The organism is Afipia sp. OHSU_II-C1, from assembly GCF_000497575.1.
Classification (GTDB): Bacteria; Pseudomonadota; Alphaproteobacteria; order Rhizobiales; family Xanthobacteraceae; genus Afipia.
Genome location: NZ_APJI01000013.1, coordinates 57672 through 115342, shown reverse-complemented (window position 1 = coordinate 115342; position 57671 = coordinate 57672). Strand labels below are relative to the sequence as shown.

55 protein-coding genes and 2 pseudogenes (1 of these 57 only partly in view) are annotated in these 57671 nt (G+C 56.6%); 30 read left to right on the top strand and 27 right to left on the bottom strand.

From position 1 onward, the window contains the following. Positions 1-55: 55 nt before the first annotated feature. Positions 56-1153: a helix-turn-helix transcriptional regulator gene (locus I554_RS0113745; protein ID WP_244432754.1), complete on the top strand. Its 1098-nt coding sequence runs from the start codon at positions 56-58 to the stop codon at positions 1151-1153. Between the two features lie 81 nt (positions 1154-1234). Here I554_RS0113745 and I554_RS0113740 read toward each other — a convergent pair whose 3' ends face one another. From I554_RS0113740 to I554_RS0113685, 12 genes are all read right to left on the bottom strand, one after another. Further along, on the bottom strand, positions 1235-2467 hold the full coding sequence (locus tag I554_RS0113740; protein WP_024576514.1) for an ABC transporter substrate-binding protein: 1233 nt from the start codon (positions 2465-2467) through the stop codon (positions 1235-1237). Between the two features lie 115 nt (positions 2468-2582). Beyond that, positions 2583-4454, bottom strand: a complete 1872-nt coding sequence (locus I554_RS0113735) for an AMP-binding protein (RefSeq protein WP_024576515.1) — start codon at positions 4452-4454, stop codon at positions 2583-2585. Between the two features lies 1 nt (position 4455). After that, complete coding sequence (locus tag I554_RS0113730) at positions 4456-5235, bottom strand: enoyl-CoA hydratase-related protein (RefSeq protein ID WP_024576516.1); 780 nt, start codon at positions 5233-5235, stop codon at positions 4456-4458. 28 nt (positions 5236-5263) lie between these two features. After that, positions 5264-6394, bottom strand: a complete 1131-nt coding sequence (locus tag I554_RS0113725; protein ID WP_024576517.1) for an LLM class flavin-dependent oxidoreductase — start codon at positions 6392-6394, stop codon at positions 5264-5266. Positions 6395-6545: 151 nt separating this feature from the next. Beyond that, positions 6546-7271 (bottom strand): creatininase family protein, encoded by a 726-nt coding sequence (locus I554_RS0113720; protein ID WP_244432753.1) that lies wholly within the window; start codon positions 7269-7271, stop codon positions 6546-6548. Between the two features lie 43 nt (positions 7272-7314). Beyond that, the gene (locus I554_RS0113715) at positions 7315-8082 is read right to left on the bottom strand and encodes an enoyl-CoA hydratase/isomerase family protein (protein ID WP_024576519.1); all 768 of its coding nucleotides are present in this window, start codon (positions 8080-8082) and stop codon (positions 7315-7317) included. Between the two features lie 123 nt (positions 8083-8205). Further along, entirely contained in the window at positions 8206-8925 is a 720-nt protein-coding gene (locus tag I554_RS0113710) for an ABC transporter ATP-binding protein (RefSeq protein ID WP_024576520.1), read from the bottom strand. Then, the gene (locus I554_RS0113705; RefSeq protein ID WP_024576521.1) at positions 8918-9643 is read right to left on the bottom strand and encodes an ABC transporter ATP-binding protein; all 726 of its coding nucleotides are present in this window, start codon (positions 9641-9643) and stop codon (positions 8918-8920) included. The genes I554_RS0113710 and I554_RS0113705 overlap by 8 nt, the downstream gene beginning before the upstream one ends. Then, on the bottom strand, positions 9640-10671 hold the full coding sequence (locus I554_RS0113700; RefSeq protein WP_024576522.1) for a branched-chain amino acid ABC transporter permease: 1032 nt from the start codon (positions 10669-10671) through the stop codon (positions 9640-9642). The genes I554_RS0113705 and I554_RS0113700 overlap by 4 nt, the downstream gene beginning before the upstream one ends. Further along, positions 10655-11524, bottom strand: coding sequence for a branched-chain amino acid ABC transporter permease (locus tag I554_RS0113695; protein ID WP_024576523.1), 870 nt, complete (start codon positions 11522-11524; stop codon positions 10655-10657). The genes I554_RS0113700 and I554_RS0113695 overlap by 17 nt, the downstream gene beginning before the upstream one ends. A gap of 171 nt (positions 11525-11695) precedes the next feature. After that, positions 11696-12166, bottom strand: a complete 471-nt coding sequence (locus tag I554_RS0113690) for a flavin reductase family protein (RefSeq protein ID WP_244432929.1) — start codon at positions 12164-12166, stop codon at positions 11696-11698. Between the two features lie 129 nt (positions 12167-12295). Continuing rightward, positions 12296-12643, bottom strand: coding sequence for a VOC family protein (locus tag I554_RS0113685; protein WP_024576525.1), 348 nt, complete (start codon positions 12641-12643; stop codon positions 12296-12298). A gap of 849 nt (positions 12644-13492) precedes the next feature. On the opposite strand from I554_RS0113685, the gene I554_RS0113675 reads away from it, so the two are divergent. Then, positions 13493-14116, top strand: coding sequence for an Lrp/AsnC family transcriptional regulator (locus tag I554_RS0113675; protein ID WP_024576526.1), 624 nt, complete (start codon positions 13493-13495; stop codon positions 14114-14116). Positions 14117-14281: 165 nt separating this feature from the next. Next, positions 14282-15358 (top strand): 3,4-dihydroxy-2-butanone-4-phosphate synthase, encoded by a 1077-nt coding sequence (ribB, locus tag I554_RS0113670; RefSeq protein WP_024576527.1) that lies wholly within the window; start codon positions 14282-14284, stop codon positions 15356-15358. Between the two features lie 102 nt (positions 15359-15460). Here the strand turns inward: ribB and I554_RS0113665 are convergent, their stop codons facing one another. Then, the gene (locus tag I554_RS0113665) at positions 15461-16894 is read right to left on the bottom strand and encodes a short-chain fatty acyl-CoA regulator family protein (protein ID WP_024576528.1); all 1434 of its coding nucleotides are present in this window, start codon (positions 16892-16894) and stop codon (positions 15461-15463) included. A 139-nt stretch (positions 16895-17033) separates the two neighbouring features. Between I554_RS0113665 and I554_RS0113660 the strand changes: the two genes are divergently transcribed. From I554_RS0113660 to I554_RS26420, 5 genes and pseudogenes are all read left to right on the top strand, one after another. Next, positions 17034-17459: an acyl-CoA thioesterase gene (locus tag I554_RS0113660; RefSeq protein WP_024576529.1), complete on the top strand. Its 426-nt coding sequence runs from the start codon at positions 17034-17036 to the stop codon at positions 17457-17459. 15 nt (positions 17460-17474) lie between these two features. Continuing rightward, positions 17475-19019 carry an MmgE/PrpD family protein gene (locus I554_RS0113655; protein ID WP_024576530.1) on the top strand — a complete coding sequence of 515 codons (1545 nt, stop codon included), beginning with the start codon at positions 17475-17477 and terminating at the stop codon, positions 19017-19019. Positions 19020-19032: 13 nt separating this feature from the next. Continuing rightward, positions 19033-20214 carry a 2-methylcitrate synthase gene (gene prpC / locus I554_RS0113650; RefSeq protein WP_024576531.1) on the top strand — a complete coding sequence of 394 codons (1182 nt, stop codon included), beginning with the start codon at positions 19033-19035 and terminating at the stop codon, positions 20212-20214. Between the two features lie 23 nt (positions 20215-20237). Continuing rightward, the gene (prpB, locus tag I554_RS0113645; protein WP_024576532.1) at positions 20238-21158 is read left to right on the top strand and encodes a methylisocitrate lyase; all 921 of its coding nucleotides are present in this window, start codon (positions 20238-20240) and stop codon (positions 21156-21158) included. A 314-nt stretch (positions 21159-21472) separates the two neighbouring features. Then, positions 21473-21856 (top strand): annotated as a pseudogene (locus I554_RS26420) (tyrosine-type recombinase/integrase); the annotation flags it as partial. 2698 nt (positions 21857-24554) lie between these two features. Here I554_RS26420 and greA read toward each other — a convergent pair. The 3 genes from greA to I554_RS0113600 form a co-directional block, all read right to left on the bottom strand. Then, entirely contained in the window at positions 24555-25037 is a 483-nt protein-coding gene (gene greA, locus I554_RS0113610) for a transcription elongation factor GreA (RefSeq protein WP_024576535.1), read from the bottom strand. Positions 25038-25069: 32 nt separating this feature from the next. Next, on the bottom strand, positions 25070-25273 hold the full coding sequence (locus tag I554_RS0113605) for a hypothetical protein (protein ID WP_034461776.1): 204 nt from the start codon (positions 25271-25273) through the stop codon (positions 25070-25072). 443 nt (positions 25274-25716) lie between these two features. Continuing rightward, positions 25717-26619, bottom strand: a complete 903-nt coding sequence (locus I554_RS0113600; protein WP_024576537.1) for an NAD(P)/FAD-dependent oxidoreductase — start codon at positions 26617-26619, stop codon at positions 25717-25719. Positions 26620-26804: 185 nt separating this feature from the next. Between I554_RS0113600 and I554_RS0113595 the strand changes: the two genes are divergently transcribed. Both I554_RS0113595 and I554_RS25620 read left to right on the top strand, forming a co-directional pair. Next, entirely contained in the window at positions 26805-28082 is a 1278-nt protein-coding gene (locus I554_RS0113595) for a DUF892 family protein (protein ID WP_024576538.1), read from the top strand. Positions 28083-28371: 289 nt separating this feature from the next. Continuing rightward, positions 28372-28893: a cell envelope biogenesis protein TolA gene (locus I554_RS25620; protein ID WP_343205824.1), complete on the top strand. Its 522-nt coding sequence runs from the start codon at positions 28372-28374 to the stop codon at positions 28891-28893. 12 nt (positions 28894-28905) lie between these two features. On the opposite strand, the gene I554_RS0113585 is transcribed toward I554_RS25620, so the two are convergent. Continuing rightward, positions 28906-29745, bottom strand: a complete 840-nt coding sequence (locus I554_RS0113585; protein WP_024576539.1) for a Ku protein — start codon at positions 29743-29745, stop codon at positions 28906-28908. A gap of 330 nt (positions 29746-30075) precedes the next feature. On the opposite strand from I554_RS0113585, the gene I554_RS0113580 reads away from it, so the two are divergent. The 4 genes from I554_RS0113580 (at position 30076) to I554_RS0113565 (ending at position 33980) form a co-directional block, all read left to right on the top strand. After that, a complete protein-coding gene (locus I554_RS0113580) occupies positions 30076-30360 on the top strand; it encodes a hypothetical protein (protein ID WP_024576540.1) in 285 nt (94 codons plus the stop codon). Further along, the gene (locus I554_RS27600; protein WP_081710784.1) at positions 30275-30688 is read left to right on the top strand and encodes a hypothetical protein; all 414 of its coding nucleotides are present in this window, start codon (positions 30275-30277) and stop codon (positions 30686-30688) included. The genes I554_RS0113580 and I554_RS27600 overlap by 86 nt, the downstream gene beginning before the upstream one ends. Next, positions 30688-31470, top strand: coding sequence for an SOS response-associated peptidase (locus tag I554_RS0113570; RefSeq protein ID WP_024576542.1), 783 nt, complete (start codon positions 30688-30690; stop codon positions 31468-31470). The genes I554_RS27600 and I554_RS0113570 overlap by 1 nt, the downstream gene beginning before the upstream one ends. A 125-nt stretch (positions 31471-31595) precedes the next feature. Continuing rightward, positions 31596-33980: a PAS domain S-box protein gene (locus tag I554_RS0113565; protein WP_029659551.1), complete on the top strand. Its 2385-nt coding sequence runs from the start codon at positions 31596-31598 to the stop codon at positions 33978-33980. 328 nt (positions 33981-34308) lie between these two features. Here the strand turns inward: I554_RS0113565 and I554_RS26405 are convergent, their stop codons facing one another. Next, positions 34309-34473, bottom strand: a complete 165-nt coding sequence (locus I554_RS26405) for a DUF3309 family protein (protein WP_081710783.1) — start codon at positions 34471-34473, stop codon at positions 34309-34311. A 168-nt stretch (positions 34474-34641) separates the two neighbouring features. Here I554_RS26405 and I554_RS25615 point away from each other — a divergent pair, with 168 nt between their 5' ends. Then, positions 34642-34974, top strand: a complete 333-nt coding sequence (locus I554_RS25615) for a DUF3606 domain-containing protein (protein WP_034461773.1) — start codon at positions 34642-34644, stop codon at positions 34972-34974. A 304-nt stretch (positions 34975-35278) separates the two neighbouring features. On the opposite strand, the gene I554_RS0113545 is transcribed toward I554_RS25615, so the two are convergent. Further along, complete coding sequence (locus I554_RS0113545; protein WP_024576545.1) at positions 35279-35638, bottom strand: PRC-barrel domain-containing protein; 360 nt, start codon at positions 35636-35638, stop codon at positions 35279-35281. A gap of 60 nt (positions 35639-35698) precedes the next feature. Then, positions 35699-35974, bottom strand: coding sequence for a hypothetical protein (locus I554_RS26400; protein ID WP_081710782.1), 276 nt, complete (start codon positions 35972-35974; stop codon positions 35699-35701). 193 nt (positions 35975-36167) lie between these two features. On the opposite strand from I554_RS26400, the gene I554_RS0113540 reads away from it, so the two are divergent. After that, on the top strand, positions 36168-37178 hold the full coding sequence (locus I554_RS0113540) for an SDR family oxidoreductase (protein WP_244432751.1): 1011 nt from the start codon (positions 36168-36170) through the stop codon (positions 37176-37178). Positions 37179-37613: 435 nt separating this feature from the next. Here the strand turns inward: I554_RS0113540 and I554_RS27595 are convergent, their stop codons facing one another. Then, on the bottom strand, positions 37614-38357 hold the full coding sequence (locus I554_RS27595; protein ID WP_244432750.1) for a SemiSWEET family transporter: 744 nt from the start codon (positions 38355-38357) through the stop codon (positions 37614-37616). Positions 38358-38674: 317 nt separating this feature from the next. Between I554_RS27595 and I554_RS25610 the strand changes: the two are divergent. Next, positions 38675-39445 (top strand): annotated as a pseudogene (locus I554_RS25610) (exodeoxyribonuclease III). A gap of 398 nt (positions 39446-39843) precedes the next feature. Then, on the top strand, positions 39844-40056 hold the full coding sequence (locus I554_RS0113510) for a DUF6496 domain-containing protein (RefSeq protein WP_024576549.1): 213 nt from the start codon (positions 39844-39846) through the stop codon (positions 40054-40056). A gap of 253 nt (positions 40057-40309) precedes the next feature. Here I554_RS0113510 and I554_RS0113505 read toward each other — a convergent pair whose 3' ends face one another. After that, a complete protein-coding gene (locus I554_RS0113505) occupies positions 40310-40525 on the bottom strand; it encodes a hypothetical protein (RefSeq protein ID WP_024576550.1) in 216 nt (71 codons plus the stop codon). A 399-nt stretch (positions 40526-40924) separates the two neighbouring features. Between I554_RS0113505 and I554_RS0113500 the strand changes: the two genes are divergently transcribed. Beyond that, the gene (locus I554_RS0113500; protein WP_024576551.1) at positions 40925-41308 is read left to right on the top strand and encodes an NUDIX hydrolase; all 384 of its coding nucleotides are present in this window, start codon (positions 40925-40927) and stop codon (positions 41306-41308) included. A 210-nt stretch (positions 41309-41518) separates the two neighbouring features. On the opposite strand, the gene I554_RS0113495 is transcribed toward I554_RS0113500, so the two are convergent. Then, the gene (locus I554_RS0113495; RefSeq protein ID WP_024576552.1) at positions 41519-42478 is read right to left on the bottom strand and encodes a sensor histidine kinase; all 960 of its coding nucleotides are present in this window, start codon (positions 42476-42478) and stop codon (positions 41519-41521) included. A 454-nt stretch (positions 42479-42932) separates the two neighbouring features. Between I554_RS0113495 and I554_RS0113485 the strand changes: the two genes are divergently transcribed. Both I554_RS0113485 and I554_RS26890 read left to right on the top strand, forming a co-directional pair. Next, positions 42933-43877 carry a Ku protein gene (locus I554_RS0113485; RefSeq protein WP_024576553.1) on the top strand — a complete coding sequence of 315 codons (945 nt, stop codon included), beginning with the start codon at positions 42933-42935 and terminating at the stop codon, positions 43875-43877. A gap of 140 nt (positions 43878-44017) precedes the next feature. Further along, a complete protein-coding gene (locus I554_RS26890) occupies positions 44018-44236 on the top strand; it encodes a hypothetical protein (protein ID WP_152527674.1) in 219 nt (72 codons plus the stop codon). A 628-nt stretch (positions 44237-44864) separates the two neighbouring features. Here I554_RS26890 and I554_RS0113475 read toward each other — a convergent pair. After that, on the bottom strand, positions 44865-45092 hold the full coding sequence (locus I554_RS0113475) for a hypothetical protein (protein WP_024576554.1): 228 nt from the start codon (positions 45090-45092) through the stop codon (positions 44865-44867). Between the two features lie 742 nt (positions 45093-45834). Between I554_RS0113475 and I554_RS0113465 the strand changes: the two genes are divergently transcribed. The 4 genes from I554_RS0113465 (at position 45835) to I554_RS0113450 (ending at position 46973) form a co-directional block, all read left to right on the top strand. Further along, entirely contained in the window at positions 45835-46182 is a 348-nt protein-coding gene (locus tag I554_RS0113465) for a hypothetical protein (protein WP_024576556.1), read from the top strand. Continuing rightward, positions 46182-46442, top strand: coding sequence for a hypothetical protein (locus I554_RS0113460; protein ID WP_024576557.1), 261 nt, complete (start codon positions 46182-46184; stop codon positions 46440-46442). Before I554_RS0113465 ends, I554_RS0113460 begins: the two co-directional genes overlap by 1 nt. Before the next feature lie 16 nt (positions 46443-46458). Further along, positions 46459-46647, top strand: coding sequence for a hypothetical protein (locus I554_RS0113455; protein ID WP_024576558.1), 189 nt, complete (start codon positions 46459-46461; stop codon positions 46645-46647). Positions 46648-46784: 137 nt separating this feature from the next. Beyond that, entirely contained in the window at positions 46785-46973 is a 189-nt protein-coding gene (locus tag I554_RS0113450; protein ID WP_029659552.1) for a hypothetical protein, read from the top strand. A 209-nt stretch (positions 46974-47182) separates the two neighbouring features. Here I554_RS0113450 and I554_RS27300 read toward each other — a convergent pair whose 3' ends face one another. Together I554_RS27300 and I554_RS0113420 are read right to left on the bottom strand one after the other, a co-directional pair. After that, entirely contained in the window at positions 47183-47380 is a 198-nt protein-coding gene (locus I554_RS27300) for a hypothetical protein (RefSeq protein WP_155848261.1), read from the bottom strand. 1060 nt (positions 47381-48440) lie between these two features. Further along, positions 48441-49169, bottom strand: coding sequence for a Crp/Fnr family transcriptional regulator (locus I554_RS0113420; RefSeq protein ID WP_024576561.1), 729 nt, complete (start codon positions 49167-49169; stop codon positions 48441-48443). Between the two features lie 107 nt (positions 49170-49276). Between I554_RS0113420 and I554_RS0113415 the strand changes: the two genes are divergently transcribed. Both I554_RS0113415 and I554_RS26880 read left to right on the top strand, forming a co-directional pair. Continuing rightward, positions 49277-49462 (top strand): hypothetical protein, encoded by a 186-nt coding sequence (locus I554_RS0113415; protein ID WP_024576562.1) that lies wholly within the window; start codon positions 49277-49279, stop codon positions 49460-49462. A 45-nt stretch (positions 49463-49507) separates the two neighbouring features. Beyond that, positions 49508-50026, top strand: a complete 519-nt coding sequence (locus tag I554_RS26880) for a hypothetical protein (protein ID WP_152527676.1) — start codon at positions 49508-49510, stop codon at positions 50024-50026. Between the two features lie 4 nt (positions 50027-50030). Here the strand turns inward: I554_RS26880 and malQ are convergent, their stop codons facing one another. Continuing rightward, positions 50031-52052 (bottom strand): 4-alpha-glucanotransferase, encoded by a 2022-nt coding sequence (malQ, locus tag I554_RS0113405; protein WP_343205825.1) that lies wholly within the window; start codon positions 52050-52052, stop codon positions 50031-50033. Positions 52053-52117: 65 nt separating this feature from the next. On the opposite strand from malQ, the gene I554_RS0113400 reads away from it, so the two are divergent. The 3 genes in view from I554_RS0113400 to glgB are tightly spaced (at most 8 nt apart) and all read left to right on the top strand, a layout consistent with a single transcriptional unit that may run on beyond the window. Beyond that, positions 52118-54088: an alpha-1,4-glucan--maltose-1-phosphate maltosyltransferase gene (locus I554_RS0113400; protein WP_024576565.1), complete on the top strand. Its 1971-nt coding sequence runs from the start codon at positions 52118-52120 to the stop codon at positions 54086-54088. Positions 54089-54096: 8 nt separating this feature from the next. Further along, positions 54097-57384, top strand: a complete 3288-nt coding sequence (gene treS, locus I554_RS0113395; RefSeq protein ID WP_024576566.1) for a maltose alpha-D-glucosyltransferase — start codon at positions 54097-54099, stop codon at positions 57382-57384. Further along, a protein-coding gene (gene glgB, locus I554_RS0113390) for a 1,4-alpha-glucan branching protein GlgB (RefSeq protein ID WP_024576567.1) crosses the window boundary here: on the top strand, positions 57381-57671 show its beginning. The gene runs 1860 nt beyond the window's last position; only the first 291 of its 2151 coding nucleotides appear in the window; the start codon lies at positions 57381-57383; its stop codon lies off the right edge, out of view. The genes treS and glgB overlap by 4 nt, the downstream gene beginning before the upstream one ends.

Genomic DNA, 57671 nt, shown 5'->3' with positions numbered 1-57671 from the left:
TTAACCGCAGCAAAGCATCGGTGCACGTCCGGTCATACATCTCAGCAGCCGCGCCATGGCCTTTCCGAAAATCGGATGCGCACGTCTGTGCGGCCGATTATGCACGCCGCAACACTTCGCGGCGCGCGGTTCTAACGACCGGCCGAAGGGCGCGCCGGTTGTTTTTTCGCAGATTTTCCGCACGCCCCTTCTCACTTTACCGTGGCGATCACTTGTCAACGAGCTATTCTGGTACAAGATCGAGACAACTACCTGCGAATATAGACTTCAACCATCCGCGAGTGATCCGATGCGCACGTCACCCGTTGCTGAGTTTGACCCGAGCTTTGTCCGAATGGATTTGCCGGATCTTCGGATTAACTACGATCCGGTCGATCCGGACCAGTTCGATCGGCCCATCGTTTCCTTTTATCTGGAGACAAATAAGGATAATGACGAGCTTCCGCTTCATTCCCATAAAAAGGGCCAACTTGTGGTTGCGTCACATGGATCGGTCATGTGCCGCGCCCCTGGCGGCCTATGGATAGTGCCACCGCAAGGCGCGGTATGGATTCCCGCCGGTGTGCCACATAGCAACTGCGTGTCTGATTACGGCAAGGTTTACGTGGTATTCATCGATCCGAAGGCCAGCACGTTGCCGAGCATGTGTTGTACCTTCACCATTACTTCGCTTGTTCGCGAACTCATTCATCGGCTGGCCGTTTTTCCGCCTTTATATCCGGTCGATGGACCGACCAGCAGGCTGGGGCGCGTACTCCTCGACGAATTGGTGCAGATGTCGACAGAAGAAATGTATCTACCAATCTCGGCGGACAGCCGGCTTCAGCATCTCGCAACATCGCTACTCGACGATCCCGGCGATCGCAGCACGGTTGAGGAACTTGCCGCGCGCTATGCCATGAGTGAGCGTACCTTCGCGCGTCTGGTTGCAAAAGAAACCGGAATGACGTTCGGACGCTGGCGACAACGGTTGCACATTCTGGTCGCCTTGAAGCGCCTGTCATCCGGGTCATCCGTGCAGGCCGTCTCGCTCGATCTGGGTTACGAGACGCCGAGCGCCTTCATCACCATGTTCAAGAAAACCATGGGCAAGAGCCCTCGCCGCTTCCTGGCCGACCGGTCCAGCTTCGTCAATCACGAACCGCCCCCCTGACAGGCCATCACGAAGGACTGTGTTTAAAGGAAACGGTCCCTGACAGCATGTGCGGGGGCGCCCTCTATCGTGTCGTGATATTTAGCGCTTGCTGTACGGCACCAGCGGATATTCGAGCGTTGCCTCTGCAATGGCTTTCGGCGCGACGACCCGCGGCTTGCTCTGCAAACCCTGCAACATCACCATCGAGCAGTTGATGTTCTGGCCCGTGGCATCGAACTTGGTGTTCTCGCCATACATCAGGATAGGCTTCATGTCTGTCGTCCTGAGCGCGCCGTGAATTGCCACCGACTCCGCCGAAGCGGCCCGCTTCACGGCGTCACCGACGATCTGCACGGCTTCGAACGCACATCCGGCGTTCGCGTCGAACCAGTCGTTCGGATAGTCGGTCGCGAACATCTTCATAATCTTGTCGGAGTTCGGTCCCTTGGGATTCAGCCACAACGCCGCGAGGATCGGGCCGTTGCCGTACTTTCCAAGAGCGTCGTGATACGCCTTGTCCGAAACACCGTTCGAGTTTGGCGAGAACACCATCTTCGGATCCCAGCCCTGCTTGATGCACTCGCGGGCGATCATAATCGCGTCGTTGACACGCGTCACCGAGACCAGTGCATCTGCACCAGACGCCTTGGCTTTAGCGACCTCGACCGACAGATCCTTGGCTTTTTCATCGTATGGCACGTACTGCGCGATCTTGAGAGGAACGCCGACTTCCTTCCAGGCCTGATCAATGCTCGCTGCTGTCGACTGGCCCATGGTGTTGTTGAGATGGAGCACGGCAACGCTGGTTGGCGGATCCTTCAGCGTGGCAAGCACCGACTTCAGTTCGACAAGCGACTGTCTGACAATTGTCAGGGATGTCGGGTAGTAACGGAAGACCTGCGTGAAGCCCTGCGAAGTCACCTGCGTCGCGCTCGCGATGTGCACGACCATAGGCACTTTTGCCGCCTCGCAGGCCTGAAGCGCGGAGATCGTCGCGCCGGAGTCCCACGCGCCGATGAGCACCGTGCAGCCTTGCCGGATCAGACCCTCGGCTGCGATACGGCCGTTTTCAGGACGGCTCTGCGTGTCAGCATGAACAATTTCGATATCGAGACCGTATTTCTCTCGCGCAAATTTCGCTCCGAGATCGATGCCGCGCACACACGCCTGTCCCGGGAACGCGAGGACGCCGCTGCTCGGCATGATCGCTCCAATCTTCACCTTAGTCGGCGTTGCTTTCACAGGCCACGACATTAGTCCGGCCGCTGCGACACCAACGCCGCTGCCGAGAACGGTACGCCGCGTAAGACCTTTTCCGTTTCGAATCGTCATATTGCTCCCCTTCCATTGACTGCAATTGCGATTGAGTTGACCCTTGGCAACTCCCTTAAACGAATGCGCGGTAGGGCTTGTCTCCCGCCGGCTCGCCTTGCCTTTCGGCACGCCGTCAGCCCCTCATCTCCGATTTGATCATTTTCTCCTCGGTCTCGTCGTAGAGCGTGTTGATCAGTGATTGGTATCTCTCGTGAAGCTGCTTGCGACGCTTCTTCCGCGTCGCAGTCATCACGCCCGTATCAGGCGACAGTTCCTCTGGAAGAATACGGAAGGCCTTGATCTGCTCGGCCCGCGCCAGTCGGCTGTTGGCCTTTGAAACCTCTTCCTCGATCATGCGAACGACGACTTCGGAATTAGCCAGATCGGCGTATTTCTTGACCTTGAGATCGCGCGACTTCACCCAATCCATCGTCGCTGTGGCATCGACCTCGATCAGCGCAGTGAGATACTTCTTACCTTCGCCGATGACGGCCGCTTCCGAGATGAAGGGGCTACGGCGAATCTCATTCTCGATCTGAGTGGGGCTGATAGACTTTCCGTTCGAGGTATTGATGATCTCCTTCTTGCGATCAACCAGCTTGAACAGCCCTGTCGGACCGACCTCGACAATATCGCCGGTGTAAAGCCAGCCGTCGCGTAATGCCGATTTCGTCTCCTCCGGTTTGTTCCAGTAACCGATAAACAGGCCGGGGCCTCGGGTGATCATTTCGCCGTCTTCGAGAACCGCCGTCTCCCAGGCAGGATCGTGCAGAGGAACGCCAACAGTACCGGCCTCCGGCCACTCGGCCATTTGCACCAGATTTGCGCCAACCAGCTCTGTCTGACCATAGCATTCCTTGAGCTGCAATCCCCACAACTGCCACAGCGACATCAGCTCAGATGGCATTGCAGCGGAGGACGTGTAGGTCACAGACAGTCTGTCGAAGCCGACCTCGGCCAGCAGTGGACGGAAGATCTGCTCCTGGCAGACCTTGTAGAGCCCGGCAATGAAGGGATCTGGCTCTCCGCCGGACTGGCGATTGTCCAGAGCCATACGCGCGATCTTCATCGCGAATTGGTAGTCCTGCTTCTGCTTTTCCGAGCCGGAATGGACCTTGCTAAGAATGGCCGTCGCATAGCGCTGAAAGAAACGCGGCGGAGCCATAAAGTATGTTGGACGCACTTCTATGATGGTCTGGGCAAAGTTCGCACTTGTCTCGCCAAAGTAGGGAACCATCTTGACGATCAAGGGTAGTGTCGTTGCCTGCGCACGCGCAACTGTGTGCGACATTGGAAGAAAAACGACAACAGTATTGTCTTCCATGATGCGCGGTGTAAATCGCGTCACGCTGTGGGCGCCGGCAAGCAACGAAAGATGCGTCAGCATCGCGCCCTTCGGAAATCCGGTGGTGCCGGAGGTGTAGCCGATGCTGACAAGATCGGTGGATTTGGCTTTCGCCGCCTGCTCCTTGAGGAACGCGTCGGCATCAACTTCGATACTCCCGCAGAACTCCTTCATTGAAACGACGTTCGCTGCCTCGTCGCCCTGCGGTGTCCAATCCGGATCAAGCACAATGATTTTCTTCAGCTTATCGGCCTGTCGGGATGCGAGAAGGATACCCAGCTGTATTTCTCCGCCGACGAAGGCGAATCTTGAACCGGAGTCGCTGAGATAATATGCAACCTCTTCCGGCGACGATGTGAAGTACACCCCCACCATGACGGCTCCAACACACAGCGTTGCCATGTCCGCGATCAGCCATTCCTGCGCCACGTCGCCCATGATGGCGACACGGTCGCCGCGCTGAAGCCCCTCTCTCTGCAACGCAGTCGCCAACATGCTAACGCGGTCCGAATACTCCTTCCACGTCACGGCGATCCAATCGCCATGACGCTTCTGATAGTATGCAGTGACCGCAGGCCTCTCCATTCTCCGTGTGCGGAACAGCTGAGGAATGGTGATGTCGGCGAACTGCGCTCCCGATGTGAGGGACTCGACGTTCATTTTATTTCTCCGCGAAGCGCTTGCGCTTCTCCGCGAAGGCAGCAACCGCCTCGCGACGCTCGGGAGACGCGAACGTCAGCATCTCAAGCGCGGCCGAGGTATCAAGCAGCAGATGAGTATACTGCTTGATGATCTTGTTGACACTGTACTTCGTCCAGATGATCGACTCTTTCGGACCGCTCGCCAGAAGCTCCGCGTAGTCGATTGCAGCATCCCGGACATCCTTGTCGGAGACGACCTCATTTATCATGCCCATGGCAGCCGCCTTCTCGGCGGAGATGAAATCGCCCGTCATGAGGTAGTGCTTTGCGCGCACCGGCCCTATCAGCAGCGGCCAGATCACCGCGCCGCCGTCACCGGCAACGACACCCGCATTGACGTGGGTGTCGGCGAACCGCGCGGTCGGGCTCGCGAACACCACGTCGCAGAACAGCGCAAGCGTCGCGCCGAGACCGACAGCGACACCGTTGACAGCCGCCACGATCGGCACTTCGACTTCGAGCATATTGCGAATGAGATGACGCCCGCTACGGGTAGGAGATGGCAGCGTCCCCTTATCCAGCGACGTCTGATCGCCCCCCGAGCAGAAACCGCGTCCGGCTCCCGTCAGAACGATAGCGTTGACCGACTTTTCGTGATCGAGCTTGATGAAAACGTCTTCGAGCTCTTCGTGCATTTCCCAGTTGATCGCGTTCAGGATCTCCGGGCGGTTCATGGTCACGACCGCAACGCCGCTCGCGCGCTTTTCGACGATCAGATATTTGTAGCTAAGCTGAGACATTGGTCTTTCCGTTCTGTTTTTTCTGATCTTAGTTTTGGGACCGCATGGCCCGGATTTTTCCAAGGATTTCCTCAGTCGGACGCACGACATTGTTCCGATCATTGAAATGCGGGATCACATAGCGGCCGACCATTTCGATGGCCTCCATGATTTTTTCGTGAGGCACCGAATCCATGTGCAGCAGGATTTCGTCAGCACCCATGGCCTGGAACCTCTCAAGCTGGCGGATGATGGTGTCCGGGCTTCCGCAAACCGTCGTGGCCGACTCGTTGACCAGATAGTCCCAGTCGTTCGCGGCACGCTCCATGGAAGGAACGCCTTCGCTCATGTACTTGTAGTCGTCGGCGATCTTCGCGAGGCGCGGATATGCGTCGGTCGAGATCTTTGCGTAATGCATCAGCGGCCCGGCGTAGTCTTCCTTCGCTTGCGCGTCCGTCTTGCCGATGCCGATGAACAGCGGAATTCCGATTCGGGAACTTTCGAGCGGCCCCTGCTCGTCGCGCTTCCAGCTCTTGCGATAGATATCAATCAGCTTCTGCTGAACTTCCCAGCCCTGATAGATGTTGCTGCTCATCACCGCAAAGCCTTCGGAGCCTGCCCAGCCGTGGCTGCGTTCGCTCGTCGCCGCGATGCCAATCACCGGGTGCGGCTTCTGGAGCGGTTTTGGGACGAGCTGGCGCGGCGGAATCTGGTAGTACTTGCCTTCGAAGGTGAAGATGTCATCCCGCATCGATTTCTTCAGAAGCGCGAGACCTTCTTCCATCTGCTCGAGCGTTTCATTGGGATCGACGTTGAACGCACGCATCGCGATGGTGGTGTTGGCCCGCCCGCCATAGAATTCCATCCGGCCGTTCGACAGGATGTCCGTCACGGCAAGGCGTTCAGCCGTTCGCAGGGCGTGGTTGATCCTGTGCGGCATGAGCGTCACGGCGGAGCGAAGCTTCACGCGCGAGGTCACCGCGGCGAGGTAGCCGTAGACCACTTCTGGAGCCGAGCTAGAGATACCACCGAGGGCGACGTGCTGCTCGGAGAGCGCGACGCAGTCGAACCCCACCTTCTCGGCGAGGCGCACCTCGTCTACCAGTTCATGAAGCCGGCGCGAGTAGCTGTGGCCGACCTGGGTCTCCTGCTCCGACCAGAACCCGAACGTAAGTGCCATTTTCTTATCCTTTGGAAAATTCCTGACAAGCACAACGTTTCATACGCGAGGCAACATTTTTGGCCGAAAGCTACTGGGCGCTATCGATCTTTCCGAATTTTATGCTGCGGACCGGCTGGCGACGTCGTTTGCGCCAATGCGTGCCGCCAGCTTATTTTCGGAAAGCGTTGACCAAAAGATCGGCAATCGCATCAAAGCATCGCTCGCCGATGGCAACACTGGACCCATGCGGATCGCCGATGATGCCGTTGTGCGTCACGGACTTGATGCCGTTCGCCCACATGTCGCGGAGTTGCTCCTCCGAGAGTGTACCGAGATACCCGGCCTCGAACCGGTCCGGGCGCACACTTTCCGGCCTGATAACCATCATCAGCGACGTCTCCGCAATATCCGCGTGGCCGCCGACATGATCCGGATCGCCACCTGCCCCGGCAACCGCTCGCCGCCATGCCCCGATCCAGCCGGTGGAGTCCGTAAAGGCAACCACCTCCACACCGGCCGGCATCGCCTGCCGTAGCTGCGGAAGCATCTGCTGAAACACAGGAAAGTTTCCGATATGGCCCGAGAACAGTAGAATACGGCGAAATCCGTGTCGGGCGAGGCTAGTACAGTAATCCAGACAGATCCCCTCGAACGTCTCGGGCCGAAGCGAGATCGTGCCGGGAAATGCGAGATGATGGGCCGAACAGCCGACCTTGATTGTCGGGGCGATCAGCGCATCGTCGAGCGACCTAGCGATCCTCTCAGCAAGCGCATCAGCGTGATCCGCGTCCATGCACAAGGGCAAGTGCGGTCCGTGCTGCTCCACGGCTCCGCAAGGGATAACAACGGTGCTGCAACCTCGCGCCAAAGCTTCCGACACGTCCTCGAAGCTCATGAGCTCCAGGCGGACCTGATGTTTTCGCCCGAGCCCGCTCATGCTAATTCTTCCTAGCGTTCTTCAAGAGAAACCGGGCGCGCGCGTCCGCGGAGGTATTCTCGGTCAGATAGGCGCCGAGATCATCCACCGTCATGGCTTCGAGAGCTTGGTCGCTCATCTGGCTGGTGAGATTCAATGACCGCTTGATGGCAGCAAACAGCTTCCGGTCCTTTCCCCGAAGGCTCCGACAGACATCCAGCGCACGCGTCGACACCTCAGCGGTCGCAACGATCTCGTTGACGGCGCCGATGTCCTTTGCCGTCTGCGCATCGACAAGGTCTCCCCAGTACAGAAGCCTCTGAGCACCTCTGACGCCGAGCTTCTCCGCCGCGCGGCGGATGCCCTTTGTTACAGGCAACAGGCCATGATTGATTTCGGGAAAGCCGACCTTGCATTCATCGTTGGCAACCACGTAGTCGGCATGCAGAAGAAATTCGAGCGCGCCGCCGACCGCATAACCTCGAACAGCACAAACGATCGGAGCCGGATACTGCTCCAGCGCGCAGAGCAGCGCGTGGAAGATCCTGATGCGAGGCGCCGCGATCTCGATGCCCACGACTTCCCTGATATCGCCGCCCGCGCTGAAGAAGCGATCCCCGGTCCCGGCGAGCACGATGCCGGGCGGCGCATCCTCGCCGGCGAGCGTTCGGATGGTGTTCAGCAGCGCAGAAATGAGATCGAAGTTTACGGCGTTGGCCGGAGGCCGGTTCATGGTCAGCGTGACCAGATCGGCCTCGCGATCGACGATGAGAATGCTGTCCTTGTCCATGCCACAAGCCTAAGCAGCCGGCTTCAAAATAGTTTGCCGTAGAAAACGCGTTTGTGGACAACGGCGGGACAAGAATTCCGAAAAACAGAGCCTCGCAGCATATTCTGCTTTCGGCCCGCAGCTTCACATTCCGAGATAGGCGCGCTGCACGTCGGAATTGTTCAACAGCTCTTCGCTCGAACCGTGAAGGACGACGGAGCCGTTTTCCAGCACGTATCCCCGATTGCTCAATGCAAGGGATTTCGCGACATTCTGCTCGACCAGCAGCACCGTGGTTCCGTGCTGATGCAGAGACTTGATGACCCCGAACATCACGTCCGTCAGAGCCGGAGATAGACCGATGGAAGGCTCATCAAACATGACGATTTCCGGCTTCGACATCATCGCGCGGCCGATTGCCAGCATCTGCTGCTCGCCTCCGGACAGCGTTCCTGCCAGTTGCCGGCGGCGTTCACGCAGCCTGTCGAACAGCTGATAGACCGACTCGAGTGTGGTTGACTGATCTGCCTTCGCGCGCTTCAGCGATCCGCCAATCAGCAGATTTTCCTCGACTGACAGAGCGCCAAAAATCTGACGCCCTTCCGCAACCTGCGCGATTCCGAGTTCGCATATCTTCCACGGCTGCTGCTTCGTGATGTCGACGCCCCTTACCTTCACAGTACCACTCAACGCCGGAACGATTCCCGCAATGGAGCGGATCAATGAAGTCTTGCCCGCGCCATTGGCGCCTACAACACAGATCAACTCGCCCTTTCGGATCGCCAGCGAGACGCCGTGCAGTGCACTCGAGCCATCATAGGCAACACACAGGTCTTCGACCAGAAGAAGAGCATCATCAGGCATGGAAGCCGGCCCCCAGGTAGCTTTCGAGCACCTTCGAATCTGCGACAACATCAGCAGGTGAGCCTTCGGCGATTTTTGCTCCGTGGTGCAGGACCACGACTGTCGACGCCACCTCCATGACAATCCGCATCACATGTTCGACGAGCAGAATCGTCAGACCGTTCTCGGTCAGCTTCTGAAGCACCCGAACGACCCCTGCAGCCTCGGTGGGCCGCAACCCGGCCATCACCTCGTCAAGCAAAAGCAGTTTCGGCCGCGTTGACAGCGCCTTGGCCATTTCGAGCATTTTCCGATCCGGCAATGTCAATTGATCGGTTTTCGCATGCGCCTTGTTTGCGAGCCCCACGCTTTCCAGCGAATCGTATGCGATATCCCGCGCATCGTTGACACTTCTTGTCCAACTGAACGCTCCGACCATCGCATTCTCGAGCACCGTCATATCGCGCATCGGACGCACAATCTGGAACGTTCGCGCGATTCCCATTCTGCACACGTCTTCCGGACGTCTGTTCTCGATGGCCCGCCCCTCGAAAAACACCTGCCCGCTGGTCGTTCTCAAGGCACCCGCGACCAGGTTGAAGCAAGTCGTCTTGCCGGCACCATTGGGTCCGATCAAGGCCGTAATACGCCCGCCCCGAAGTGAAAAGCTCACATCATTGACCGCGATCAGTCCACCGAACGATCGTGTAAGATTCCTGACTTCGAGCAGATTGGTCATTCCTCGACCTTCCTCGGTTGGGAAATCTTCAGCCGAGGCAGAGGCGGAATCGATCGATAGAGCCGGACGATGGCCGGCCAGATTCCATCTGGCAGAAACCACACCACGAGGATCAGAATGATCCCGTAGGCAATGTTGTTCAGACCCGGAATACCTAAGCTGTCTCCGATCGCACTCATCGTGTGGTTCAGTGGAATCGCCGCGAGCGATCCGACAAAGGGGCCAAAGGCCGTGCCCAGACCTCCCACCACGGGACCGATCAGAACATCGACCGAAATGCCCATTCCCATAATGGAATCCGGAAAGATTGACCCTTGAACAAGTGCAAGAATGCCGCCGCCGACGGCCGCGCTGCCCGCCGATATCGAGATCACAATGATCTTGTGCCGGAATGTGCGGACACCCAGCGCGCGAGCCGCCTCGTCATCGTCTCTCATCGCGCGCCAGACATAGCCAAGATACGACCGCGAGATCAGCTCGGTTCCCAGAACGCCGATTGCGGCGACACCCAGCGCGACGAAGTAGTAGAAGCGCGCGTCTCCGCGAAGCATCAGGATGTCCGTCTTTCCGGTCGGCGCTTGAAAGAACATTCCCTGCATCCCGCCGACGAACTCCCAGCCGCTGAACATGATCCGGGCAAACTCCGCTGCGGCGATGGTCAGCAGCGCGAAGTAGATTCCACGAACCTCAAAGCGAAAACTCAGCCACGCCAATAAGGCGCCGACAAATCCGGCGATAGTCAATCCCACCACGAGCCCGATCCATGGCGAGATTCCGTACTTGATGTTCAGAACGGCCACAGAATAGGCGCCAAGTCCGACGAACAAGGAATGACCGATCGACAATTGTCCGCCGATGCCAAGCATCAGGTTCCATGACTGTCCCATGAATGTAAAGAGCAGGACAATCGTCATTAGCGATATGACATACGAATTCGATAGAAAGCCAACCAAAGCGAGGATCACGAAGACGCCTGCTCCGGCAATCCATCGCTTCTGATCGGTTGCTTCATTAAATTTCTTTGGCACCGAAAAAACCCCTCGGACGGAATATCAGAATGATGATCAGGAGCGCATAAGGCAGCGCAGTCTTCATCGAGGGAGCGAACATTAGCGCGGCAACAGCTTCTGCCACGCCGATGGTGAGACCTCCCAGCAAAGCTCCGCTGAAGCTGCCAAGGCCGCCCACAATCACCGTCACGAATGCCAACAGCGTGAAGTCGACCGCGAGATAGGGTTGCGCGTCGAACAGCGGAGAAATCAGAGCACCGGCCACTCCGGCACACCCGGTGCCGATACCGAACGTGACGGCGTAGATCTGCGGAATGTTCAGACCCACGACCAGCCCGCCCAGCCGGTTGTTGGCTGCGGCTCTCAGTGACCGGCCAAACGCCGAATACTTAAGATATGCACCGAGCAGAATGATCAGCAGGCCCGCAGTCGCCGCGGCCTGAAGCCGCGCGAGATCAAGCTTGAGCAGGCCAATCGAGACCGTATGAAACGACAGTTGGGACGCAGTGGGGCGCGGGTCGGGACCGAACGCGACCAGCAAGAAGCCGCTGAACAACAGCGCCAGACCAATAAAGACGATGAACTGGTAGTGATGCGGCCGATTGACAAAACGCTTCACGATCAGCGTTTCCAGCAGATATCCAAAGACGAACATCACAACGGCGGCGATGGCGGCTGCGACGATGATTGGGACGTCCCAGAGACGAACCGACCAGTACCCGATGTAGACACCGAACACGACCATTTCGCCATGCGCGAAATTCACGACGCGCATCACTCCGAAAATGATGGTGAGACCAAGTGCGACGAGTCCGTAGACGAGCCCAAGAAGCACTCCGCTAGCGAGAACATTGAGCCAAAGCGATAACATCAGTGGACGCTCATATTGTCAGTTGTTGACAAAGAAGGCGCCGCTCCAATCGGCCCCGAGTCTGGCACGATCCGGAATCGGTTCGATACGCCGGCGTGTCGCAGCCCGGCAGGTTGACGCTCATACATAGTGGGCCCATACCCATCTCCTTTCGTCAGCGTGATGTCCGTCTCAGCGCAACCCATCGTGAGACTTTGGCACTGCGAATGAGCCCTTCACATAGAGAAGCGGCTCACGGTCCTTGCTCGTCGTCTGCGCGACAACCTCGCCGATGAAAATCGTATGGCTACCAGCATCGTGCGCATGCACCATGCGGCAATCGAAGCTGCAGATCGCATCGATCAGGCTTGGCGCGCCTGTTTCGAGTTCCTGCCAGAGGCTATCCGAAAACCGCACATCACCCTTGCTGCCGTCCTGTCCGGAAAATTTGTGAGCCAGCGCCGAATGCTCCGCTGCTAGGATGTTCCAGCAGAAGGCCTTGCTCGCCTTAATGGTGTCATGCGCACCGGCTGATTTGTTCACACAGACCAACACACTCGATGGATCTGTAGATAACGAGCATCCCGCCGTGAGGGTCAGGCCGTGGCGGCCGGGCCACTTGCCGGTTGTCACGATGGACACGGCACCGGGAACATTGCGCATGGCATTGCGGAATTCTGCTGCGTTAAACGGCGGTATTTCTTGTATCGGCATCGGAGAAGCTCGCAAGATCATGACGGCTATTGCCTCGATTAAACGGATCGGAATTCGGACGCGGCTCGCATCGCCGTGCTATCTGGCCGCACTGAAGAACTGGATCACATTGCCAAGCGGATCTGTGACGCGCGCAACACGGCCGTGCGGACCCATGTCGCGAATTTTCTCCGATACCCTGGCGCCCACCTCGCGTGCACGGTCCATCGCTGCCTCCAGATTCTCGACTTCAAACACCAGAATCGCATCTCGCGAATGAGCGGACACCGACTCACCCGGACCAGCGATACAGAACGCTGTTTTTTCACCCGCGAACTGAATCCAGTTGCTCGCATCCGCGAAGCGCACGGTCAGCCCGAGAGCCTCATAGAAGCTGGCCAGACCTTCGGGCTGTTGCGCGGTGAGATAAACCTGCTTGAGTTTCACTTTCACATGTCCGGTTCATGGAACGTCTGCCAGTCTGCGACGTCTCGCGAGTTGCAACTGTTCGACGATAGTCACTCCGGCCCTTCAGCATTAATGCCCGAACAGATCACCGCCTAAGTGACGGAGCAGCATTTTATGCTGGTCCGGTCGACCCACCGAAACGAACGTCCTACAGATGCCTGCAAGCAAAGGACTTCAGCGCACTAGTGAATGCATCGCGCCGTTCTCGGGATCGACCGTATGCTTTAAGGTGCCGCACGACACCGGGAACATGACTGACTTCTAGGCTGAAAGTTAGGTCATCGATGTTGCGTCGCCCGAACAGATTCCGTGACAGAGCGTGAAGGAGCAGAGTGTCGTTCTCGATGCCGGCCCTCATCCGTCGCTCGTCCGCGGAGAGCGAGCAAGTGAGCCGCGACGCGACTGACGCGCGGTTCAAGATCCGCGCGTTCTCAGTTTTCGACAAATGACCTTGCGCTGGAGCCAGCCGGCAGCGCTGAGGCACCGCAGAACTGAGTTCGAAGCGAGATAAGTGAATCGTGCATTTCTCAGCGACGGCTTTCCCGTCGGGTCCCATTTACATCAGGCGTGATCGAGACATGCTTTTTCGTCTAACGTTATCAATACAATAGTGAACGCCACGCGCGCCTATTTCACCGATCGCCTTGGGTGCAAGGCGCGTAAATACCTGCCAAAGCAAAATGACTGTTTTTAGATACAAGTCGTCATTTTATCGAAATTCGGCAGATCGAACTGCGGCTAGCATCCACGTCATCGGGATGTCACCGCGCGAAACAACGGGTGGGGCCGGGCCTCGAAAAGCTACCGATTTGCCCTGGGAGACACGTCATGACCACAACAGTTCTCGACAGAATTGATATCAAGATTCTAAATGAACTCCAGCAGAATGCGAATTTGACAAATGTCGAACTCGCCTCCCGCGTCAACCTCTCGCCGTCACCCTGTCTTGCACGGGTCAAGACGCTCGAAAAGCTCGGCGTGATTGACCGACGCATCGCAGTGCTCGATCCGGCGGCTCTCGGTATCGGCGTTACCGCTTTTATTCAGGTCAAGCTCGAAAAGCAGGTTCAGCTTACCCTCGACAACTTCACCCGCTCCATCGATCGCCTCAGTCAGGTTATGGAGTGCTACCTGATGACGGGAGACAGCGACTACCTGTTGCGCGTGATGGTATCCGACATAAACGATCTCGAAGATCTGATCGTCAACAAGATCTCGCGCATTCCCGGCGTTTCCAGCATTCGCTCGAATCTAGCGCTGAAGCGGATTTCTCACAAATTGGTTTTGCCGATCGACGCCAACCGGCCTATTACCGTCAAATCGTGCAACGCTGCAAGACACATCGAGCGTCCCATGAAACCACGGTACAGTGCAGTTGCAGTTGCGGACGACCGGATGGACCGCGCGGTCACAGGCGATTCATTTCGTGCGCTGAGCACTGCGGGAGTTTAGGCACCCGCAACGCCGTCAGATCACGGCATAAACGTGCATTTCTAATAATTGGCAGCGCTGCATTTCGATCGTGTACGCTCGTAAAAAAAATGTCGTTCCACAAGGTTTGGGCCAGGCCTGACTCGCCAAGGCTACCTGTATCTACCAACCTGGCGCGAGCACCTGATGACGAATCCAATCTCCGAAACCCTGAAGGCCTTTGCGGATGGCGAGATCGTCGTCGTTACCGATGACGACGACCGCGAAGGCGAAGGCGATCTTGTCGTTGCTGCATCGCTCTGCAGTGCCGAGAAGATGGCATTCATCATCCGTCACACCTCAGGCATTGTCTGCGCGCCAATTACATCCGACCGCGCGCGCCATCTTAGGCTCGATCCGATGGTCAGCAACAACGATTCAAACCACACGACGGCGTTCACGGTTTCCATCGACTACAAGCCGGATAATGGCACCGGAATTTCTGCCGAAGAGCGCGCATCCTGTTGCCGCGCACTGAGCAATCCCAATGCTGGCGCAAACGACTTCGCCCGGCCGGGGCACATCTTCCCGCTGATTGCAAAGGAAGGCGGCGTGCTTATGCGATCCGGCCACACCGAAGCGGCGGTCGATCTGTGCTCTCTTACAAAGTTGCCTCCGGTCGGCGTCATCAGCGAGTTAATGAACGATGACGGCTCCGTGATGAAAGGCTCGCAAGTCACCAAGTTTGCAGCCAGATATAGCCTGAAGCACGTAACCATCGCCGACATCATTCGCTTCCGGCAGGGGCGCGAAAGATTGATCGAACGGGTTTCAGCCGTGGCCGCGGATAGCCCCATCGGGCCGTTACAAGGTTACTCCTACCGCTCGCCGTTTGATCCGATTCATCACGTGGCTTACGTCTACGGCGATATCGCCGATGGCAAAGACGTGCTGACGCGGTTTTACAAGCCCAACATCATACGCGACATGTTCTCCGGGCAGGCTCAGGCCAGGATGAATGTCGTGCTGGAAAGGTTCAGGGATAACGGAAGCGGCGTGCTGGTATATCTGCGGGATGGCGCTGCCGGTGTCCCGCGGGTCTCCGTTGAACCGTCAACCTCGATCGAAGCCGACCGCAACCAGCAGTGGCGCGAAATTGGGGTAGGCGCACAGATCCTTCGGGATCTGGGCATCACATCGATCCGCCATCTCACGTCTTCGGTTCATCATTTCAAGGGACTGTCCGGCTTCGGCATCGAAATCGTCGGAAACGAAAGGCTTTAGATTCCGGGTGAAAGGCCCACAGCACTAAACGTGCATCAGGTTAAACGTTTGGCCAACACCAATGCGAAACGTGTCAGGAACCACGCATTCCATAACCGCTCATTATGCGTTTGGCGCAGAAGTCGCATAAGGGGCGAAATGCGAGCGCGACTCATCAATGTTGAGTTCGCGGCCAATCGGCGGAAACGCGCGCTGCGGACAATCCAGCCGTTCGCAGACCTTGCAACCCATACCGATCGGCGTCGCCACCGCCGGATCGATATTCAAACCTTGCGAATACACGATGCGTTCGGCGTGGCGCACGTCGCAACCCAGCGCCACCGCGAAAGTTTTCGTCGGTGCGCCATAGCCGCCCTGCCCATGCGACACCGTGCGCGCGATCCACAAATAGGTCCGCTCATCCGGCATCCGCGCTAACTGCGTCAAGACGCGATCCGGATTTGCGAAGGCCTCGTAGACGTTCCAGAGCGGACAGGTCCCGCCGACGCGGGAAAAATGGAAGTCCGTCGCGGATTGCCGCTTTGAGATATTTCCAGCACGATCCACCCGAATGAAGAAGAACGGGACGCCGCGCGCATTCGGCCGCTGCAACGCGCTTAAGCGATGGCAGACGGTCTCGAAGCCGACGCCGAAACGATGGCCGAGCAGTTCGATGTCGTAGCGCCAGCGCTCCGCCTCATCCAGAAACACCGTGTAAGGCAGCACCATCGCGCCCGCGAAATAGTTGGCCAGCCCGATCCGTGCCAGTCCCCGCGCCTCGTCATTGGTGAAACCGGCCTTGTGGATGATGGCGCGCAATTCGTTGTCGAATTCCAGAATCGCGATCTGCGTCGCGAACTGGAACGCCTGCTGGCCGGGGCGCAGCCGCCGCGAGAGCTGCATGATCTTCGCAGTCGAGTCGAATTTCCGCTGCGTGCCGGATGGCAATTCCTCGAAGGTGTCGAACACCGCTTTGACGCCGTGACGCTGCTCAAGATAGTCGGCAAGCGCGGGCGCCATCTGTCCGATGGGAAATTTCATCCGCGTGGCGATGGATTCCGCCGCCTCGTCCAGTTCGGGAATGTGGTTGTTATGCGCGTAAAAGAAGTCGCGCACCTCCTCGAACGGCGTCGACGGCAGAATCGCGGACGCCGCCTGACGGTCTTCGCCGAGCCGCGCGGACAGCGCCGCGGTCTGTTCGGTGGCCTGCCGGTACTTGCGGCTGAGCGTGACCAGCGCGCGTCCCACCGCCGGCATGTTTAACGCAAGTTCGCGCAGATCGGCGGTGGCAATGGTTTCACCCAACGCCGGATCGGCCAGCGCCTCACGCAGATCAGCGATCAGCCGCGCCTCGTCGTCGTCTGAAAACGACTGCACATCGAGGCCGAAGGTCGAACTCAGGGCAAGCAGCACCGGCAGCGTCAGCGGCCGCTGATTGTTCTCCAACTGGTTGAGATAGCTCAGCGAAATGCCGAGCTTGGCCGCCAGCGCAGCCTGCGTCAGCCGTCGCTCCTCGCGAAGCCGCTTGAGCCGCACACCCATGAAGGTCTTTTTCATCGGACATCCATCTTTGCAGACTTTGCAAACTCAACCCGAAACCTTTGCAAAACTTCGCTATTTCAGGCGTTTTCAAGCACCTCACAGTGCAGATATTGCGAAGTTTAGGCGGAATGACAATCCGTCCGGAGTGCTTCACATGCAATTATCTGCGACCGCCACCGAGGCAGCCCGCGAGACCCGTTTCGTCGAAATGGTGTTTCCGGGCCTGTCCAATCACTACGGCACACTGTTCGGCGGCGATGCGCTGAAGCTGATGGGCAAGGCCGCGTTCGTCGCCGCCGCGCGGCACGCGCGGTGCAACGTGGTGATGGCGGCCTCCGACAGAATCGAATTTCACCAGCCGATCCCCATGGGCCAATTGATCGAGATCGTCGCCCGCGTCGCGCGCGAAGGCCGCAACTCGATGACGGTGTCCGTGGAGATGATCCGCGAAGATCTCGCTGGCGAACAGCGCAACGTGGTGACCCGCGGAAATTTCGAGATGGTCGCCGTCAACGACCGCGGTCGTCCGGTCGCCCTCGCGCAAACCGCAAAACCCGATCTCAAACACCAACTGACCTGACAGGGAAAGACCACCGTGAAGCAGCATACCGTTCGCACCTACAAGTCCGCCGAGACGCTCGATCGCGCCGACCAGCTCGCATGGAAGATCGCGGAGGTCGCCTCCGATCCGGTGATGGTCGAGACCGAGGTGGTTGAGATGATCGGCAACCGCATCATCGACAATGCGTCGGTGGCGGCTGCATCGGTCGCGCGCCGTCCGGTGGCGAGCGCGCGGGCACAGGCCGAAGCGCATCCGTTCCAGCCGGGATCAACCGTGTTCGGCCTCAACAAGAGCCAGCGTATTTCGCCGGAATGGGCGGCATGGGCCAATGGCGTCGCGGTACGCGAACTGGATTTCCACGACACGTTTCTCGCGGCGGATTACTCCCATCCCGGCGACAACATTCCGCCGATCCTCGCCGTCGCGCAGCATTGCGGGTTGTCCGGCGCTGACCTTGTGCGCGGCCTCGCCACCGGCTACGAAATTCAGGTCGACCTCGTGAAGGGAATCTGCCTGCACGAACACAAGATAGATCATATCGCCCATCTCGGGCCATCGGCGGCTGCGGGGATCGGCACACTGCTGAACCTGCCGGCCGTGACGATCTATCAGGCGGTGCAGCAGGCGCTGCATGTCACCACCACCACGCGCCAGTCACGCAAGGGCGAAATCTCGAGTTGGAAGGCCTATGCACCGGCCTTCGCCGGCAAGATGGCCATCGAGGCCGTGGACCGGGTGCTGCGCGGCGAAGGTGCGCCCTCGCCGGCATGGGAAGGCGAAGATGGCTTCATCGCCTATCTGCTGAGCGGCCCAAAAGCGCAGTACATCGTGCCGCTGCCGGAAAAGGGCGAGCCGAAGCGCGCGATCCTCGACACCTACACCAAGGAGCATTCCGCCGAGTACCAGAGCCAGGCGCTGATTGACCTCGCGCGGCGCATGGGCCCCAAGATCGGCGATCTGTCGAAGATCGAGAGCATCGTCATCCACACCAGCCATCACACCCATTATGTGATCGGCACCGGCGCCAACGATCCGCAGAAGATGGACCCGAAGGCGAGCCGCGAAACCCTCGACCATTCGATCATGTACATCTTCGCCGTCGCGCTGGAAGACGGGGGCTGGCACCACGCAGCGTCCTACGCGCCGGAACGCGCCAACCGCGCGGAAACCGTTGCGCTCTGGCACAAGATCTCGACGGTGGAAGATCCCGAGTGGACGCGGCGCTATCACAGCCACGATCCGAAGGAGAAGGCATTCGGCGGCCGCGTCGTCGTCACATTGAAGGGCGGCTCGATCATCAGCGATGAACTCGCGGTGGCCGACGCCCATCCGCTCGGCGCGCGTCCGTTCCAGCGGCCGGACTACATCAAAAAATTCCGCACGCTGTCCGACGGCGTGATCGCCCCAACCGAACAGGAGCGTTTCATCGCCACGGTGGAACGGCTGACTTCGTTGAAGGCCGGTGAACTGACCGATCTCACATTCACCGTCGATGCGAAGCTGCTCGGCAGCCGCTCGTCCCATGGCATCTTCGATTGGCCCCACGACGCGCCGCTCAAGCGCGCCGCCACCCGGTAAAGGAGGAACTGCGATGGACGTGAAACCAGCGCCGACGAACGCGCCCAAGAAATCCGTGGCCTTGTCCGGCGTCGTCGCCGGCAACACCGCGCTGTGCACGGTGGGCCGCACCGGCAACGACTTGCACTACCGTGGCTATGACATTCTCGATGTCGCGGAGACCTGCGAGTTCGAGGAGATCGCGCATCTGCTGGTTCACGGCAGCCTGCCGACCGCGTCCGAACTGCGCAACTACAAGGTCAGGCTGAAATCGCTACGCGGCCTGCCGGTAGCGGTGCTGCGCGCGCTGGAGCTTCTTCCGGCGGCGGCGCATCCGATGGATGTGATGCGCACAGGCGTCTCGGTGCTGGGTTGCGTGCTGCCGGAAGCGCACGATCACAACCAGCCCGGCGCGCGCGATATCGCGGACCGGCTGATGGCCTCGCTCGGATCGATGCTGCTGTACTGGCATCACTACGCGCATCATGGCCGCCGCATCGAGGTCGAAACCGACGATGATTCCATCGGCGCGCACTTTCTGCATCTGCTCCACGGCAAGAAACCCTCGGCTTCGCACGAGCGCGCGATGCACACCTCGCTCATTCTCTATGCCGAGCACGAGTTCAACGCATCGACCTTCACCGCGCGCTCCATCGCGGGCACGGGATCGGACATGTACTCGGCGATCACCGGCGCCATCGGCGCGCTGCGCGGCCCGAAGCATGGCGGGGCCAATGAAGTCGCGTTAGAGATTCAAAAACGCTACGACAGCGCCGACCAGGCGGAAGCCGATATCCGCCGCCGTGTCGACGCCAAGGAAGTCGTGATCGGCTTCGGTCATCCGGTCTATACGGTGGCCGATCCGCGCAACAAGGTCATCAAGGAAGTCGCGCGGCGGCTCAGTCATGAGGGCGGCAGCACGCGGATGTTCGAGATCGCGGACCGGATCGAGGCGGTGATGGCCGAAACCAAGAAGATGTTCGCCAATCTCGACTGGTTCAGTGCGGTGTCCTATCACGCCATGGGCGTGCCGACCGCGATGTTTACGCCGCTGTTCGTGATCTCGCGCACCTCCGGCTGGGCCGCGCATGTCATCGAGCAGCGCATCGACAACAAGATCATCCGGCCGTCGGCGAACTATGTCGGCCCGGAAAACCTGACATTCGTGCCCCTCGGTGAACGGGGGCAATCGCCCTCGTCCGCCCGCGCGGCGTGACGGCTTTTTCAAGGAAATCCTGTATGCCTTATCTCGTCGCCTCCGATCTTCCCGCCGAAAGCGCGGGCCGCCGTTTCCGCAGCTTGCTGCAACGCCCCGGCATTCTGCGTCTGCCGGGCGCTCATAACGGGATGGCCGCGCTTCAGGCCAGGGCCGCGGGCTTCGAGGCGCTCTATCTGTCAGGTGCAGCCATGACCGCGTCGATGGGCCTGCCGGACCTCGGAGTCATTACAGTGGACGAGGTCGCGTTCTTCGTCCGCCAGATCGTGCGCTCATCCGGACTCCCCTTGCTTGTAGATGGCGACACCGGCTACGGCGAGGCGCTCAACGTCATGCATATGGTCCGCACCTTCGAAGACGCCGGCGCCGGCGCCGTGCATCTCGAGGACCAGCTCCTGCCCAAGAAGTGCGGCCACCTCAACGACAAGAAACTCGCCGATGCCCACGATATGGCCGCAAAAGTAGCTGCTGCCGCGAAAGCTCGCCGCGATCTGATCGTCATCGCACGAACCGACGCGGCCGCAACCGAAGGACTCGATGGCGCGATCGCGCGAGCGAAACTTTACATGGAGGCGGGAGCCGACGCAATTTTCCCCGAGGCGCTGAACACCGAGGAGATATTCAGGGCGTTTGCCAAGCGCATGCCCGGCGTGCCGTTGCTCGCCAACATGACTGAGTTTGGCCGGACGCCATTCTTTACCGCGCAAGAATTCCAAGACATGGGTTATCGCATGGTGATCTGGCCGGTGTCGTCGTTGCGCGTCGCAAACAGGGCGCAGGAGCTTCTCTATAAGGCCATCGCGCGCGACGGCGGGACGCACAACACCGTGGACGTCATGCAGACTCGCGCCGAACTCTACGAGATGATCGAACTTCACAAGTACGAGGCGCTGGACAAATCCATCGTTCAGACCATTGTTCCTGAAGGCATGCCGCAGCGCTGAGTGAGGATTCGGCGCAACCTCGCCGACCAATCGCCACTGTGCCTCTGCACCGAGTCTTTACCCTCCATTCAACATTCCATAACGGTTCATTACGCGAAGAACCCGATCAAACGACTGATAAGCTTTTGTGTCTTTTCTTATCAGTCAGCAACTGACTCCATTTCTGTAATTTCCTTGTCGGTCAGTGAACTGACTCCATTTTGTTCGTTTCTTTACCAGTTAGACTTCCTCCGTTCGACTTCCCGCTTTATCAATCAGCGGATTGATTTCATTTCTCGTCGGCACAACATCCCGAATATCCACCATCAGTCAAGACGGCCAATAAATGCGCTGTGGCTTTCGCTGGCCTTGAAGGCAACGTCACGCCACACATGCTACGTCACACCGCTGCGACCTGGCTGATGCAAGCTGGCGTCGACAAGTGGGAGGTTGCAGGTTTTCTCGCCATAACCGTCGAACTGCTTGATCGCATGTACGGCCATCATCACCCACAGCACCTTCGGCAAGCAGCAAAAGCGATTGGATATCGACCGAAAAATGAAAAATTGGTTGGATCATTGGTTGACTCGCGGAGCCATCACACCGCTCTTGCTCAACCTGTTGAAAACGTTGGTGTGCCCGGCAGGACTCGAACCTGCAACCAGACCGTTATGAGCGAGCCAATCGACCAAGACGATTATGATAAATCAACAAGTTAGCGGATTCTCGATGACGTTCATTTCTATCTATAGCGGTCGTTTCATTGGCGAAACATTGGCGGGGGCCACAAACTTCGTTCTTCCACATATCAAGTTCGAACTCGACTCCCACACTGGCGACGCAGTGGTGATCGCGCCCGTCTCCGAGCAAATTCCCTGCTAACAGGGAATTGTACAGGGAATAACCTGAAAACTATGCGGCTACCAACCATATGCAGACGGGAAGCTGCATTTTTGGGGCATTAACGACAAAATTCCCTACGTTAATTAACAGCGAAATCTGAGCGAGTATCAGGGAGTTCGTTCGCAAGAACAGCGATCTCAAATCGCCATAGCGATGACCACCACGGTGCGCTACAATTATCTCGGTCCAAGTCATAGACAACTTAAACCTTCCTCAACGACAGGGATTGGCGTTGGTTCCAATCGAAGAACCGAATGGGTGGCGGGCCGATAGCGTTGGGCGAGCCTTTGAAGGCTCCCCCGGGCTTAAGTCGGTGCCATGAATGGAGCTGACGCCCAAACTTTGCCGCGCATCGCGCACGGCGCGGCTCCGCCGTCGCGGGTTTCCGGCAAGCCGCCATCTTCTCAGATTGGAAAACGTTTGGGCGAGCTTGCTCCGTGACTTGAACCTAAGCCCTCGGGGGATGGATTCCGGGCTGACTTATCGCCGAGAACTTCCGGTGGTCCGTTCGCCGATGGGTCGCTCGTTAGGACCGTGGGGAATCCACCCACCAGCGCTCGAACCGCCTTCTGTAACTCCGGGATTCGCTTGGCAAACACCATCGGTTCCGGACAGGGCCGCCGCGCACTGGGCGTAGGTTGCGTACTTGCAGTCCCCGGGACCTGGTCCTTTCTGTAGGCAAAATGCGTCTGTCCGAGCTTGTGCAGTCGATGACAGTGCGAAAACGGTAGTTGCTGTAATGGCCAACAGAGTTTTCTTCATACCAATCTCCTTTCAGAATCAGAGTAGGAAGTTCGTCTTCGTGTTGCAAATGCGTAAGCAGTCGTTGTGTTCCATGTCACCAGCTGCAGTACTCTGGTCTTTAAAACCCGCCACCAATAGGACGATTTGCCTAGTTCAGACCTCTTAGCTTTGACTTGATGAGCACTAAATCCCGTGGACCTGTTCGGAAGCAGCATCCGCGCCGCGAGCGAACGGGCGGCTTAGGCGCGGTTAAATACTGATCGGCCGGCGTGCCGTGCCTGAACGTTGTAAATGTTGGGCTATCGTGGGCCAGCGCAGCCCTATCCAACCACGGGCGACGCCCTTAACGTGGGCTATCGCGATCTCGAGGTGCAGTGCCTAGCCTGCGAGTTGCACAACGGGAGGACCTTTCGTGCGCCGGCCAAGACGGCGGCCGTTCGAGCGATGGATGAGGTGCGCGGATTTTTCAAAGCTCTTTAAACACAGTCGACTTGTGCTGAGGGCTACGCTGGTCCGAGATCAAGATTGGGCTGAAGTTCGAGACCGACGCGCCGTCGCGGACTACAATCACAAACTCGCGCCGACCGAGCGCCTGTGGCTATCCGAATCGGAAGACGGTAAGCGAACGCCGCGCATGATAAAGTGGGGACTCATTTCCTCGTGGGGGAAGGATACGTAGCCTTCGAACGCAGACGCTAGATCGTGGAGATCGTCGATTATGCATCTTGTCGAATTGCTCTTGCCTCTTCAAGACAACAGCCGGAAGCCATTTCCCCCCAGCCCTCTCTAAGACTATTCAGGAACACCGGACGGATGCGTTCGGGGGGCACGACCGCCTTTATCCGCGCTCCGGCCGAAGGGACCGCGCGGGCGGAGGGGGAGATTGAAGAAGACCAGATCGTTGTATTCGAGGTAACGGCGAGAGAAATGGATCGTGATTGGGCGCAAGTATCGCGTCCAGCTTGAACGCACGTTCAAACAGCGGGAAGTCGTTATTCGGACCCACCAAGTGGACTTGCTCTGAGCCAAGTTGGTCACCAGACCAAGAACACGCGGCCGAAGAGGGAACTGATCCGAACTTAATTCGTTCGCCTTGGAATCAATGGAGAAACCGTCCATGCCGGGAAAGAACGACTCTCAGATTGACCCGCACGTTCAGGATAAGAAGAACGATCCAGCACCAACCAAAGGTACGACCCAGCCCTGGAACCGTCCCGGGCAGAAATCGCAAAATCCGGGCGAGCCTGAGGCTCCAAGGCCCGACCTCGACCGCTGGAATAAAGCTATCAGGGGCGGTTGAAAGCCAATCCTGCTTCGTCGGAGGAAACCGTAGAACAACGGATGACCCAGATACTGTTCAATCGCGTGCCATCGCGCCCTGCCGGATTGGATATATGCCGATTGATCACCGGTCGCTGAAGTGAGCGGCAGAAGCAGAGGGGGCCGCATCCAACAATATTAGGGGTGATCATCACATGCCGCCGCTTGATGATACGAACCGGGGCACCCGCAAGGTCATCAGCAAGTGGCTCAGGAAAAAGACAGAGAAAAAGGCGCCCGGCAGATTGATTTACCCGCTTCTCCAAACTCAATAAGCTCCGCATGCCTCGGCCGTCTAGCGGGGTTAGCTCCTGACGCCTCCGAATGAACTCGCGAGGGCCCCACGAGCAATAAGGAGCCGCACTACGATTGTTCCGAAGGATCGCTCAACACCTTATCGTGCCTCATCGTGAAAATCGGTTCGGTCGCCACGAACGAGACGGGCATCTGCTATCGCTCTGATGTCGCCGAAGGCTCCCCGATCGCCAGGATTTCAGCCTCTCCTTGCCCGGCCCTTACGGTATCGCCAACTGCCTTTCCAAGTAGGGCTTGAGCAAGCGGCGACGCATGGGATAGCAGGCCTTTGGAAGGATCGGCTTCGTCCTCTCCGACGATCCGGTACCCCTGCGTTCGGCCGTCGTCGCGCTTGATGGTCACCATGGCACCGAACCGCACAGTCGCAGCACTGTCCGGCATCTGGACCACCATCGCGGTGCTGCGTCTGTTGTCCCAGTAACGGAGGTCTCGGGATATGGCGGCGAGCGCGTTACGATCCCCTTGGATCTGCGCCTGGGCCAGCCTGCTTTGAAGTTCGACGATTGTGCGTTCAATTAAGTCAAGGCCTTCCACCGTCACGTAATTCGGATAGTCCGATACGATACGGTCGGGAAGTTCATCGATGGCATCGGTCTCTTTGACAAAAGCTCGGCTCATGACCGCTAATTCCGTCGTGGGTGTTGCGTTCCCTAATCCGCAGATTTCAGCCTTCGCATGGTAAATTCGATCCGGTCACCGGGCAGCTCGCGCCAGGCCTCGACCTCCGACATGTACGCTGCGGCCGGCCAGCGATCGAGGAATGTCCTCGCCGTCCGCCTCGCCTTTTCCCGGTCTTGGGTGAAAGACTCCCGCACAAAGCCATCGTCGGCGGCAGCTCGCTTGCGGCGGGCCATGCTGTCGGCAAGGTCTCTCGGGTGTCGGTAGGCCACCGCGATACTCCATATGCGATTGAGTTTTAAGTAGTAAACTGTTGGCGAATTTGGAGTCCGGACGGGCGTTTTTCGTACATGACTAGAAAACGAAAAACCTACCAGACATCAATGGGCCTTTTTGGTCTGGCGATAGGACCGCGGTCGATGAGCAGCCTTGGAAGCCTGGGCGACGGTTGGCATGTAAAATCCTTGGTCCTGACCGGAGCCGCACTTGGCGCATGTGCGCGTCGTCTGTTCGTAGGTATTGAGCAGCTTGTCGTTGCAGGGTGGCCGACTGGTGCAACTCCAAACAAACCGCGGCAGTACCCAAAGCAGGCGGCTGGTGTCCTCCATCACAAGTAGATTAGGACGGGACCGCGGTCGGAGCACGTCTTATGCCTATCGGTCCTTGGTATCAGAGGCTCTTATTCGCAGAACCCGTCGCGCCTCAGCAAGGATCTATTGATAGCAACGCCCGCCTTGGCACCCTCTCCGATGGCAATGCTGACAAGTAAAACGTCTCGGGAAACATCACCCGCAACGTAAACACCAGGCACGCTGCTTTCCTCTGTATCCGGATCGGTGATAACGCCTCCCTTTTTATCTCGTTGGCAGCCCAAGCGCTCGGATAGATCGGAGGCTTGATGGCAACCGGTCGAGAAAAAAATAGCATCGCGCTCCAGATTTTCACCATCTACGAACACAATCCCCTTAAGCTTGCTCGCCTCTGCTGAAAGTGACCGAATTCGCTCGCTTCGTACCGCAACCCCGCGCCGTTTCAACTTAGCTGCCGCGCTCTCACTCAGTTCCGTGCCATTGCTGCAAAGAACAACGTCCGCAAACCAATGCTTCATCATGATGGCAAGGTCGGCCCCCTTGTCGCCGCTTCCATAGGCTGCGACCTTTTTGCCCGAGTATTCGAACCCGTCGCAGTAAAGGCAGTGATGTACCGAAGAGCCATAGAGCTCGTGGACGCCTGGCAGGTCAGGCAGTTCGTCCGTCAATCCCGTTGCTAATAATACCTTGAATGCTTTGCCGGCGGTGCCGTCGGCACATGCGAAGGCGAAGCAGTCCTCCGTCGGTACCACCCACATCACCTGGGTTTCCCTGACCGAAACCGACTTGTATTGCTCAAGATCGCGCCTGCCTTGTTCCAGAAACGCAGCGGGAGGCAGGCCCTCTCTCCCCAGCAACGCGTGAATGGCTTGCGACGAGCGGTTCCGCGGGTTGCCACCGTCACAAACTAAAACGGTGCGATGAGAGCGGCCAAGAATTAATGCAGCGCTTAGTCCCGCAGGACCGCCTCCGACTACAAGTACGTCGATCATTCTTAAATCCGAGTTTGTCCGCTCACTCTAGGTTCGAAAGGCCTGCTAGTAAGCGTGCAACAAAAATTACCAGCTCACAAGCATCAAGCTTGGCGGTTCGTTTCGCGGGCGCCTTTTCCACCTCATCAGGAACTCGCTCGATTTAGAAGCATTAGTGACGATCAACACCGGCACTAGAGGCTCTCATGTACCATCACGTTAAAAAACTTATGTACACGGTTCGTGTCGACGAACCAGATCCTCGCTTCGGCAACATGTTGCTCGAGCAATTTGGAGGCGCCAACGGAGAACTGGCGGCCGCGATGCAATATTCAATACAAGGCCTGAACTGCGAAGATCCAGACCGCAAGGATCTATTAATGGACATTGGAACCGAAGAATTGAGCCATCTTGAAGTCGTCGGCTCCCTTGCCCGCCTGCACTTGGCTCCCATGAAGTTTGACCGCGAGAAAGCAGAGGCAGATCCACTCATTGCTATTGCGGGCGGCGGAGGCGTCAATCTATTCAACTCGCAAGGTAATCCTTGGACGGCAGACTACCTGAAGATTACTGGCGAACTTGACGTCGACCTCAGAAGTAATATTGCGGCCGAGGCCCGCGCGAAGATTGGTTATGAGCGGCTTATCAATTTCTGCGATGATGCCGGGACAAAGGACGCGCTTCAGTTTCTCATGACACGCGAAATTACTCACATGAAAGCTTTCGCGGCGGCGTTGGAAAGCATGAAGAAGCCCGCGTTTTCCATCGGAAAGCTCGCTCCAACACCAGAACTGGTCAATCAATACTTTAACGATTCAACGGGTTCTGGCGACAAAGGCGAGATTGATACCCGCGGACCTTGGAATGAAGGTGCCGATTGGGAATTCGTAGAATCGCCGGCGCTTTCTGCAACGGGCGGGGATGCTGGTGGGCTAATAAAGACGGAAAGCTCTCCACTTATTGCAGATGAGGGGGTAACTGAACTACTCCTCGAAGAGCTAAGAGATATCCTTCATGCAGAAAAGCAGCTTACGAAAGCACTCCCGAGAATGGCCAAAGCCGCAAGACACGCACGGCTTCAGGAATGCTTTGAAGAACACCTCGTCGAAACCGAAGCCCAGATCGAACGTCTGAACGAGTGCTTCTCGCTGCTGGGGCAGGCGGCTCGCGCGAAGCCCTGTAAAGGGATGATGGGCCTGGTTGAAGAAGGACAAGAGGTCATTAAGGACGGAGCGGAAAAAGGCGATGCCCTGGCGGATCTTGCCTTGATCGGCTCTGCTCAGCGAGTCGAACACTACGAGATTGCTGGCTACACCACTGCAAGGAACCTTGCGCAGCAGTTGCGTCATAGTGCGGTTGTCGCTCTCCTCGCAAAATCGCTCGCGGAGGAGGAGAACGCGGATCAGTTGCTCAATCAGATCAGCCGAACGCTGATGTCCGTAGCGAAAATGCCAGATGCAATCGAGCCTCGGCTCGAAGAATAGCCTATCGAGGCAAGATCATTGGCCTAAAATGATGCCAACGCCCCTGCCACCGAAAGCGGCGGGGACGTTGGCCCGCTTCCGAATACCTATGCCTATGAATCCGAGCCGATGGTGAAGGCGACGGGCTTCCGTCGCGGGTATAATCCAGCAATACTACTGCAAGATGTTTGACTGCCGAGCGATCATAACGCGGGTCCAATCTTTCATCGATTCTGGTACATGCCTAGAAAACTAAAAACCTACCAGACGTCGATGGGCTTTTTTAGATCTGGCGATAGCAGCGCCGTCGATGAAAGCAGCTTTGGAAGCCTGGGGATCCAAAAACAACCTATTTCACCAGGGCTTTGCGCACGAGGTGGACGATATCGACGTCGTCTCAGCAACAATGGCAAGGTCCGGCGTAGTTTTGAAACGGCCAGTTGGATCTAACGCACCCTTCCGGGAACATGCAGGCCTTCCTGCGTCGCTTGCGAGCAAAAAACACCGCACGCGAAAGACTTCTGAAGCGTCACCGAAGCCGCGACGCGCTTTAGATGACAGGGCGGTCCAGGAGGCCGCCAAGGAATACGAACGAGAAGAAAGGAAGCGCGATCGGGAACGGGCGAAACTCGAAGCTGAACGTAAGCGCCGCAAGCGGGCCATTGCCAAAGTCGAAGCCCAACGAGAAAGAGCCAAACGAGAGCATCAGGAGCTGGTTCGTAAGCTGGAGACCGTGCGCGCCTCCGTCGATCGCCGCTTAGAAGCCGAGGAGCTTCGCTGGAAGAAGCAGATGGAGAAGTTTCAACACGAATTGAAACGCGCGCGGAAGTGAATGCTGAGCTCGCTAAGCCGCCTTTCGTTTCCGTGCTCCGGACCGCTTCCGTTTTGCGAGCGTTGCGGCACTCTTATTGCCCTTCAGACTCCGTTTAAGGGCCTCCATTAAGTCGATCACGTTGCCACGATCTTCCTTTTCTTCAGGCACCTCGATTGTCTTCCCAGCCGCCTTACGCTTTACCAAGGCCTTTAAGGCCGCCTCGTATTTATCCTTGAACTTGTCCGGATTAAATTTTGAGGCTTTTGTATCAAGGATGTGAGACGCCAGTTTGACCATGTCTTTAGAGACCCGCGGACTAGGGATGTCGTCGAAATAATCTTCCTCGTCTCGCAGTTCATACGGATAGCGCAGGGTTGTGCCTAATAGACCTTTTCCTAGAGGCTTTAGCGCAATGATGTGCTCTCGATTGGACAGAACGACCCGCGCCAGTGCAACTTTTTCTTTTTGCTTCATCGCATCACGGATCACAACAAACGCATCCGCGCCTTCTTTTCCGTTTGGGACGATGTAATACGGTTTGTCTAAATAGCGCTCATCGATATCTTCGGCAGGCACGAATTCGTCAATCTCTATGGTGTGAGTGCTCTCAAGCTTAATCGCGTCGAGCTCATCATCGTCTATCTCGACGTAGCGGCCCTTCGAAAGTTCGTACCCCTTTCCCTTGTGTTCTTTGTCGACCACCCGCCCCGTGCGCTCATCGACCATCTGCTGTCTAAGCCGATGGCCTGTCTTGGTGTTGATTTGGTGAAAGTGGGTTTTTTCGGATTGCGTTGAGGCAGGATATAGAGCGATTGGACAAGTTACGAGCGAGAGCTTCAAGGAGCCCTTCCAATAAGCACGCGGCGCCATGCGAAATCTCCGAGATGACGCATGGAAACGAGTTTAGTCGTCCCGCGTTCCATATTCAGGATTCATGCTTCAGCCCTCGCTTCTGAAGTACGGATCTAGGGCGTCTTGGGCTTCTCATCGATCAGGGGCTGAACGCGATGGCACTAGGAACCCGCTCGGCATTGGGCTCCGGCAGGCGCCCTGTTGGTGTGGCAATTTCGCCAGCGGGGTTGTTCTCGGTCCGTTCGTGCGCTTAAATCAGGACGATGCCGTCGCCCCTCGACGAGAACGTGACTGGTATACGCCTCGGCTTCGTGGCTGAGCACGGCTCGACCTGGGGTCCGTGAAGCCATGAGCATTCTGTCGTTCTTCCGCCGGACCAAATCCCGCTATGCGGATGATGAGGCCGTGGACGGGTTAGAGCGCGCGTCCGAGGAGAAGCGAATTCTTTCGGGGAACGAGCGCACCAGCGAACTTGCGAGCCTGATCGCGAAGGACTGTCCAACGCCGGCAGGGCTCAAGCGGATTGGGAAACTGCTTGGGGTCCTTAATGGGATCGAAGTCGCGGGAATATCTATTCGGCAGTTCTATACGCGCGGCGGCGGAGCGCGCAGCAGAAGCGCGCCTGAAGGCTGATCGGCTCGCCTGCGAGGCCTGGACACTTCGAATGTTGGGCTACCACGGGCCGGCACAGCCCTCCCCCACGCTAGGTGACGCCCTGAATGCCGGCTACCGCTACCTCGAGGTGAAGTGCCTCGGCTGCGAAACACACAATACCGTCGACCTGGCAATCGTCCGTCGGCCGAAGACAGCTCCCATCCACGAACTGGAGCGGTGGATGAAGTGCCAGGATTGCTCGAAGGTTCGAGGTTACCCATATAAGCGAAGCCATCTTGTGGCACTCCGTCCCACCAAAATTTCAGCCAATGCCCCGCCGTCACATGGCTATCCCGGAGAACGCTGATGTGCGGCCGCGCTCGACTTGCTGACGACTGGTCGGAAATCAAAATCCGTCTCAAGTTCGATCCCGACGCCCCGGCGCCGAACTACGAGTACAATCATAATCTCGCACCGACGGAGCGCATGATGACCGCGATCCGATCGGAAGACGGGAAGCGAACGCCCCGGATGATGAAATGGGGCCTGATCCCGCACTGGGCGAAGGATACGAAGCTTCAGTACTCGACGATCAATGCCCGCTCGGAAGAGTTCACGACGAAACCAGCGTTCAAGGACGCATGGAAGCGCGGGCAGCGCTGCCTGTGCGTGATGACCAACTTCTACGAATGGAAGAAGCTCGACGAGAAGGGCAAGGAGAAGCAGCCCTACGCCATCTTCATGGCCGGCCGAAAGCCGATGGTCATGGCCGGTCTCTGGTCGACCTGGCGCGATCCGCTGAACGGCGAAGAGGTGCTGAGTTGCACGATCCTCACCTGCGGGCCGAATAATGCCATGGCCGAGATCCATAATCGCATGCCCTGCATCCTGGGCGAAAGCGATTGGGCGAAGTGGCTAGGCGAAGAATCGGCGACTAACGACGAACTGCTGGCGTTGCTAAAGCCCTGCCCCGACGAATGGCTCGAGATATTCCCGGTCGATAAGAAGGTGGGAAATGTCAGGAATAAGGGGCCTGAACTGATCCTGCCGATTGATCCACTCTGCCCCCCGCCAGGCGGGAAAGCAATTGGTCTCGCGGTCACCGATAAAAGCCACGGCCCGGGCGGTGATGGGCAGAGTGCGCAATGAGACCCGATAGCAAGTTGAAAGATTTTAGTCCTCTATTGGAACCAAGTTCCCTCCTTGTGAATCTTCTCCAGACAAAAATCGCCTCGTCAACAAAAAGGCTTCGATAGGGTTTAGGGAACGCAATTTTGGACCAACCAATCTCGTCCGCAGAACGTGCGTTCCGAGACCGTGAACGCCAGCTTGCAGAGGTTCAACGCATCGCTCGCGTGGGCGGCGTAGTTGTAGACCTGCGGGAGGGATTTCAGAATTTCCGTTCACCTGAGTATTTGTCAATTCATGGGCTTCCGCCCGAAGCGGCAAACGAAACTCATGAGGATTGGGTTCGCAGAATCCACCCCGAAGACCGAGCGCGGACTGAACAGCATTTCCTGGAGTGTGTCCGCGGTACCGCCCTACGGTACTCCGCTGAGTATCGAATTATCCGCCCTAACGATGGGGCGGTGAGATGGATCGCAGCGGAGGCGCGGATCGATCGCCAAGATGATGGGCGACCAATTCGGTTAATCGGCGCCCACATCGATATTACCGAACGCGTCTTGGCCAAGGGAATGCTCCGCGAGAGCGAGGAGCGATTTCGACTGATTGCTGATAGCGCACCCGTTCCGATGTGGGTCACGCAGATGGATCGGACACGCGCATTCGCAAACCGGGCATACTTGGAATTTCTTGGGCTTCCCTATGAGGAAGCACTAAAATTTGACTGGCGAAAGATCATCCATCCCGATGACGTATCTCGCATCATTCGGGAGAGCCTAAGCGGCGAAGCATTCCTTAAACCGTTTATCTTGGAGGGACGTTACCGGCGCGCGGATGGCGAATGGCGCTGGATGCGGTCGGAATCGCAGCCTCGGTGGGATCCTGCTGGACAGCACATCGGCTTTATCGGTGTCGCGCACGACATCACAGCAGCAAAGCAAGCCGAGATCGACCTTCGGGGGCACAATGAGACGCTCGAAGGCAAGATAAGGGAAAGAACAGATCAGCTTCGCTCGAGCGAGGCTCAACTCCGAGCAATCCTGGAGACAAGTAATCAGTATCAAGTGTTACTCGACCTCGAGGGACGGCTTATCTACGTCAACGCCATCGCGTTGGCAGACGTCAAAGCCAAAATGGATGACTTGATTGGCACGTTCTACTGGGATGGGCCCTGGTTTGTTCGTTATCCGGCGATTGCCGAAAGCATCCGTGCTGCCTTTGGGAAAGCCCTAACCGGCCAGACGGAGAAATTTGAGCTCGCTCTGAACCTGCCTGCCGGAACCCGTCATTTCGATTTCGCGATGCGGCCGGTGCGAGATGAAAATGGGGGCATTAACGGCGTTTTATCCGAAGCTGTCGACACGACGGAGAGACGGCAGAACGAAGACGCGTTGCGCCAGGCTCAGAAAATGGAAGCCGTCGGGCAGCTTACAGGCGGTGTCGCGCACGATTTCAACAACCTTCTAACGATAATTCGCTCAGCGGTCGATTTTCTCCGTCGGCGAGATTTGCCAATCGAACGGCGCAATCGATATATCAATGCCATCGCCGATACGGTCGAGCGGGCATCAAAGCTTACATCGCAGCTGCTGGCGTTCGCTCGACGACAACCGTTGGCGCCTCAGATATTCAACGTCGCCAACCAAATAGAGAGCGTCACCAATCTCATCCGCCCTCTTGTAGGCAGTCGTATCCGCGTCGGCCTGGATTTGGGGCATGAGGATATGTTCGCGGTCGCCGACGTTGTGCAATTCGAGACTGCGCTGGTCAATCTCGCGGTAAACGCGCGCGACGCGATGGACGGTGAAGGCGAGATAGTAATCTCTGTCTCTGCCACCAACGAAATTCCTGCGTTGCGCAACCTTCCGGGAAAAGATGGGCAGTATGTGGCGATCTCTGTCAATGATCACGGCTCCGGAATCGCCACCCAAGACCTTGATGCAGTCTTCGAGCCGTTTTTTACAACGAAGGAAATTGGAAAGGGCACCGGTCTCGGACTTAGTCAAGCGATTGGTTTTGCGCGGCAGTCTGGCGGAGAAATAAGGGTCATAAGCACGCTAGGCGAAGGATCAACGTTCACGATCTATCTTCCTAGAGCGCAGCCGCTCGCGGCGGAAACCGGCGGCATAAGGGTGGCGCAGGACGCGCTACAGAGCGGTCGCGGTCAGCGAATTCTCTTGGTCGAGGACAATCACGAAGTCGGGGAATTCACGAGTGAGTTGCTTCGAGATTTAGGTTACGCGGTGAAATGGGCAAAATCGGCGAACGATGCACTATCGTTGGTCAACGAGGACGAATTCGCGTTTGATCTCATATTTTCGGACGTGATGATGCCTGGCATGAATGGCGTCGAGCTCGCTCACTGGATTAGCGATAAATACCCCGGATTGCCAATCTTGCTTACCACCGGCTACTCGACCGCGTTGGCAGATCGTAGCACGAGCGGTGTTGAACTTATTCGGAAGCCCTATTCAGTCGAGACTCTTGCACGGGCCTTGCGAAAGGCTATTTCGGTGGGTGGCAAGCCGGCATGACTGACTGCTCCAGCAAGGAACATCTGAATCATCGGCGCGTTCTCTCTTTATGCCGGCGAGGAAAGAAACACTCGAACAGTGGGCGACGCGAATCCTTCTCCATGCCCACGCCATTGCGCCCTGCCCCGAACATGGATACATGCGGCTACGATTCAGCCATCAGGGTCTTGACTATGCCCACGCGCTCGCCGAACACGAGCGATATCCGGGAATGTCCAAGGCAAAATGCATCGAGGCTGTTGATCAATTTTTAGATAGCCTCTCGGATGAATGTCCGGCCTGTTAGCGTAGCGGATATGGGCCATGATGCGCTTGTTGCAGTAATCGTTCAAATCCGTCCCATGAGCATCAGTATCAGGAGGATGACGATCACAAGGCCGAGTCCACCTCCGCCATAGTATCCGGTACCATAAAACGGACCTCCGCCGATTCCACTAAATCCGCCGAGCAAGGCGATGATGAGAATGATCAGAATGATTGTGCCTACGCTCATTGCCGCGCTCCTAACGGTTCATGAACAAGGCAAGAAGGATGATAATCGGGAGCGGAATACCAATCAGCCAAAGCAATACACCTTTACCAAAACCCATGTCAGCCTCCTGTTTTGTAAAAGACTAACAGCCAAGGCAAATTGAAGTTCCGATATCGGAACGGGAATCTCGTGGCAGCGTTTTCCTTGCACGACCGTCGTGGTTTGAAGGGAAGCGAAATGAACCGGGTCAGCCGCGGGAGTGAGCTAAGCCGCTCTCAAATCGCGATCGACGACAAAGAGAGCCTGCGTCTTTGGATGAAACATCTCGACGTGACGGAAGAGGAACTTCGAAATGTTATCGAGCGCGTCGGGAATTCGGTAGGCGCAATACGAAAAGAGCTAGATGCGAGGAAACGGTCTACGGCCGGCTGTGAACAGCCGCCTCCGGAGGAAGACCTTGGTGGCGGCGACATCGTCTCCCTTGAGTCACAACCCTCTACTGAGGACGATCAGCCTCTATAGGAACTAACCCCGCCTACCGATCGCTACTCCGAGCATGAATGCGACCAAAAGCGTTCCAAGAGGCGCCTCTCGCGCAATATTGCTCAGGACACTTAGCGGCATTCCGGGCTTCTTTGCGCCGTCAACGAGGGTTCTCAGAGATTCGATCGCGGCGGATAGCTTCTTCGTTCCGAAAGGATCTGCCTCCCTCACCGGGTCTAGTCCTTCGTAGATGTACGGTGGTTGTGTGCTGTCGTCAGACATAAGCGGCATCCTTTTAAGCGGGTGAGGCCATGCGGTTACTGCCGGACGGCCTCATTTTGAATTAACCAGGCCACGCTATCCCGTAATAATCGTTGACTGACCGGGTGCGCGCGGAGTCTGCCCAATCCCAGGAATTATCGTTTCGGTACTTGGGCGCGTCCTTGAGCTTTTCGACGGTTAGACCTGTTCGATATCCGCCCAGGTTCGTATCGTACTTCAGAGACTGCCAAGGGATCGGGTAGTGATCGTCACCGATCCCGAGAAAGCCACCAAAACTGAGCACGGCGTAAGAAACGCTCCCGCTCTTCTTGTCGATCATCACGCGCTCAATTGCACCGATCTTCTCGTCGTCGGCGCCGTAGACCGCGGTTCCTTCGACCTTGTCGCTGCCAATGAGTGCAGCTGTTTCACGCTCCGCCATTACAAACCTCCTTCGTCGCGAGAACGCTGCCCCGTCTCGCAGGGCAGCCAACAACTTCGATCAGTTCGAGCCACCCATTTTGCTGGCGCCGGGTTGCGCGGTGTTAGGTGACGTCTGCGACGTTCCACCTGAATTCAGGGAGCCGGGCACAGTGGCGCGGTCTTGGGGTGACGCTCCCGTCGTTGTGCCGCTCGTACTTCCAGCACCCTTCTTCATGGTGTCAGCAGCACCCGCCTTTGGAACTGGCGCACCGCCCTGCCCCTGATTGGCCTGAGCGAGCGCTCCCGTGGCGGACAGAACGACCAGGCACACACCGACGGAAATCGATTTCTTCATTAGCTCTCTCCATTTGCTTCACGCCTGCACAACAGAGATGGAGCGCAGATGTTCCGAACGCACCAAAGTTGGCCCGGCCAAAACGGACAACGCAGAAAACGAGGTCTTCCAGTCGCGATAGAGGAAGTCGGCATCAGCCGAAGGAACATCCAATCAAGACCCGGGTTTGCCTTGGATACGTGGAGAAAGACCGATGACCAAATCCGCAGGCAAAACCAACAAATCAGAATCTTACGCTGCTGATGCTTCGCACGCAGCAGGAGTGGAGCGCGAGATCCAGGCGAGGATCGACGCCACGGACGAGCGGGCCAAAAAACCTGATGATACCGCCCCCCAGACGGGCGTACGGAGATACCCGGTTCCACCACTTCCAAAGCAGCACCAAACAAAGCCCGGATCGGAAGCGGATCTCGATCCACTGCCCATGTACGATGCGCCTTACTACATCGGCTCGGAGAAGCTTAAGAAAAAGGTAGCTATCATCACGGGAGGTGACTCCGGGATTGGCCGCAGCGTCGCAGTACTGTTCGCGCGTGAAGGGGCTGATGTCGCCATCCTTTATCTCGACGAGCACGCCGATGCCAAAATAACGAAGGCCGCTGTCGAGAAAGAAGGCCGCAAGTGTATGACCATACCAGGCGACGTCGCCAGCTCAGCATTCTGCCGGGATGCTGTTGCGCAAGTCATCAAGGCCTTTGGCAAGATCGACATCCTGGTCAACAACGCAGCCTTTCAGGAGCACGTAAACGCCTTCGAGGATTTGACCGAGCGGCACTTCGACCGCACCATCAAGACCAACCTTTACGGTTACTTCCACATGGCTAAAGCCGTGGTACCACACCTCAAGGAAGGTGCCGCTATTATCAACACCGGCTCCGTGACAGGCTTACTGGGCAATAAGGACCTTCTCGACTATTCCATGACCAAAGGTGGGATTCACGCCTTTACGCGTTCTCTTGCCACTCATCTATTGCCGCGCGGCATCCGCGTTAATGCCGTAGCGCCCGGCCCCGTTTGGACACCGCTGAATCCCGCAGACAAGAATGCCGAGCGCGTATCAAAATTTGGCAGCGATACACCCATGAAGAGACCTGCGCAGCCCGAAGAGATCGCTCCCGCTTACGTCTTCCTAGCCTCGCCAGCGTGCTCAAGCTACATAACAGGCGAGATTCTTCCTATTATCGGGGGCTATAGCGGAGGCTGAGGAACTATTCGCGAGCAATTTATGAAAGACGGAGTTGCAGAAAACGACATATTACGACCAAGCGACCGTTTCCGATTTTCAGAACTCGGAAAGTCTCGCAGCCCAAAACTTAGAGACAAGCGTGGCACCGTGATTTCCGTGAGCAGATCGGGGAAGGTGACCGTTCTTCTCGACGGCAATAAGCATCCGACCACTTATCACAAAAGCTATCTGGAACCTCTTACTGAAGGAAAGTGATCGAGGACGGAGATGGGGAAGCCACGCCAATGAGGTGCGGCTCCCCCTTCCTGTCAGGTCGCAGTCGCCTTCGAATTAATGCCCTTACGCAACGCGACGGTATTCAGCTTCGTGTTTGCCGCACTCTCTTCGTTCAGATTCGTTGTCAGAGATTTCCTCGTGTCCAAATGACTCAGATCCCACGTCACAGCCGAACGACTATGCGCCGGCGAGATCGCGGAGCTTGAAAGCAAGCACGGCCCCAACAAGCAAAGACCCAACACCGTTTGCGGCGACAATGATCAAGTCAGTTTTCAATAGACCGTAGACCACCCAGAGCAGCAGCCCCGCGAGCAACGCTACGAGCATCTTCAGCGAAATGTCGCCAGTTCCGCCTCGGGGAAACGCCTTGATCACCTGCGGAACGTAAGAGAGGGACGTTAAAGTCGCTGCGCCTAGGCCAAGGATTGTCATCCAGGATTCAGATGCCATCACACTTCCTGACAACCGTTCTCGTCCATCAAGCCGTCGCTCCGCCTTTAGTTCCCGAACGATGAGTCCGGAAAACCACGATGAACCGCGACTTGGAGCCGGCGGGAATTTATGAATCTCATTGTGGGGAACATTCCTCCGAAGGTTGGCATTAAGTGCCACTGAGGATTGGCCATGCAATGTCACAGTCGCGCTGAAGTTCTGCGAATTGACGAGGTCGGGCGAGCCTATGATATCGCTTGGTACTTCTTGGAGAAAACGGGCGAGATCAAGTACCCCGCCACCGCTCATGAAGCGATACTTTCGAGCATCGTAACTAATTTCCAGCAAGGCCAAAGAAACAAGCTGATCCTGGCGAACAAAGCCATCACCGCTTATCAAAGCACAGGATAAATAGCACTCAACTAACAATCTCTCTGTGTCTGTTCTCAGAGGAAAGGGATTTCCAAAATGCCTGACGACAAGGGCCAAGGTATCGTTCGGACAGACAGAGGCGAAGAACAGCCGGCCGACAAGGAGCGAGCGCAGAAGAGTAGCAAAACCGAGTCGGGGAAAGAGCACCGCATCATCAAGGAGCGGCCCAAGCCTGCTAAGATGAGACCTTGATCTGATTGAATCGATCTCGTTGCTCCCGCATCCCAAGGTAAGTACGCGCGTCCAGACGAAGGGCTCCGACAACCGAATCCGAAATAAGCAGAGGATCGGGCTCTCCTAACGAAGGACGCGGCTCCACGGCCAATTCTTTGAAGCACCGCCGCATGCCCGTTCCATAGGCCGCCAGGGTTCCAATGAAAATTGCGACATTCAACGTCAACAACATCAACAAACGACTTCCCAATCTCATTAAATGGCCCAAACGCTCCAAGCCCGACGTCGCATGCCTTCAAGAGTTGAAAAGCGAAACCGAGCATTTTCCGGAAGCCGCACTACAAAAAGCCGGCTATTCGGCCGTTTAGGTCGGACAACGTACTTGGAATGGAGTAGCGATCCTTTCGAGAGGCTCCAAGCCAATTGTCACTGCACGGCAGTTGCCGGGCGATCCATCGGATACGCAGGCACGCTACATTGAGGCGGCGGTGAATGGACTGATTGTCGGCTGTATTTATGCTCCCAACGGCAATCCTCAACCCGGCCCCAAGTTCGACTACAAGATGAAGTGGCTTTCTCGATTTGCGCGTCACGCAGCCAAGTTACGTCGGCAAGATCATCCAACCATCATCGCCGGCGACTACAACGTGGCCCCTACAGATCTCGATATTTATCCCACCAAGTCTTGGGTGAAGGATGCGTTGGTTCAGCCCGAGCCCCGTAAGGCATTTAAGAAACTGGTGGAGAGCGGTTGGACGGACACCATAAGAGAACTTTATGGAGACGAACGAGTCTATACATTCTGGACGTATTGGCGAAACCGCTATGAGCGGAACGATGGATTACGTTTAGATCACCTGCTTGTCAGTAAAGCCCTGAAGTCAAAGCTGGTTGCCGGGGGTGTAGATGCCGATTCCCGCGGGGAGGACGGTGCGAGTGATCACGCGCCTGCTTGGGTTGAGTTGAAATGACGCGAAGGAAAAATCGGCATATCGTCGCGATGCGCTAAACCAACTAGAAATTTGTCGTTTGCTTTAGTTGCTCTTCGGCCTTCTTGGCGGCTCTGAAATCGTCGATGAAGGCTATGTTGGTAAACGCGCCTTGCTTCGCGAGCAGGTGATAAACGCTCCCGATGTGCCGCAACTGCCTCTTCGCAGGGCCGGCCTGCAAGGCTCGGGCCTTCAAAACTTTCTAGCGTGCGCCATCAGGTAATCGGTTGAGTCTGACATCAAGACCTAACCATCATTACGTCTGCATGTTCCCTACCAGTCTTCCTACTCGCCAGTTGCGAGAATTCTGTCCCCTCACAACGAACGGGAACACAAGCGCGGCATGTTCGTTCCTTCGTTCTATATCGAGGAGAGAAAACATGGCGAAAAGGGCAAAGAAGAAGAAAGCCAGGAAGTACTCGAAGAAGACTCAGTCGTCCGTGGCCAGTGAGATGCGGCGCTACAAAAAAGGCAAAGCGAAGACCGGTAAAAAGGGTCGGGGCGGAAAGGTAAAGAGTCGCAAGCAAGCGATCGCGATTGGGCTCAGCAAGGCACGGAAGAAGGGCCGAAAAGTACCGAAAAGGAAAAGCTGACTGCTGGATTTGAGATGAACGGTTTGGCGGCCTTCGGTTTGGCTTTAACGAGGTTTTTGAGCACCTGATTCACTTCCGCCGATTTGATCGGGTCTGGCCGACCACACTTTATGCATTGGTAGGTGCGCGGCACGTCGCCGCTCGCCGCCGTCGTGCATCACCGCATTCTGGATCACCTTGCTCATTCGTAGGACAATACACTACTACAAAAATTGGAGCATGCTGAGGTCGCATAGCGGATCCCTTGTCTGTCTCACTTCTTTTCAGCCCTGACGTGAATCTCCCAAAGCGGATTTTGGAACTCGTCCGTCACTTCCATGTGCCAGTCGTGGCCAGGTTTCAATTCGCCGTCGATGTCCCTGATGACACGCGTCGCTTCCGCCCAAGCCGCATGCTTATCCGGCAACTCCTCGCCGACGGGGTCGACATGAGTGCGTTCATGGAAGATGTTGAAAAAATACCGAGGCAATTCCTCCTCCTCTCGGAGGAGACAAATCCGTTTTTAGGAGAAAGTTCAGCCCAAGCGGCGAAAGCGATTGGGCAAAGTGGCTGGGCTAGCCCGCGAGCAACGACAAACTGCTGGCGCTGCTGGCCCCCTGCCCGGACGAATGGCTTGAGATATTCCCGGTCGACAAGAAGGTGGGAAATGTCAGGAATAAGGGGCCTGAGCTCGCGCTACCGATTAACATTCAGCCTCCTTCAGAGGAGGATTACGGCGGCGGCGACTTTGTGTCGCTGGAAGAAGAGCCTTCAACGGATGACGACCAACCGCTTTAGAGTATGAATTTAATAGTTTCTCGGCGGCCGTTTATGTCAGCTTTCGAGGGATTAGTATTTTTAATGATTCGATATGCGGTGCGTTAAAGAAATGGCGAAGTCATCAAAGCTCGTAGCGGTGAAGTGCGGACGGGTGCTTCTTGTAAGGCGAAGGCGCGACCGTTTGTGGATGTTCCCCGGGGGACGCAAACGAGCGAGAGAAAGCGATAAGGATTGCCTGCGCAGGGAGATCAAGGAAGAACTCCCCGAAATTAAGCTAGGGCGGCTCAAGCTCTGGAAAGAGGTCAAAACCAGAAACCGCGCTTCGGGCAGGAAGATGAGCGACTCGATCTTCATTGCTGAGAAGACGACCGGAAGTTTGGCGATTGGCGACAAGCACGAAATCGATCGAGCGATTTGGCGCAAGCCACGCGGCATTCGTCTTACGCCGACGTCGCGCTACATTAGGGATAGACTCTTTCCCAAGTCGAATTAGGTCCGCGTAGTTTGGCGGACTGTTTGTAAGCACCGTTCTAACACCTCGATGGGCCCTTACCTTCTGACGACCCGAGAGTTGCGAAAACGATGCCCTAAAGTCCTCTGAGCGCTTTACAGCAGGGGCCGTTTTCTGCGTGACGGCCGCCCCGGAATCAAAGCCGCGACGGCGCATCAGCGGCTTAATCCGGCCGGTGCCACTTTTGATTGCTTATTCGCCTTGCGGTATAGCGCATCGGATCTTGCAGTGAAGTCCTGTTTCCAGAAAGTGAAGGTCTACCTTTCCGTCGAACCCTGCAAGAACGGAATGAATCAGCTTAGACCCAAAACCATCGTTTGTAGGGGTCTTCACAAGGGGGCCGTCTGTCTCGTCCCACGTTATGTGCAGGACATTGCGATCTGTGATCCACGATACGTTTAGTACGCCCTTACCGAGGGCGAATGCGCCGTACTTGGCAGCATTGGTAGCAAGCTCATGAAACAGGAGAGCCATTGCAACGGCCAGCTTGGGGGGTAGCGCCACCGCGTTGCCGGACAGGGTGTACCGAACATGGCCATAAGGTTCTAGCTCAGCAATCAGGATTTCCTTTAAATCACAGCTGAGGTTATCTGCCTTCGCTATCAGATCGTCGGTAAGTGACAATGCGCGAATGCGGCCATCCAAGGTCGCCCAAGCATCGGGATACTGGCGAAGAGTATGTCGAGCAACAGCATGGATCGTCGCCAATTTGTTTTTTAGTCGGTGCTGCAACTCTTCAACGACCAGCTTGCGATATTTTTCCTCGGCGATAAGGCGTGCGGAGATCTCATGGTTTTGCTTCGCCATCGAGCGGTAATGCTCGATGCCCCAGATCACAATGCTGCTGATGGTAGTATAAATTGCTAAGAGGGGTAGCGTGGCGGCGTGCGATGAAGGGCCGAAGTCTAGAACGAACCCGAGTACGGCTCCTATGAAAGCAGTTATTGCACCAGGTCGAACGCCAGCAAACATTGTGACCAGGATGGTCGCTGGAACGTAGGGGGAAAAAGGTAGGTCGGGCCGGAGTTGTGAAATTCCTGCACGAATACCGGTGCAGACGAGGAGGCAAAGAGCGCCAAATAAAATGACCAAATGCAGCGGAGCCGTCCCACCGCGCCATGCTGATCGAAAATCTCGGAAAGACGTCATCATGGGGAGCGCTACATGCGGTCTCGCGCGGCCAGGATGCGCTTGATGTACAAGCCGATGGTCATATGGCTTCGAAAGCTCCGGGCCATCTTCACGCAAATCACCTGCCTTTTAGAGGCGGTTGCCACGGGGCCCGCAAGGATGTTCGCATGCCAAGGTAATTCTGCCGAATCCAAGTAGCCAGACAAAATCGCGGTGGCATTCGCGGCTTCCACAACTGTCAGTCCGGACGAGCGCAGCAAAGAGGCCCGCGCCGGGGCAAACCAGCGCGGGGAGATGGGGGATATTCGTCCTACAGAACGATTTTAAAACCCTGGATTGGCAAAGACGTTCCAGCGCACATTTGGAATTGAAGGGTCAGGACAGAACATAAAGCGAACCGGAATAAGCCGGAACTTGGCAGGACGACAGGACTTGAGTCACAATTCAGTTGAGTTGCGTAACCGGAGAAGTGCGTATGGCCCCCCGCGCCAATTGGAAGGGTTTCCTTCGTCTGTCTTTGGTGACCTGTCCCGTCGCTTTGTATCCCGCGACTTCCGATGCGGAGAAGGTCAGCTTCAACCAGATCAATAAGAACACCGGCCATCGCATCAAGTACAAGAAGGTGGATGCGGAAACCGGTGACGAAGTTGAAAACGACGACATTATCAAGGGCTATCCCGTCGATAAAGACACTTACATTGAAGTGAGCAAGGACGAACTAGAAAGTATCGCGCTTGAGTCCACTCGCACGATTGAAATTGATGAATTCGTTCCAAAATCTGAAATTGATACGCGCTATCTGATCCGACCGTACTACTTGGTGCCGGACGGCAAGGTTGGGCACGACGCCTACGCGGTGATCCGCGAAACAATCCGCGACATGGGCAAGGTTGCACTGGGCCGCGTCGTTCTAACGAGTCGGGAGCACATCATAGCGCTTGAGCCGATGGGCAAAGGGCTCATGGGAAATCTCTTGCGCTATCCTTACGAGGTCCGCGATGAGAAGGAATATTTCGACGGTATTCAGGACGTGAAGGTCACTAAGGAAATGCTCGACTTGGCCCGCCACATCGTGAATCAAAAATCCGGTGAATTCGAGCCCAAGAAATTTGAGGATCACTACGAGTCAGCGCTGATCGAACTCATCAATAAGAAACGTGGCGGTAAGACGATCAGTGCGCCGACACAGTCTCGCACGTCAGGCAACGTCATCGATCTCATGGACGCGTTGCGCAAGAGCCTGAAGGGTGAACCCAAGGCGACGCCTGCCGCAAAGCCGAAGAAAGGCAAGAAACGCGTCGCCGGTCAAAAGGAAATGCTTTTGCCGATCAGCGGGAAGAGCGATCCGGCCGCCGCAACTGAACGGAAGAAAACCCAGAAGCTGGCTAGATCTAGCGCCCGGTCTCGAAAGGCCGGTTAACCGATGAAGTCACCGCGAGACCTTGCTGATCGCATGCGCCGCAAGCGAGACGACAGCTTTCTCGCGAAACATTCCCCTCCCGAGGGGGAAGCGAGGGCAAGGCATAGGAATTCGTGAATAAGTACCCAAAACAGACCTACATGAGCGAAGTCGAGAAAGCTGGCGTGAGCGATAAGACACTCAAGCCTGGTGATCGCTGTCGGTTCACCGAAGTTGGCAAATCTCGAAGCCCAAAGCTTCGGGACAAGATTGGCACGGTGATTTCGCCCACGACCAAATCAGGAAAAATCATTGTCCTATTGGACGGAAATAAACACCCGACCACATACCATCGCAGCTATCTGGAACGTTTGAGCTGAGCCGTCTTCCTCCTTCTCTCGGAGGAGACAAATCTGTTTTTAGGAGAAAGTTCAGCCCGCGCGGGCGAAAGCGATTGGGCGAAGTGGCTGGGCGAAGAATCGGCGAGTAAAGATGAACTGCTGGCGTTGCTAAAGCCCTGCCCCGACGAATGGCTCGAGATATTCCCGGTCGATAAGAAGGTAGGGAACGTCAAACTAAAGGCCCGGAGCTGATCTTGCCGGCGATGAGCTAATGGTCGTGAGCAAATGGCCGCCCGGACGCGGCCTTATTTTACGATTTCGGTTTTTTCAGCGCCGCACTCCGGGCACCGATAGTCGATCCGGTCCTTGGAGAATAAAAAACCCAGATGAATGGTCTTGATGACCATTGCGTGCGGAGGCTTGCAATTGGGACAAGTTACAAGCGCGTCGAAGGCCCGGACGAGCGGTCCGAGGTGTTGGGGAATCGATCCGTCGTCGGAAGGCATGCGGCTAACCGCAATACAGGGCGGGAGCGCAATACTCTCAGTCACCGGCAACCACCCAAGGCGGGCGATGATGGTCCATTTTGCGCCGTGCTGGGGAGAATGCGAGTCCTTTAATTAACGGCGACCGGGCCGTGATTAATCCTTTTGGCTGCCCCTCCCACCTACTTCTTTTCAGCTTTGACGTGAATTTCCCATAGCGGATTTTGAAACTCGTCGGTCACTTCCATGCGCCAGTCGTGGCCAGGCCTCAATCCGCCGTCGATGTCCCTGATGATCGTGCCGGCCGCCCGCGTCGCTTCTGCCCAAGCCGCATGCTTATCCGGCAACTCCTCGCCGACGGGGTCGATATGAGTACGATCATGGAAGATGTTGAAAAAATACCGAGGCAACCTTCCTCCTCCTCTCGGAGGAGACAATTCCGTTTTCAGGAGAAAGTTCGGCCCCGCGGGCGAAAGCCGCACATGATACACCCTATCGCGGTGCTTTCGGACGTGTTGCAAAATCTAGAATGATCCGATCGAGCTCCGCCCTCCCGTAAGCGTGGGCTTCATGTTGCGAGGCATAGGACTCGTGAGATGCCGTTATGAGGCGCTTACCGACGTAGATTTCCCACTTCCAAGGTTTGGGCGGGAGGGACCGCTGCCGGACTTTAATGCGCATTAACCCGGGCCTGGAGTATCGTCTTTTTTAAGGGGGCGGAGGCCGGAAGAATCAACCCAATCCTCCATGTGGGCCATCGCTTCAGCGTGTCGCGCCTTTTTCAGGACAGCGTCGCGGAGTGGTCCGTGGGGGAGGAGGTTTGCCTCGTCGCGCAGAGTTTGAGCCTCCGTCAGAAAACGCTCTTTGGATGACTGTATCGAACGACGCCGAATGATCATGGCGCGCTCCTTTCCATGAGAGGAAGGCGGGAGCGCGTAATGGCGTTCTCATCACAGATAAAAGCCACGGGTCGGGCTGTGATGCAGGCAGTATCCGCCTCCCGGCGGTCAGAAGCGAGTCCTATCTTTCGCCTGGAGTAGGAAACTTTTCGGAAAATACTCAAGGCGCTCCAAATCAGCCAACGGCTGAACGGGGAACTAAGACGCCTCTCTGCATTTGAATCGGGTTGTTCGGTTGCGTTGAGGTTGCGTCATGCGTTCACCGTGGACCCCATCCCTTGTGCCCGATTCCGGGGACGTCACGGTCTATATCGTTGAAGATGATTTTGGCCGGATCGGCCGGGCCTATCGCGAAACAGACGTCGAGAAGGCGGATCTCGAGACCACCATTCAAAACCTGATCACGGGCCAGTTCAGCGACCCCATCCGCGTGGTGAGTTTCAACACCGCCGAACGCTGGTCGGCTGACGTCTCCGAAGATATCGCGCGCGAGATTCAGCGGCGCCTCGACATTATCGGCCAGCCGGTCCCGTCGCATCTTCAAGACTTCGTCGATTCCTATACAAGCCATGCCCGCCAGTTTGCGTTGAGGCTGGTGTGATGTCGTGGGACATGCGCCTCATACGCCCGATCACGCCGCGGAAGGGCAAGCCGATCGAAACCTTGTCCAACGCGCGGGCCTACGTGCTGACCCTTCCGAAGACTGAGCAAGCGAAGCCGCACGTCGTGGCTGGCGTTAAGGCCTTGATGCTCGCGGCCGACAGGCAGGTCTGCGAGTTCGTCGCCCAAGTCGCCGTCGCGCACATCGTGAACGGACCCCAAAGCCGCTCGGCCGCAGTAAATAAGATCGGCCATGGATGAAGAGGAAGCCTCGAACATGAACAACTTTCACAGGTTCAGGGAAAATGCCGAGAATTGCGCGCAGCTCGCGGAAGCCGCAACCGATGAAACAGAAGCGAAGCGCTATCGGCGGATGGCGGAAGCGTGGCTCGCACTCGCGAACGAGCAGGACTGGCTCGAAGGCGAAGTCACTCCCGATCGGTCAGCCGAACAGCTGGACGCCTGAGCGCGAGACCGACCACTTCATGCCGTGTCCGGTATGCGGCGAGATATGGACATGAGCCGGCTGGATCATGCTCTGGAACCTAACCACGGAATGGAACGCAGCCTCTGTTACCTCGTTAAGGGGAAACGGAGGTGGCTATGGCAAATGAGAACGATGGCAAGCCCTGGAGCGACGATGATTTTCAGACGCTGAAGACGTTGATCACGGAGAACACGCCCACCCGACTGATCGCGATGAAGCTGGGCCGGACCGAGGACGCGATCCGGGACAAAGTGAAGGTGGAAGGGCTGTCTCTCGCTCCGACGAACCGCAGCCCGCGAGATTGAAATGAAACAGTTCCCGCCTAACGGAAATGAACCTTCCCCGATCCTGATCGCTGGCATCGCCCTTTTGCCGATCGTGGGAATCGGAGCCTGGCTGATCTTCGGATAAGAGTTGCCCGGTTCACGCGACCCTGCGCTTTTCGCGCGTGCGGAACCGTCTTCCAATCCGTCGCGCCTCCACCGGACCTCATTTCACAAGGAAGTCAGCAATGCTAGATAACAAGGGCCAAGGTATCGTTCGGACAGATAGAGGCGAAGAACAGCCGGCCGACAAGGAACGGGCGCAGGCTGACAACAAAACCCCGCCAGGCCAGCAGCAACGAATCATCAAGGAAAAGCCCGAGGCGCGTCGCGCAGACGAGAACGATCTGCCGGGCGCGCAAGATCAGGGCGGAAAGCATGGCGGCCAAAAGGACCGCCCAAAGCCGTCGCCTCAACCTGACGGCCAAGATCTAGATCCGAACAATCGCGGCCCCGAGAGGCCAAACAACCAAAAGCCGCGCCACCCCGAGGGATGACGCGGCCGACTCTTTTAGTTTCCGCTTCCGCGAGTTTTACTCGCGCCCGGTTGGCTAGTATTGGGCCAACCCGGCGATGTTCCGCCTTATCCACCCCAGCCGGAATAGTTTGCATTTTACCCTGGCGAACGCGTTGAGCGAAGGCGTAGCCTCGCATCGCATTAGCCTAGAAGCGGCGCACAAAGCGCCTGATATCGTCGGTCTTCTTATCGATCTGGATAGCTACCCCTCGCCATCCCGTTTGTCGATATTGACCGCTAAATGCTAGCAAATCGACAATTCCTGCCGCGATTATCAAAACGAGCATGACCGCGATAATTCGCATCTGCCAGCCCTCACAATTGCGTGGACCTCCCGACATGATGCGCGCACCGCCGATTCGTTCAAAACTCCAAATCCGAGAAAATCTGCAGGCCGTCCACGAGGCCCGCGCAATCATCGGTTATTCGTTGCTGCGAACAGGCTCTGAGTAACATCCTGAGCGTCATGGATCATGCCGATCTGGTGCCAGTCCGGAGCGGCTCGCGGCGAAGCGCCGTCGAGCTTGTGAATATCGATCGCCCCTAACAAATGCCGCGCCACCCCTGAGGATGACGCGGCGGGGGCTTTTTTAGTTTCCGCTTCCGCCTGTTTTACTCGCGCCGGGCTGGCTAGTGTTCGGCGAACCGGGCGATGTCCCGCCTTCCCTTAGAGATCCTGAAACGGTGGGGCGATCACGATTGGAAGCCCCCGAGTTGTTCCCCACATGGCTAGGTCTTTCTCGTCGAGGCGAAACAAATCTGGATCCTTCACGTCTTGCCGCCCAAATATTTCCTCAACTGCAATGCAACCAACCTAGCCATGTTCGCGATGTCGCTAACCTTTTCGAATTGATTAGCAGCTCAATTGCTCGCGTGCCACGGATCGATATGTCTTTAATCGGCGAAAAGCTGTCAAGCGACTTGCAAAACTTTCAGACCTTAGGTTGGACTTGCAGATGAAGGTATTTCGGATCGAAATCTGCTATTGAGCTTAGCTTCGGGAAATTCGCAACTACGAGCCGGCCGTTCCTCAAATCAGCCGCCCTGCTCCTTCGCAGTTTTTGCAAATGCCGATTCACCGTTGCGATCGACATACCCAATGTTTCTCCGAGTTGCATCTGACTGAGAGGCAGCGGACAAGAGCTTTTCTCGACTAACCCGTTCGCGTTCGATCTGAAATAGATCTCCGAAAAGAAATGAGCTAACCGGGTCATTCCGGCGCGGCTGCTATTATTCGTAACAGCCTCTCTAAATATCGAAGCATCGATCAAGGTTTCGCGCCATACTGCAAACCCGACGTTCGGCCGGGCGCGAAACGTACAAATAAGATCCTTGTGCGGTATGGCGCATAAAGAGGCCGTGTTTACCGCGCAGACTGAGTGATCCATTTCCTCTAGAAAAAGCCCTTGGGCGTCGGGCCAGTCGCCCGAGAGGTGCAGCGAGATGTATTGCCTGCCGCCGTTCGCCAGTGTGTGATACCGCGCCACCATTCCTTCCACCACAATTGCCGATTCGGTCGGCTTGTCGCCTTGCCGGATGAAGTCTTCACCTGGCTGCAACTCCCGAAACCGGCATTCCAGCGAGCGGATCGCGGCGACGTCCGCGCTATCCAGTTGGGAATGATGTTTGAGCTTCTTGATAAGGATATCTGATGGTTTCATATGCCACCAACGCGCCACAATACCGTTGGTTCGGCTTGATCAATTGATAAAGCAGCCCTGCTCCATACCTGTATTGTTCGGTTATCAACCGGGCTTTTAGGCGGGTTATGAAGAAGGACGATCTCTCTTTTGGAAACGACGCTAAAAAGCGCGCGGAGGCACTGCGCGCGGAGGCGGAAAAGCTGCCCTATGGGCGCGCTCGCGACGGTTTGCTGAAACAGGCGCGTCAGCTCGATCCACTTGCCGAGTGCGCAAAATGGGCCAATTCCCCGGCGCTGCGGCCTCCAGAGTGAGCCGTCCGTCTTTCGAGGCCGCTGGGCGCGCGAGCCCTTTTAAGGATGCTGCACGCAGCAGCGATCGGTTCTCAATGTCCAATCTGCCGGAAACAAGAATGGGTCGGATCACAAAAAAAACCTGGACGCCAGAACAAGAAGCCATCCTGCGGCGGCTTGCCCGCGACGGCGCTTCAGTCCTTCGTATCGCCGCAGCAGTTAGAAAGTCCACCAGCGGCGTGGCTTGCAGAGCCCGCGCGCTCGGGATCAAAATCCGATCCAATCGGGAAATCAGATCTCATCTGCGGGAGCAGCAACGAGCGTTGCAATAAATCCTCTTTGATTCAGACAAATGCCGCTTCAAGAATGATACGGATTCAGAAGTACTTCGAACAACGCGACAACGGCCATAGAACTGGTCGGGTTCTTTATTCGGTCAATGGAAACCTGCCCGCCGCAGCTGCAGAGTGCCTTTGGGAAATTGATCCATTTTTCAAAATAGAAGACGATATAACCCATGATCCTGAGAAGCTAAATTACTACCGCAAGGCTCTGACCGATGGGTTTGTCATTATTCCAGACTAGCTGACTAGCTGTTATCATGATAACGGTCGGCGGCAGTTCGCATCAGATCGACATCGATTTCACTTTCCCAGTGTTCGATATTGATGGGAAGTCGACGCCGCCAGTTGGGATGTTCATCGACTGTCCCAGGGACGTTCGGCTGGTCTTGAACCTTCAACAGGTCTTCGATTGATAATGCGAGTATTCTGGATCTGGTTCGGGCCAGGTAACTTATTACTGAGTAAAAGTTAAGCTCGGGCAATTGGGCGTGGCCGACTGCCGCCGCCAACATGTTGACCGCATGTGCACGGCCTTGGTGATCTTCGCCCGGATCGATCCCAAGCGCCTGCTTCAACGCGATGTCGTGAGCCGAAGTCCAGCCCAGAAATGTGGGGAGATCGTGGGTATTGAACGTCACAAGCGAATCTTGCGCATAGGCGTTGGGGGAATGAAATGATCCGTCATGCCCTCTCTCGAACATCATGACGCGATACGACCATATTCCCCAGCTTGCGAGGCGTTCACGGAAACCGTCTGGTACGGTGCCCAGGTCCTCACCGATAATGACACAGCTATTTACCACGCTCGTCAGGGCAGCAACAGCCAAGAGAATTTCAGTGGGCATTTCAACGTAAGCCCCCTGGTGCGGCGAGTAGCCCTCGGGCACAAGATAGAGTCTCCTGAGGCCGAGCACATGGTCCAACCTTACGGCGCCAGCGTACCTCATGGAGGCGTTCAGTAACTCCATGAAGGGCTGATACGAGCGCAACTCCAGGCCAGCAGCATTGAAACCGGCCAACCCCCAATTTTGCCCTGCCGTATTCAAAATATCGGGCGGCGCGCCGACCCCAAGTTTCCGGGAGATTGCGGCTTGTTCGTTCCAGGCATCAAAGCCATCCGCTTTAACCCCCACGGCAATATCCAGATAAAGACCGACCAGCATTCCCGATTGTTGGGCCATATCCCGGCACGCTGCGAGCTGCTGATCGGCATTCCACTGGATGAATTCAATAAACTCGATCTCTGGGCGATCTGGTCCGTTCCGCAGCACACTGAGGGCCGCTTCTCCCGGTGACGACCACTCCTGTGACCACGTCCACCACGGGCCCCCGTATTTCCGCCGCAAGACCTCGAAGCACGCGTAGCGCGACAAAAGTTCGCCCTCGCGTTGACGATAAGTTTCAAAACTTTTTCGTCTTCTCGGCGTCGCTTTTGCCTGAAACGAATCGAACGCTTGTCGCAACGCTTTGAGCTTCAGTTTTGCGACATTCTGGTAATCCACGAATTCGGCAGACCGCAGCCGGTCGATTTCGTCGGCGTGATCAATCACGAATGCGCGCGGAAGTTCAGGGACCTGCTCGACATCCAGATAGAGTGAATTCAGAAACAGCCGACTATTTGGCGAATAGGGACTGCATTCCTGTGGATGATTGTCGAACAGGGCGTGCAGGGGATTCAGGCCGATGCCTGCAGCCCCGTACGTGGCCGCCCATTTGATGAGCGTAGTAAGATCGGCAAAGTCACCTATTCCCCAGTTGCGAGATGACCTCACGCCATAAAGTTGAACAGCTAAAATCCATACGCGGTCGAAGTGGCCTGCAAAGGCACGTTTCGGAGCTGAAACAAGGCTCACCTCCTCATCCCCGATCGCATCCCCGGCCTGAAGCCGATAGATACCGAATGGCAACTCCTGCAATGCAAGCAACTGATCTTGCGATATTCCGCAGGCTTTCTGATCTCCTCTTAGATCAATGACCTTCCAGATTATTGGTGGATTTGCACTGGCCGCGAAAGCCTGCGGAATATCGCCACCGCCGTAACAGACGAGCGGACCGGAAAAGATGCGGAGCCGAGGTCTGTCCGGCAATGATTGGACAATAAGCGCAACCGCTTCCGCGCTGACCGTGCGCCATATTCCGGTGGCATCGACAAAGGATGTTCCGACTCCCAGTCTTGCGGCCTTTTCATGCAAATCCATGTATCCGCCGCTGTACGAAATGGCCGGGAAAACTCCAGAGGAAACTTCGTTTTCAGCAACAGGTTCCATCGGAACCAGATGCGTCCGGATCACTTGGTACAGTGATTGTTCTCGCGGCCGAGCGATGGGGCCTGATGTCATCACTTCCACCCTTTAAAAAGACCGACGCGGAGAATGCGTTAAACGTTCTCGGATCATTCCACATCGAGGATGTCTATCCTGCGGTTGACGCTGGACGTTATCCAGTAAAGCGTCCTGCTGGCACGGCGATCGAAGTCTGGGCAGACATTTATCGCGACGGCCATGATGTCGTATCGGCCCATCTCCTGTGGCGGGAGGAGAACTCTACAGGGTGGAACTACGAGCCCATGGCTCACCATAGTAACGATCGATGGTGGGGCTCGTTTTTGCCCCGACTGCCTGGCCGTTATGTATACGCGATCGAGGCATGGACCGATGAATTTGCGACCTGGCGCCATAGTACGATCCTGAAAAGTGAAGCCGGTCAGGATGTAACGTTAGACGCGCTGGAAGGCGCGGCCATGATCACAAAATCTCGCCCGACTGACCGGCCCGCAGCGGCTGTGTTGACGGCCGCTTGCGAGAAATTCCTTGCGACGGGTGATTACGTCCCCTTGCTTCATGAGGACGTTCTCGCGGCGATGAGCCGAAGCCAGGTTCGGTTCGACACAACGCGTTCATCCAGCTTTCCTCTTGTCGTGGATCGCCTGCGAGCGACTGCAGGGGCTTGGTACGAAATGGTCCCGCGAAGCCAAGGCTGTAATCCCGGACAGCACGGCACCTTTCGCGACTGCATTTCGCGAATGCCAGATATCGCAAACATGGGTTTTGACGTCATATATTTCACGCCCATTCATCCGATCGGGCGCATCAATCGAAAGGGGCGTAACAACTCCCTCACCTCCCAACCCGGCGATCCGGGCAGCCCCTATGCAATCGGAGCGGCCGAAGGCGGCCACAATGCGGTCCATCCCGAGCTTGGAACTCTGGAGGACTTTCGCGCAGTGATCGCTGCTGCGAAGGCGCTGGATATGGAGATTGCGCTCGATTTCGCCGTACAATGCTCTCCCGATCATCCTTGGCTGCAGCAACATCCAGACTGGTTCAAAAGGCGTCCTGACGGAACGATCCGGTACGCTGAAAATCCTCCAAAGAAATACGAAGATATTCACAATCCGGACTTCCGCAGCGGGAACGCAGCTGCCTTATGGACGGCGTTGCGTGATGTGATCCTGTTTTGGGTCGATCAGGGTGTGAAAATCTTCCGGGTCGATAATCCTCATACGAAGCCGTTTCTGTTCTGGGAATGGCTGATCAAAGATATCCAGCAACGAGATCCGAATGTCATCTTCCTAGCAGAGGCCTTTACACGACCCAAGCTTATGAAAGGTCTCGCCAAACTCGGCTTCACACAGTCGTATACCTATTTCACGTGGCGAACCCGAAAAGCGGAAATCGAAGAATATCTGCGTGAACTAACCGGTTATCCAGAGCGGGAATATTTCCGGCCCAATTTCTTTGTCAGCACGCCGGATATTTTACCGTTTCATCTCCAAAACGGTGAACCTTGGATGTTCAAAGCGCGAGTCGCGTTGGCAGCAACGCTGTCTGCAACGTACGGCGTGTACAATGGCTTCGAGCTTCTTGAACACGACCCGGTCCCGGGAAAGGAGGAATACCTCAACTCGGAAAAGTACGAGATCAAGGTCCGCGACTGGAATCGCCCCGGAAATATCAAGGATTACATTCGTGATCTAAACGCCGCACGCCGTTCAAACGCCGCACTTCTGCAGACATCCCGTCTGCAGTTCGTGCACGTCGAAAATGATAACGTCACCGGCTTCGTGAAATCCGACGCGACCAACAGCAACGTCATAGCGGTCTCGATCGCTCTTTCCCGCGACATCCACGAATTCTGGTTTTCTCTTGAGGGCATCAAAATCGGCCCGCCCGATGCGCTCAAGGATGTCGTGGCTCTCGAAAACATTATTACCGGTGAGCGGCACGCGGTGGAATGGGGCGGCGTGCGGCTACGAATTGACCCTCAGCGCGATCCAGCGCTGATGTTCCGATGCTTGGCGTGAGAGCATCGATGAACGTGATGTCGACAAACTCCTTTGCGAGCACAACCGAGGACGATCTTTGGTACAAGGATGCGATCATCTATCAACTGCATGTCAAAGCCTTCTCCGACAGCAATAACGATGGAATTGGCGACTTTGCCGGCCTGACGGAAAAGCTCGACTATCTGCAGGATTTGGGAGTGACCACGCTCTGGCTTCTTCCGTTCTTTCCATCCCCCGGGCGCGATGACGGGTACGATATTGGCGACTATGGAGCCATCAATCCCGATTTTGGCTCCATGAAAGATTTTCGCCGTTTCATTGCGGAGGCCAAGCGGCGTGGACTTAGGGTTATCATTGAACTCGTTATCAATCACACATCGGACCAGCACAGCTGGTTCAAGCGCGCGCGGCGCAGTCCGCCTGGCTCCAGCGCGCGAAACTGGTACGTGTGGAGCGACACGGATCAAAAATACCAAGGCACGCGGATTATCTTTACCGATACCGAAAAATCAAACTGGACATGGGATCCGGAAGCCGGCGCGTTTTACTGGCATCGCTTTTTCTCTCATCAACCCGATCTGAATTTTGACAACCCTCGCGTCGTCAGCGCTGTGGTGCAGGTCATGAAGCGCTGGCTCGACGCGGGCGTCGACGGTTTTCGGCTTGATGCAATTCCCTATCTTTGTGAACGGGAAGGTACTAACAACGAGAATCTTCCGGAAACTCATCGCGTCATAAAGACTCTGCGAGCTGAACTCGACGCCTATGCGAAGGGCAAGGTTCTGCTTGCGGAAGCCAATCAATGGCCAGAAGACGTCCAACAGTATTTCGGCAGCGGCGAAGAATGTCATATGGCATATCACTTCCCGCTGATGCCGCGCTTCTATATGGCGATCGCCCAGGAAGACCGCTTTCCGGTCACCGATATCCTGCGCCAGACACCGGAGATTCCAGAGAACTGTCAATGGGCGCTCTTCTTGCGCAATCACGACGAGCTTACGCTCGAGATGGTGACGGACGTGGAGCGTGATTACCTCTGGTCCACCTATGCGAACGATCCACGCGCCCGTATCAACGTGGGGATTCGTCGCAGGCTCGCGCCGCTCATGGACAATGACAGGCGTAAGATCGAATTAATGAACTCGCTTCTTCTCTCATTTCCGGGAACCCCGATCATCTATTATGGAGACGAGATCGGGATGGGCGATAACATCTATCTTGGCGACCGTAACGGCGTACGCACGCCAATGCAGTGGACGCCGGATCGCAACGGTGGCTTCTCGCGGACAGATCCAGCTAGACTTTACGCACCAACGATCATGGACGCAATCTACGGCTATGAGTCCGTAAATGTCGAGGCGCAGTCCCGAAGCCTTTCATCCCTGTTAAGCTGGACCAAGCGTCTCATTTCCGTGCGGAAATCAACACTCGCGTTCGGCCGGGGAAGCATGACGTTTATCCGGCCTTCCAACAGGTCTGTCCTTGCATACGTTCGCCAGCATGCCGACGAGGCCATTCTTTGCGTGGCAAACTTGTCCCGCTCGGCGCAGGCGACAGAGCTGGACCTCGCACATTGGAAGGAGCGCGTGCCTCAGGAAATGCTAGGCAGAACGAACTTTCCACCGATCGGCGATCTCCCCTACCTCGTAACCTTGGCGCCGTATGGATTCTACTGGTTCAGACTGAATGAAAAGCCAGCTTCGGCCCCTGAGCAAGCCGTGCCGGTCCCGGAATTTGAAACGCTGGTTGTTCCGTTTGGCTCAACCTGGATGACGCTGGACCGGACGCGCCGAATTTTCGAACGGGATGTGCTTCCCGCTCACCTCGCGCGAACGCGATGGTTTCCGCAACGCTCTGCACGCGAAATATCAGCAAAAGTCATCGCGGCGTTGCCCTTCAGCAATGAAGATGCCTCGCGACCGTGGCTCACCATGTTTGAGTCCGAGCAAGGTGGAGAAATCTCCCGATACGCGATGCCTGTGCGCATTGATTGGGTCCGCTTCGACCGCGAACGATACAACCCGAAGGCTTTGGCCGCAGTCCGACAAGGCTCACGCGAGGGTACCCTCTTCGATATCGCGACAGACAAGGGATTCATCGAGCACATCCTCGAGCTAATCCGGTCGTCAGCGACGGTGGCGAGCGAAAACAGGACGTTGGAATTCCGACCCACCACGCGGCTTGATCTGTTGCAGATATCGCCAATTGAATCGGTTCGTGCGGTTGAAACCGAACAATCCAACACCACCGCACTGGTAGATGAAACCCTTGTTGTGAAGCTTTACCGACGTCTGGAGTCTGGCGAAAATTCAGAAATTGAAATGGGCGTATTCCTGACGGATATCGCCAACTTTCCGAATACACCAGCCGTGCTTGGACACGTCAAACTCGTCGAAGAAGAGAAGCGGAGCGCGCTCGCGATCGTTCACGAATTCGTGCCTAACCAGGGGGACGGATGGTCGCTCAGCGCCGGATATCTCGACCGCTTCGTCGATGAGTTGCGCCTCCTTGATGTCGGCAACCAGAATGGCGAGAGCGAGGAATTGGTCGCCTACACGCGCTATGTATCGCAGATCGGAAAACGGGTCGCAGAAATGCAAATGGCGCTTGCAAGCCGCGATGACATTCCTTCATTCAAGCCAGAGAGGGCTGCTCCAGCAGATATCGACCTCTGGATCACCAATGTCGCGGAGCGCGCCGAGCAGGTCATGGACGGATTGAACCGTTTTCGCGCGGAAACGAGCGACTCCGATCGGCAATTGATCGACGAGCTAGCAGCTCACGGATCGCGTTTGCGGCCTTTCATGAATTCTCTCCTTCGCGATAGCCAGGATGTGCTGAATATCCGGCACCATGGTGATCTGCATTTGGGGCAGCTCCTGGTTGCAAAAGACGATATCTTTATCATCGATTTTGAGGGAGAGCCGCGACGCAGCCTCGCCGAGCGCCGGCGCAAATCCCCTGCCGCGCGGGACGTTGCCGGCCTGATACGGTCAATCGACTATTCCACATCTGCCGCGTTCGAACGGGCCTTGCAGGTTGCACCCGATGACCACGGGCACATTGCAATAGGGCTTGAGCAGTGGCGGACAAACGCAATGGCTGCACTGCTTTCTGCTTACCATGACGGATTAAATGACGAACGCCTGTGGCCGTCCAATCCCGATGCAGCCTCGAGCCTGTTGAATTTCTTCCTGATTGAAAAAGTCTTTTACGAAATCGAGTATGAGCTCGCTTACAGACCGCACTGGTTACCAGTGCCGCTCAAAGGTGCGCTTCGTATCCTTACTAATCCACGCGGTGGCCTTGCATGACCCTATCTGCGGAAGCGTATGCAATTATAGAAGGGCGCCACTCGGATCCCTTCAGGTATCTCGGCGCTCACACTGAGGGTGACAGGAGAATCGTGCGGGCTTTTCTTCCGAACGCTACCCGCGTGGAGGCCGTCTCGGAAAATGGCGATTTTGTCGCTCTCGACAAGATTCACGAAGCCGGACTTTTCACGGGCCCAGCTCCTCGCGGGGCCAAGCATTACAAGCTTCGGGCAAAGTTCAGCGGCGCCAGCAACGCAGTCGAACTTTATGACCCCTACTCATTCCCG

Excerpts from the sequence above, each read along its gene's own strand:
- I554_RS0113500 (WP_024576551.1), top strand. The coding sequence starts at position 40,925 with ATGGCGAAGTCATCAAAGCTCGTAGCGGTGAAGTGCGGACGGGTGCTT.
- I554_RS0113420 (WP_024576561.1), bottom strand. The coding sequence starts at position 49,169 with ATGAAACCATCAGATATCCTTATCAAGAAGCTCAAACATCATTCCCAA.
- prpB (WP_024576532.1), top strand. The coding sequence starts at position 20,238 with ATGCCTTATCTCGTCGCCTCCGATCTTCCCGCCGAAAGCGCGGGCCGC.
- I554_RS0113740 (WP_024576514.1), bottom strand. The coding sequence starts at position 2,467 with ATGACGATTCGAAACGGAAAAGGTCTTACGCGGCGTACCGTTCTCGGC.
- I554_RS0113460 (WP_024576557.1), top strand. The coding sequence starts at position 46,182 with ATGTCGTGGGACATGCGCCTCATACGCCCGATCACGCCGCGGAAGGGC.
- I554_RS26405 (WP_081710783.1), bottom strand. The coding sequence starts at position 34,473 with ATGAGCGTAGGCACAATCATTCTGATCATTCTCATCATCGCCTTGCTC.
- I554_RS0113695 (WP_024576523.1), bottom strand. The coding sequence starts at position 11,524 with ATGTTATCGCTTTGGCTCAATGTTCTCGCTAGCGGAGTGCTTCTTGGG.
- greA (WP_024576535.1), bottom strand. The coding sequence starts at position 25,037 with ATGAGCCGAGCTTTTGTCAAAGAGACCGATGCCATCGATGAACTTCCC.
- I554_RS0113675 (WP_024576526.1), top strand. The coding sequence starts at position 13,493 with ATGACCACAACAGTTCTCGACAGAATTGATATCAAGATTCTAAATGAA.
- I554_RS0113580 (WP_024576540.1), top strand. The coding sequence starts at position 30,076 with ATGAGCATTCTGTCGTTCTTCCGCCGGACCAAATCCCGCTATGCGGAT.
- I554_RS0113570 (WP_024576542.1), top strand. The coding sequence starts at position 30,688 with ATGTGCGGCCGCGCTCGACTTGCTGACGACTGGTCGGAAATCAAAATC.
- I554_RS0113400 (WP_024576565.1), top strand. The coding sequence starts at position 52,118 with ATGTCATCACTTCCACCCTTTAAAAAGACCGACGCGGAGAATGCGTTA.
- I554_RS0113600 (WP_024576537.1), bottom strand. The coding sequence starts at position 26,619 with ATGATCGACGTACTTGTAGTCGGAGGCGGTCCTGCGGGACTAAGCGCT.
- I554_RS0113510 (WP_024576549.1), top strand. The coding sequence starts at position 39,844 with ATGGCGAAAAGGGCAAAGAAGAAGAAAGCCAGGAAGTACTCGAAGAAG.
- malQ (WP_343205825.1), bottom strand. The coding sequence starts at position 52,052 with ATGGAACCTGTTGCTGAAAACGAAGTTTCCTCTGGAGTTTTCCCGGCC.
- I554_RS0113495 (WP_024576552.1), bottom strand. The coding sequence starts at position 42,478 with ATGATGACGTCTTTCCGAGATTTTCGATCAGCATGGCGCGGTGGGACG.
- I554_RS0113690 (WP_244432929.1), bottom strand. The coding sequence starts at position 12,166 with ATGCGCAATGTTCCCGGTGCCGTGTCCATCGTGACAACCGGCAAGTGG.
- I554_RS0113415 (WP_024576562.1), top strand. The coding sequence starts at position 49,277 with ATGAAGAAGGACGATCTCTCTTTTGGAAACGACGCTAAAAAGCGCGCG.
- treS (WP_024576566.1), top strand. The coding sequence starts at position 54,097 with ATGAACGTGATGTCGACAAACTCCTTTGCGAGCACAACCGAGGACGAT.
- I554_RS0113735 (WP_024576515.1), bottom strand. The coding sequence starts at position 4,454 with ATGAACGTCGAGTCCCTCACATCGGGAGCGCAGTTCGCCGACATCACC.
- I554_RS25620 (WP_343205824.1), top strand. The coding sequence starts at position 28,372 with ATGAAAGCAGCTTTGGAAGCCTGGGGATCCAAAAACAACCTATTTCAC.
- I554_RS0113465 (WP_024576556.1), top strand. The coding sequence starts at position 45,835 with ATGCGTTCACCGTGGACCCCATCCCTTGTGCCCGATTCCGGGGACGTC.
- I554_RS0113730 (WP_024576516.1), bottom strand. The coding sequence starts at position 5,235 with ATGTCTCAGCTTAGCTACAAATATCTGATCGTCGAAAAGCGCGCGAGC.
- I554_RS0113455 (WP_024576558.1), top strand. The coding sequence starts at position 46,459 with ATGAACAACTTTCACAGGTTCAGGGAAAATGCCGAGAATTGCGCGCAG.
- I554_RS0113450 (WP_029659552.1), top strand. The coding sequence starts at position 46,785 with ATGGCAAATGAGAACGATGGCAAGCCCTGGAGCGACGATGATTTTCAG.
- I554_RS0113745 (WP_244432754.1), top strand. The coding sequence starts at position 56 with ATGGCCTTTCCGAAAATCGGATGCGCACGTCTGTGCGGCCGATTATGC.
- I554_RS0113660 (WP_024576529.1), top strand. The coding sequence starts at position 17,034 with ATGCAATTATCTGCGACCGCCACCGAGGCAGCCCGCGAGACCCGTTTC.
- I554_RS0113665 (WP_024576528.1), bottom strand. The coding sequence starts at position 16,894 with ATGAAAAAGACCTTCATGGGTGTGCGGCTCAAGCGGCTTCGCGAGGAG.
- I554_RS0113540 (WP_244432751.1), top strand. The coding sequence starts at position 36,168 with ATGACCAAATCCGCAGGCAAAACCAACAAATCAGAATCTTACGCTGCT.
- I554_RS0113720 (WP_244432753.1), bottom strand. The coding sequence starts at position 7,271 with ATGAGCTTCGAGGACGTGTCGGAAGCTTTGGCGCGAGGTTGCAGCACC.
- I554_RS0113705 (WP_024576521.1), bottom strand. The coding sequence starts at position 9,643 with ATGACCAATCTGCTCGAAGTCAGGAATCTTACACGATCGTTCGGTGGA.
- I554_RS0113715 (WP_024576519.1), bottom strand. The coding sequence starts at position 8,082 with ATGGACAAGGACAGCATTCTCATCGTCGATCGCGAGGCCGATCTGGTC.
- I554_RS0113605 (WP_034461776.1), bottom strand. The coding sequence starts at position 25,273 with ATGGCCCGCCGCAAGCGAGCTGCCGCCGACGATGGCTTTGTGCGGGAG.
- I554_RS27600 (WP_081710784.1), top strand. The coding sequence starts at position 30,275 with ATGGGATCGAAGTCGCGGGAATATCTATTCGGCAGTTCTATACGCGCG.
- I554_RS0113585 (WP_024576539.1), bottom strand. The coding sequence starts at position 29,745 with ATGGCGCCGCGTGCTTATTGGAAGGGCTCCTTGAAGCTCTCGCTCGTA.
- I554_RS26880 (WP_152527676.1), top strand. The coding sequence starts at position 49,508 with ATGCTGCACGCAGCAGCGATCGGTTCTCAATGTCCAATCTGCCGGAAA.
- I554_RS0113545 (WP_024576545.1), bottom strand. The coding sequence starts at position 35,638 with ATGGCGGAGCGTGAAACAGCTGCACTCATTGGCAGCGACAAGGTCGAA.
- I554_RS0113595 (WP_024576538.1), top strand. The coding sequence starts at position 26,805 with ATGTACCATCACGTTAAAAAACTTATGTACACGGTTCGTGTCGACGAA.
- I554_RS26890 (WP_152527674.1), top strand. The coding sequence starts at position 44,018 with ATGAGCGAAGTCGAGAAAGCTGGCGTGAGCGATAAGACACTCAAGCCT.
- ribB (WP_024576527.1), top strand. The coding sequence starts at position 14,282 with ATGACGAATCCAATCTCCGAAACCCTGAAGGCCTTTGCGGATGGCGAG.
- I554_RS26400 (WP_081710782.1), bottom strand. The coding sequence starts at position 35,974 with ATGAAGAAATCGATTTCCGTCGGTGTGTGCCTGGTCGTTCTGTCCGCC.
- prpC (WP_024576531.1), top strand. The coding sequence starts at position 19,033 with ATGGACGTGAAACCAGCGCCGACGAACGCGCCCAAGAAATCCGTGGCC.
- I554_RS0113725 (WP_024576517.1), bottom strand. The coding sequence starts at position 6,394 with ATGGCACTTACGTTCGGGTTCTGGTCGGAGCAGGAGACCCAGGTCGGC.
- I554_RS0113485 (WP_024576553.1), top strand. The coding sequence starts at position 42,933 with ATGGCCCCCCGCGCCAATTGGAAGGGTTTCCTTCGTCTGTCTTTGGTG.
- I554_RS0113710 (WP_024576520.1), bottom strand. The coding sequence starts at position 8,925 with ATGCCTGATGATGCTCTTCTTCTGGTCGAAGACCTGTGTGTTGCCTAT.